We start from the raw sequence: 57,236 nt of genomic DNA on the forward strand, positions 1-57,236 counted from the left end.
GATAAATATCCGTTCTGGTTTTAGAAAATTTCGTCTTTGAGGAGCCTGACGGGTTCAGCGGGGATACGCTGGTCGCCGCTGCGGTGTTAGGGGCGCTGGTCCGGGTGGTATGCAGGGAAATCGTCATGGTTTTCTCTCCGTCAGTGTGTGATTTTCGTCTTCGTATCGCCTGACGGTTCGCTTTCCCGGCATCGTTCTGTCCTGCAAGGGCGCAGCATGCGTGCCATTTACCCTTGCGGGACGGGTTGTGTTGGGAAACGATTAACCGGAAGCAGAAATGAAGAACGAAAAGCGCACGGGAGAAAAAACTGCCCCTGCATAGCCGGGTGTAGCGCCCCTTACTTCGCAGCGGTGAAAAGTCGATTTGGTTGTGTTGAGTCGGGGACTTGCACTGACAGGAACTTCATGTTGGTGTTAGCATTCTTTCCTGCCGGTCGAGACGATCCTGCTAACCGGGGGCGATTTGTTCTTAAATTGTCTCGTTCCGGCATCAATCAGAACCAAGCCCCGATTTTCTACTTATTAAGCGCAGCGTACAATCTGTCCATCACCACCCGGATCCAAGGTGAGAGATTTCTTGAAACAGGCCACTATACGGTAACCGGGGCAGCCGAGTGTAGCCGTCCTTGCTAGCTCCGCAGCAGTGACTATGGTTTTGGTAGTAACCAGCATCGTCAGTTGTGCTTCTGCTTACATATAAGTGACAGTTTTACTCGCTAGTAACTCTATCCAATTCTCATTGAGTAATGAGTCAAAATTTTAGTAATTATCTGATTGCCAGATTGACTAAACCCATATCATGAGTAACATTTGTACACATTCATACCAGCGCAGTGCCTATGCAACTGAGGGCGGTAGCTTGGATCGAGATCTTCACTTGCTACAATGGAAACCGATTGGCTATCACATTAGAGCTTGTCCTTAGCGGCAAAATATTGGAACGCGCTATCCTACTAGTCCAGATTATGGCTCGACCAAATTCTGGGCGAGGTCCAATAAAGTATATCAACTAAGAAAAATTTTCTTATAGCATGAGGTTTTATTTATGCACGTTATTTACGGAGAAACTATTAACGATGTGATAATGAAACTCCTAGAAGAAGTGCTTAATAAAGGAGTTAGTATATCGACAAGAAATGGGGATGCTATAACTATTTATGATGTTAGTATGATCTTGCGGAATCCCAGATCAAGGCATTTAAGTTTAGCAGGTCGAAAAAATAACATATTCTCAACTTTTGCTGAAGCTATGTGGGTGCTTTCTGGTGATAATCGAATTAAACCATATCTGAATTTTTTTTTGCCAAGAGCTCCTAAATACTCAGATGACGGTGTCATTTGGCGAGCAGCCTATGGAGAAAGAATATACGCTCATGGGCAGCTTGAAAATGTTGTGCAACAATTCAAAAAAGAAGGAATATTTACAAGAAGAGCCGTCATTAGCTTATACATGCCCCACAGAGATACCAATGAAAGCCTCACAAAAGTATACAACTTAGAACATACCGTCGATATACCATGCAACAACTTAATTCATTTCTTCATCACTCCAGACAAAAAATTAAACATTAAAATAGTCCAAAGAAGTGGCGATCTGATATTTGGAGTTAGCAATATAAATATTTTCGAGTTTAGTTTACTTCAAGAGATAGTACTTTATATATTACAGAGAGAAGTTGATAGCCAGATTAAACTGGGATACTTACACCAATCAATAACGAATCTTCATATATATGAAAACAGAATAGGTCAAGCCAATGAAATATATAACAGAAAAAAAGAACAAATAACAGGCATGATAAATGATGATGAAATATTCTTCCCTCCATCACTACTGAATATAAAATCATTATTTCGTGACATAGTGTCATTTTTAGAAATAATAATAACAGAAAGCCCACACAAAATAGACACATTAGATAAAGAGACTGAGAAATTAAAAACAATATTTATTAAACACCTTGTAGAAACTGAAAGAAATTTACTTTGGGGGTATGCAGAAGCAACCTTAGCATATATTTTTCAGAAGAGATTTAATCAACCAATAGTGTTAAAAACCAAGTTAAGTAATGATTTCAATCTAAGCGTGACTTCTAATTATTTTAATAATTCCAATAAGGGCCGTCTATGAAAATCGCATTCATGGGTATATCTGGTAGTGGAAAAGACTTTCTCGCCAATTATCTAGTATCTAATCATGGATTTATTAGATTATCATTTAGTGATCAACTCAAAAAATTGGCTAATTATATTTACCCTTGGATGGAAGAGGATTATACATCTGAAAAGAAAATGTTACCACTCAATATAACCTTACCTACCGGAGACTTTATTAGTCATTCACCAAGAGATATATGGCTGAGTCTAAACAAGCTAAGAGAAATTGAAGAAAAAATATTTATTAGAATGCTATCAAAAGAGCTGGTAATTTTAGAGGAAAATGGAAAGGCGAATAAAAACATAATAATTACTGACATAAGATCAAATGAAGAATTCGCATGGTGTAAGAACAATCAGTTCACTATAATACATATAGAGCGTAAAAATAATAATTATATAAAATACGAAATCGATAAATATATTACTGATAATAAAATAAAATCAGATTATCATTTCAACAACAATACAAACGGAATTACTAGCTTTAAACATTTCTTCGAAAAGGTATTACTTAGTGAACAGTAAAAACGATCAGCTTTTTTGTAATGTCAGAGAAGTGAAAATTAAAACAGCTAAACCCATCTTAAATGAAACCGTTATCAGGGAGTGGTTCTATCATCAACGAGAGAGAACTTCAATATATTATAAGAAAGAGATACTTAACCTTCCGCCTTATTGGACAGACGACGAAATATTGAGAAACTATAAATTTGTTAATACTAAAAGAAAATGGGATAAAGAAAGCAAATGGTTATTGAATAATATTACAAACAATGAATGTTTGAGTTATGAAAACAAAATACTTAATTCATTTCTATTTAGAGTAATAAATAAAGGGCTTACATTAAGTGAAATTAATGCACCCTTTGATTTTGCAAAAATTACGATTAATGACATTAATCAGGTAATTAGAGAAAAAATCTATAATATTTCACAGAAGAAGCCAGACTATGTTTTTTTTAGTGCAGCCTATATTTTAGGGGGGCCAAAGGTTAACTTTGGAAAGTTTTTAGAGAAAACAGAAGGAAAAAACGAAAAAGACATGATTATTAGGATGATAAAATTCGTTTTCTATAACCAAGATAAAATAGTAAAAGGCGTAAAATCTTCGGCAAATCAGTTCGAAGTATTTGATCATCTTAAATCATTTTATGGTATTGGGGACTTTCTTGCTTATCAAATATTCATAGACTTAACTTATATAACAAACTTTCCTTTTACTGAGAGGAATTTTGTTATTTCAGGCCCAGGATGTGAAAGAGGAATAAACTGGATTTTTTCAAATCGGGACGGAATGAACAGTGAAGAGTGTTTATTCTGGTTCATTCTTAACCAAAATAATATAGCAGAGAAATATAATGAAAAATGGAACATGGATGAGATCTTTCATTTTCTACCTAAGAACGAAAGAGTTTATACCTTGATGGACATGGAAAATAGTGGTGCATGTGAGATTGATAAAAGATGTCGAACTAAGTTCAGTAACAAAAGACCAAAACAAAAGTATCATTACCAAAGTAAAAATTTTGAGCTACTACTGTAATTGATAACCAGAAGATACCAGAAAGGATTTAAAAATGGCTAAAGAAATTAAAAAAAACGTTTTTGTTAGTCACCATCACAAAGATGATGCTAGTGTTGATGGAATATCACGTTTAGCTGCGGAAAAAGGTTATCAGCTACGTAATAGTTCAGTTCGAATGAAACCGGAAAATCAGAGACGAGCTGATGAAAAAAAAATTAGTGATAGAGCAATAGCACGTTTGCTTAGAATGAAAATGAGATGGGCTAGTCAAGTCATAGTTGTTATCGGGAAAGAGACATATACAAGACCCTGGGTGAACTGGGAAATTAAAGCAGCTCACCAGCTTGGAAAACCAATAATAGGTGTATATGAAAATGGTTTAAAAGGAGATGTAGAACTTCCAGAAAACCTTGAGAAATATGCAACTACTATTGTTGCCTGGAGGAGCGATGCCATCATCGATGCACTTGAAGGTAAAATCAGCTTTCAAAAGCCTGATGGTTTGGAGCGGGATAAAGTACAAGGAGGAAATGTAGTATGCTAATTGAACCTAAATCTCATCTTTACGCTTATGCAATAACAAGAGATTTTGGTTTTGCCCCTAATCCATTTCATGGTAGCTGTACATTAGCAACCTGCAAACCTAGAATAAGAAAATCAGCTAAAATAGGTGATTGGATATTAGGAGTTGGTGGAGCCAATTTGAAATCAGTTCAAAAAAAGTGCATTCTATTAATGAAGGTTACAGAAAAAATTAGCTTTAATGATTACTGGAAAGATACTAGGTTTTATATTAAAAAGCCTGTAAGGAATGGTGCCCGTGTTCAACTTTTAGGAGATAATATCTATCATCAAAATGAAAATAATGAATGGATTCAAGAAGATTCTCATCATAGCAATGCCGATGGTTCATTTAACATGACTAATCTTGAACGTGATACACGCACTGACCAAGTGTTGATTTCAGGTCACTTTTATTATTTTGGTGATAAAGCAGTTGACATAGATTTAAAATCCATTGGATATCAAAAAATTAGAGATTATAAAAAAATTGCTTTGGATAACTCTATATCTGCAATTAATCTCATCAAGAAAATAGAACTTGAATTTCGAAGTAATAAAAATTTAGTCATATCTGACCCGTGTCAATTTTCAGATTTCTATAAGCGTGTAGATCAAAAAACTGGAATGTTATATTCTTAAGTATATATATTTCAAATTACATATTTTTCTTTTACGTCTTAAAGTTTTAAATTATCTAATGTTTTCAAAGAACTAGGTTATTCAGAGGCTCATTAGTGCGTTCACTTTTTCATTAGATCAGTTCGCGCTCTATTAATTTCCTTTCTTAATTCAACGTTCTGAATAGATTAAAATTAAAGACATCTATTTTGTATGTTCAGTTAAAAATTAAATTTAAGCATTTTGCTGAGGATTTATGGTTTTTAAGTCTTTTTTCCACTTTGCCAATACAACTAGACAAGTTCCCGAATTATCCATATATATATGCAAAACATAACCACGTATTTTTTATACTGAAAAGGTAGTGCTGGTCATATCTGTACCGAAAGCTGACTATCTCGGATGTGACATTTAAGACTAGGAGAAAGAATCCCACGGGATTTCATCATCTGAACTTAATCACATATAACAGTTGGAATAGCAGTATATGCGATTTAAGAAATTTGTTGCCGATCAGTGTTTGGACAACGGCTTGCTGGTACAAAAAACTAAGCTGGGATAACTGACTACTCGAAAGCATCCGGTATTTACATATTGATTACGGTACCAGCGAATGCATGTATGTTTTGCACCGAAAATCGGTAGCATTATGTTTCCGTACGTTATCTGAAATATTGTATTAAAAAATAAAACTTACATATTAATTAGAAAATCATTCATTGGTAACCTTTAATTTATTAAGTGACAATACTTTTATTAAATAAAGCAATCGAATTATCCTATAAGGAAGGATCATGGGAAGAAAAATATTCATTTCATACAAATACAGTGACTCTAATGTAGCAATATTAGATAACGATATATTCACAAAATCCAGGGATTATATAACAAAACTACAAGAATATATCGATGACAATGACCATATCAATAAGGGTGAGAATGATGACGAAGATTTAAGTGATTTTAAAGACTCCACCATAGAAACAAATCTTAAGAAGAAAATTTTTGACAGTACTCTCACAATCATTGCTATATCACCAAATATGAAAGAATCGTGGAAAAATGAAGATGACCAGTGGATCCCTTGGGAAATAGCTTACTCACTCAAGGAAATAACAAAAGATGGTAGAACTAGCGGTACAAATGCAATACTATCCATTGTTTTACCTGACAGCAACAATTCTTACTCATACTTTATAGAAGATGACTATTGTCCAACTTGTCAATGTAGACTTTTAAAAACAGATACTTTATTTGGGATCTTAAAAAGAAATATGTTCAATATTAAAAACCCTGAATACACAAGTTGTGATAGCCATATAACGGACAGTGTTGTATATAGTGGGTACTCATCATACATTTACGCTGTTAAATGGTGTGATTTTATTAAGGATGTAAATAAATATATTGACATTGCTTATGAAATAAATAAGAACAAGGAATGCTATAATATTTCAAAAACAGTAGCTCTTTGAATAAATAACCAAACAGGTGAAAAATGGCCATTATCACGCCTCTTGCAGGTATAAGAATACATTTATCCGGTTCTATTCATGATAGCAAAAAAGAAGATATTTACACTTTCGTAAAACTATTTTCTGCTCGTATATTTAGTGAGGGTGGTACTGTAATACATGGAAGCCATCCGACCTTTATAAAACCACTTGAAGAATCAGCGAGAGCATTTATACAGGCAGGCGGAACCTCTGAGGCACTAACGTTCGTTCGTGCAAAAAAATATGCGATTACAGATGAGCAGCTATTAGAAATAGAGGCCCAGCGTGAATTTTCAACTGTACAGATAGTTCCCGCTGATCCAGAAGATGATAATACCGGCCTGATATCTATTAGAGAGTGGATGGCCGATAGAGCTGATGTTATCGTCTGTGTGGGCGGAAAATGGTGGGATGTAAATAAATCTCAAGCAGGTGTTCCAACAGAATTAGAAACAATGCTCAAAAGAGGTAAGCCTGGCTTCATTGTTGCAGGTTATGGTGGTGCTACTGAGGGATATCTTAGGGATATCTTAGGGATATCTTAGGGATATCTTAGGGATAATGAAAATATTTTATCAAAACTTCATAATGGACTAACTATAGATGTAAATCGCCAGATATCTAACTCAACCGATGTTAATCATATAATTAACACAATAATAGAACAAATTAAAAGACTTCCGTTAATACAGCATAACATATCTAGATCCCGAAACTTTAGAATATTAGCTCTAGACGGGGGTGGATTAAGAGGCACCTTTACTGCTGCAGTTCTTGCAAAATGGGACGATATGCTAGGAAGTGGTGGGGGTAATAATCTTATATCTCATTTTGATTTAGTTGCAGGAACGTCTACAGGTGCAATATTAGCGATTGGACTTGCCTTAGGCATTAAACCTAGTAAAATATTAGAATTTTATGTCAAAAACGGGCCTCTCATATTTCCCAAGGATAGAAAGTTAAGACACTGGCTAAGATCAAAACATGAATCATCAACGTTAAGAGGGTTATTAGAAGAAATATATGGTGAAAAGAAATTATCCCAACATTCATGTTGCCGTTTAGTCATTCCAACAGTTAGGGCAAAGCATGGTCAGGCCGAAGCTATAGTAACTCCTCACAGTCCAGATCGAACCGCCTTTAGGGAAATATCAGCTGTAGATGCTGCCCTTGCTTCTTCCGCTGCACCGACTTACTTTGATGAATCAATATGGGATTCTCCTATAGCTCCAGAAAGTTATTTAGACGGAGGTGTTTGGGCTAATAACCCAATACTCCCAGCTCTTGCTGAAACGGTGAGACATCTAAACATTCCTTTAAACCGTATAGATGTTCTCAGCGTGGGAACATTAAGTTGTGAGAGCGATTTCAGCGAATCTCTAGGTAAAGGAAAAGCTGGTTGGGCTCCGCATAGCGCAGATCTCTTTTTCGCTGCTCAAGAACATGGAGCACTTACTTTAGCAGAAAGTTTCTTGGGCCCCACCAGGCATCTCAGAATTAACCAACAAACACCTATTGAAATAAAATTAGATGATATAGATGCAATATCTGAAATGAAAGAACGTGGTAATGAGATTGGCAAGGATTCATTCATAGAAGTTCGTTCAAGGTTCTTTGATGGCACCCTTGCTGAAAAATGGACTAAATTTTAAATGTTTCCATATAAAACCAGAATAATCATAGACATTTTTTAAAAAATAGATTCAAGTCAGGAAAGTAATGTATAAAACGCACATCATTTATCACCAAATTTTTATTATTAATAAAAATCAAAACCAAGCCATTGCTAATATTAATACATTAGGTTTCTAAAACACTAAACCCTTATAATTTTCATTCATTAAACAGGAGTATAAGAACTAATGTTTGCAGATATCAGTATTTATGATTTTAATGCTAACTCTTTATATTATTCAAGTGATGAAATATCACAATATCGTCTTCAAAAAAACCAAGACTTTGATCGTAAAGGTCTTACTGATTACCTCCTAGATGGAAATAACCTCCTTGATGGTAAAGCAATTATGAATGATTTTTTCCCTCATTTGGAGGCTGACATATTTCTTTCCCATGCACACTCGGACGAAGATGATGTTATAAAACTTGCTATTAAACTTGAAAGTTTAGGTTTGAAAGTTTTCGTTGATTCGTGTATATGGGGGTATGCTGACGGCCTACTGAAAAAGGTAGACAATAAATTTTGCCTTAATGAATCTAAAACAAGCTATAATTATGAAATGCGTAATCGTACAACATCTAATGTTTACATGATTTTAAATTCTGCACTTCATAAAATGATTTAAAAAACTGAGCTTTTACTTTTCCTCCAAACCAATAACTCACTTAAAATTAGCAATTACATTTCCGATAAATATTATTTATCATCGCCTTGGATATTTTCAGAATTAACTTTCGCAAGTCTATGTGAGCGAACTGAACGCAGAAAAATAAAAGTAAGTGGTATGTCAAGCCTTTCTCAAGAAGCAATGGATATGGCTATTAATGAAGAAGCAATATTTGCACATGAGTTTCCTAAAACACAATATCATATCTCAAATAATACTTTTGAATCTTGGCTAAAAAAACCATTGTCACACACTTCAAATACAACTTACGAAAGAGAATTATCTGCATTAAGAAAGTTAGATGAATTATATCATAATGCACAGATCCCTTCGGAATTTTTGCTCTCTTCTCGTTTGGCATAATCTCTTGGAAAACAATATTTACAATGATATTTATTTACAACCGCTCTCCTAAGGAAATTTATGTTTCTCTATCATATAGCTGTAATGGGTCTTCCATCTCCAGAACAGTTGAGTGGGCTCCAAGAATTCTTAAATGATACTCTTAGTTCGTTTCAAATGACCATAGGGAAAGAAGTTGACTGCCAGGTGTGTCCAAAAAATTTCATCCCTCCTTATCAACAGAATGTGGCAGTAATTTATTATTGTGACGGTTCTACGGTTCATCCTGACATCCCTAGTTTACTCGAACTTGGTATTCCAATTATTCCTATCGTTAGCTCTCTTGGTTTGATCGAGGTTGAAGTACCAACAGAACTACGACATTTGAACTGCATGTCAACCAGCGATCATGATGTTTATAGCATCGGTGCGGCATTGCTAGAATGCGTCGGACTTTTGCCTCATGAACGTAGAGTTTTTCTTAGTTACCGCCGTACTGAATCAAGGGAAGCAGCACTACAGTTGTATGATGAGTTAGGTGCAAGACAGTTTGATGTATTTCTAGACACTCATGGTATCCGACCTGGGCAACCATTTCAGAGCAAGTTATGGCATAATCTCTGTGATTCAGACGTGTTAATAATGCTTGATACAGAAACATATTTCGAAAGCATGTGGTCTAGTGCTGAATATGGACGGGCTCTGGCAAAAAATATCAGCATCTTACAAGTTGTCTGGCCTGGCAGAACGCCTGACAAAAAGACTAGCACAGCCTCTCAAGAGATTCTTCAACCAGGAGATATTCTTGAAACTGGACTTTTTGCAGATCCTGTTCTTAATCGCCTTTGTAAACGTTTAGAAGCAGTAAGGAGTAAAGGATATGCCGTACGAACATTAAATCTTATTGATAGAATTCGTACAGATATCATTCGAATACAAGGCTCATTCCACGGAGTTGGTCCTGGTCGTTCGGTGCATTTTTCTCTAATGAACGGTGAAGCATTTATAGCTTATCCAACGATGGGAGTTCCTTCGTCAATATCACTTTATAACGCTTATCTGAATACACCAGAACAATCGCTTGCTATAGTCTATGATTCAGTTGGTATGGACAAGAGATGGCTGAAACATCTTAAGTGGTTAGGTTCACATGTTAAAATAGCCACCTACATACCTATACATGAGTTTGCTTGGGAGCTTACAGGTGAAGGACATTAATGATATGCAAGAGATTTTCTTATCTGCTAGCGTACCCGTCCCTAACAGAGGCGATTACTACAAAAATTCAGACCCCTTTCTTATCCAAAGTGCAGTAAGGGAACTCATTGTCCAAGTAATAAGAAGCCATATAATTGTTTGGGGCGGACATCCTGCCATCACTCCTATGATTCTTACGATCTGCGAAGATTTAGATGTTGATTACAATAAATCAGTCGTTCTATACCAAAGTCGCTTCTTTTCAGAAAGCTTTCCTAAAGAAAATATGGAGTTTAGTAATGTTGTTCTTACAGATATTATAGAAAACGACCGAGTAAAAAGTCTGTCTCACATGAGAGAAAAAATGCTTTCCCGTAAATCTTTATCCGCTGCTGTTTTTATTGGTGGGATGGAAGGGATCCAAGAAGAGTATGAAATTTTTACCCGTCTTAATCCTCAAGCAGATGTTCTTCCTGTGCCTTCTCCAGGTGGAGCATCAAGGGAACTGGCAATAAAGCTTGGCGTTAAAACAGAAAATGAACTGAACGACATAGCTTTTTCTCGTCTATTTTATGAACGTTTCTGCGCCTCGTAAACCTTTTAGCGTTACCCATATCTTCGGGGGCATATACTTTTTGATATCAATCAATAAATTATATGCTTTTGATTTTTTAAATTACATGAACTGAATAAGTTAAATTTTTCATCTCCCTCCCAATTAGACAATAAAGATGTCTTGGATATTATAGAAATTAAGTCCAAAAGTGAATCACTTATCTCTTTACTATGAAACTTTCATACTAGGTGGTATCAGATATGTATAAAAAAAGTTTATCTGAAAAAAATATGACGCTGACTATTAGTAACCCCAATGATTTCACTTCTGACACCCTTAGCGAATATACATATATTCTCAGAAAGGGTGGATCCGTTAATGTCAATGAAGATCGATTAGCAAGTGCTGCATACTGGGCCATCATCAAAGATGAGGTTACTAATAAGTTGGCGGCGGCTGGATCACTGAAGAGTACTGCGAAAAACCTGCCTTATTACCATAATATTTTTGGCCGTTATAAGGCAGCATTGAGACAAGAGTTTAATACCAGCGATTATCCGTTTGATCTTGGTTATATTGTTACTGACTCTGATTTTCGTAAATGTGGCCATTGTAATATGATTATTGATTCATTGCTAGAATTGGTAAAAGACTGTGGTATTTTAGCAACTACACAAAATCAGAGTATTAAAAATAAGTTGGAAATCAGAGGATTCAAGTCTCAAGGAGCAAAGTGGCTAGCAACCGACAATGGGTTCATTAATCTTTATCTGCGCCAAAGGCCAGATCACGCGCATTAACAGTTGTTTAGTGGTCATTCTGGTGGTCTTTACAGAACGGCAATTCAGGTTTAGCTTACATATTAGCCAGTTACTGGCAAAGGCGATCCCAGTCAGAGGAGCCAAATTAAAGAATGTAGATGCCCACGGGTGTCTACATTTTTGCATTTAATCAATTACTTGTCTCCCCTCTCTTGTCTACTAACATCCACTGAAAAATACCTGAATCCAACAGTTTTGTTGGTAGATTTCTTGGTAGTGCTGGTTAGATTTTCCTTATACCAACAAAAAGGAAAGAGAATCTATGTCACTTACTGACACCAAAGTAAAAAAAGCTAAACCTCTTGAGAAAGAATACAAGCTTACTGATGGTCTTGGTATGCACCTGCTTGTCCACCCGAACGGATCTAAATACTGGCGGCTTTCCTACCGCTTTGCACAGAAGCAAAAACTGTTAGCGCTGGGGGTTTACCCTGCGATTTCTTTGACTGACGCAAGGGAGCGTCGTGATGAAGCGCGTAAGCTGATTGCTAATGGGATTGATCCAGGAGCCAGAAAAAAATCAGGCCGGGAGCGACAAGGAACACACGATGAGTCCCGCTCTTTTGCTGCAATAGCTCGTGCATGGGCGGAGACCAAAACCAAGTGGTCAGAAGACTACAAAGTTAAGGTCTGGAGACGCATTGAAAACTACCTCCTGCCAGACCTGGGAAATCGTGATGTATCAGAACTTGATACCAGCGATTTACTCATCCCCCTCAGAAAAGTTGAGAAATTAGGCTATCTCGACATCGCCATGCGCCTGAAGCAGTATACAACCTCTATCATGCGATACGTCGTCCAGCAGAAAATCATCAGTTACAACCCTGCTTATGATTTGCAAGGCACTATCGAAAAAGGTGAGACAGCGCACCGCCCTTCTATCGAAATCTATGAAATTCCCGATCTCTTACAAAAACTCGACAACTACCGTGGTCGGGGTCTTTTAACAGAATTAGCGATCAGGCTCACATTATTGGTTTTTGTCAGGTCAAGTGAGTTACGTTTTGCTCGATGGAGTGAAATCGACTTCAAAAAATCGCTCTGGGTTATCCCTGAACAACGCAAGGAAGTTAAAGGGGTAAAACACTCCGGTCGTGGTGCCAAAATGAAGAGAAAGCATTTTGTCCCACTGTGCAGGCAGGCGGTTGAGATCTTGAAAGAGGTTAAACAGATCACTTATGGTGAAAAAGCGGGTGACGGGTTTATTTTCACCGGGTTTTACGACAGTGATTCTGCGATGAGTTCAGGCACTATCAATAAAGCCCTTCAGCGTATGGGATACGACACCAAAACCGACCTGTGTGGACATGGCTTTCGCACGTTAGCCTGTAGTGCATTGACGGAATCGGGATTATGGTCGGAAGACACGGTTGAGCTTCAAATGAGCCATAAAGAAAAAAACACCGTTAGATCAGCCTATACCCATAAAGTCAGCCATCTTGATCAGCGTAAACTGATGCTGCAATGGTGGGCTGATTTTCTGGATGCGAACCGCAATGGAGTAGTTAGCCCGTTTGAGTTTGCCAACAGGAAGCAATAATCACTGCCCTTTTAGCCCCTTCATGGTCGTTGGGGCTTTTCGGACAACTCGCTTCAAATCAGATTGGCTATATTTTGTAGGAAAGTAGCCCATACCGTGCGAAAAATACCGCACTTACAGAACAGATTTTATTTTTTCATTCACCCACACGGTCATATCATGCAACAGTTCTATTTCTAATATATTACCCTTTGATAAATAATAGATAATTTTTTAATTATCGATTTTTAGTATACCTATGAGCTACATTTCCGTTTTCCTTTCCCACCAAAAACCATTTTCGTACAAATAATTAATGCAATAATTATCGCATTGGCAATCATTTAAAATCATACACATTGCCCGATAACCGCTATTGACTCGTTGACTAAAAAATGCAGAAATTACACTCCCATAAGGAAAAAGGATTTATGGGGCGATTATGGATAACATTAAGGAATAAATAATGGCAAATTTGATCTATCTGAAACTCACTGGCATCAAACAAGGTCTGATCTCTGCGGGTTGTTCAAGTGCAGACTCGATTGGCAACAAATATCAGATCGCTCATGAAGATGAAATTTTTGTTTATGAGTTAATGAATAGAATAACTCGACAGGATAATGTTGCTCTCAACCCTGTAGAAATAAGAAAGCCAATAGATAAAGCTACCCCACTTATTGCCCAGGCATTAGGCGATAACGAAAAACTAACCTGTGAATTCCTGTTTTACAGAACCTCTCAATCAGGTGGTAATGAACTCTATTTTAAAATGGTGCTGAGAGACGCTATTATCAACGACATTCAGTTTTTCTATCCTAACTCATTGACACATAATGAAACGCAGCCGCAGGAAAGTATTTCGTTCAAATTTGCATCAATCGAATGGGAGCATGTGGTAGCAAGAACCAGTTCTTTCCTTTTATGGACTGATTCGACTTACTAAATACAGAACTGATGGGCGATAGTGTTAAAATGTCTCTACGCCCTATCAAACGCTATAAGGGAAAATCGGAGAAAAGAAACAATGAATGATCAAGACATGGAAAAAGAACTACTAGAAAATGGGTTCACACAAAACGATATTACCAAAATGAGGGGGATTGTTTCACGTAGTGCAAATAGTGGAGAAACATTATTGATGTTAACACATTCTTTAAAAAAGACATTTTACAATGGGTGTTTTATATCAATAATACTTATTGCTTCATTTATCATTAACGCCGTTTTTAATATTTCCGATGATTGGGTTGAAATATTAATTCATTTTACTCTAACAATATTTTTTCTCTTACCTGTATATTACCTTGCACCAATGAACTTAGCATATAAATCATATTCCTATCTAAAGAGAAAAGATAAAACGGGCTGAGATTAGCCCATTAAATTAAAGAGAATCATCTTCATATATGTCAGACATTATCCGTATTTTGTTTCCAGCCCCGACCATCTTCAACATCAGTGATGCTCTACTCATTGTATTTATTTTTCTATAATAATCACTTGGAATATATCTAAAAAGCCGCCAGGCATCAGGTTTAAGTGTTAATTTAACAATACCATAGAATGAGGTAACAAGATCGACTGAATGATAAGCCAGCAAGCCTGCTTTTTTATCAAAACCTAAGAATTCAGCAGCATGCATATAACCAGATTTCATAAATCCAATTTCATCATCACGCCCAATAAGATGTAAAAAACTCTCCAGAGATGAGCTTGCACCATTAAGAACAATATGGGCACCGGCAAGTTTACCGATATAAGTTGTCGAACCAGCAATAACACCGAATCCAGAAAATACCTGAGCACCGTTCAAAATAACACCGATTGCATTTATTGTGTAACCGATCTCCTTCTCTCTTTTCTCCATATTGATGGTAATAAATACCTTGGCTTTCTCAAGAGAAAGCATTGTCCCTTGGTTTTCAATATTGGCACATTCCTCCCTGATATTATTAATAGCGGTCTGACATTCAGATGAACTACTGGCATTTCTAACAACTTCCAGATTTCCATTCGAAAACTTCCGAATCTCATCCTCAAATTTTGCTTTAAGAAAGAGATCGTGAATATGGCGGGATGATACAATTCTGGCAGTTTTCATTAGGTCAAACGCAGCGGTCTGAGCCATAGCCAAAAAATATTGATTATTAACACTATTTCTATTTAGATAATTGTCCATACTTCTCATCCTTGACGTTAGAGAACATTGTGGTCACCATCTTTGGTTGTTTGTTCAGTACTAGCTAAACCTTACCCCTTCGGCTCAATCCCCTGCTTTCTCAATTCCTGACGGGCAAGCTCTTTGAACCAGTTACCAAGACTAACACCTTTTTTTGCTACAACTTCATCTAGCTGTTCACGTAGCTCAGGCGAGATGCGTATCTGGAAAGTCGGTGATTTACCTGTTGACGAAGATTTCTTCGTATCACGTTTTATCGTTGACATGTACGTACCTTTTTAACTATGCTGGATTTTATAGGTACGTACACTATCACAAAAGCATATCGTCACCAATCGTCCCTGCCTGATACGGACATATCAGACAGAGACTAACCACACCGTTAAGGAAACTAACGACATGGCTATCAGCAAGTCTAGCAATTCCCTTATTGAAGATCAGCACTTTAAGCAATCGAGTAAGCGTTATTTTAATCTGTTCGGGCAAAAGGTTATGGAGGTGGGCTATGTTCGATAACACACCTTTAGAACAGGAAGAAATCATCGATCAGTGCAGAGCGTTGATCTACGCAGTTATCGAAACCAAACAGCCACAGGTGAAAGAAATTCTGACGTTCATTCTTTGGGAAAGGCTCGACTGGTTGTATCAGGACTTTCATACTGATTAATATCAGATCATATTGACCTATGTGCTAATCCCCAAAAAGTGGAACTTTTGTTCCACTCATTTCTAAAACCTCTTTGGTTACTTTTCAGGCTACAGGTATCAGCCTCACTCCATTGTCAGATTTCTGCCTCAATACTTCTCACGTTTCTTATCAAAAATACCTAAACCCTGATGGCAAAAAAATATTGTATTTGGTTGATTTTTGATCAATTGTTGCGGATATGAAAATTTCCTGAAATTGCGTAGAGCTAATATCATGGAATTAAATACTTTTGAAAAACAAAAAATTAAAGTCGCTCAGTATCTTCGGATGTCCACTGAGCACCAACAATATTCGTTGCATAATCAAGCTACGTTCATCAAAGACTACGCTGATAAACATGACATGCTCATCACTCATACCTATGATGATGCAGGCAAAAGTGGTGTGACAATCTTAGGGCGTGTAGCACTTCAGAAACTCTTAAACGATGTCATTTACCGCCACATAGAAATACAAGCCGTCCTCGTCTATGACGTAAGCCGATTTGGTCGTTTCCAAGACATTGATGAAGCTGGTTATTACAGCCATATTCTCAAAATGAATGGGGTTGATGTCATTTTCTGTGCTGAGCATATACCAACAAAAGAGCACCCTCTTGAAGCAATGCTGATGCTGAGTATTAAACGCGCAGGAGCTGCGGATCTCAGTAAAAATTTATCAGACAAAGTCTACGCAGGACAGGTCAACCTAATCAAACGTGGCTACCATCAAGGTGGCACTCCGGGATATGGGTTAAGACGACAACTTATTGATGAAGAACATACCCCAAAAGAAATTTTGTTATTTGGCAGAAGGAAGAGTATTCAAACTGATAGGGTAATTCTAATTCCTGGTCCGAAAAATGAAAGAAGGATCGTAAATGAAATATATGATATGTTTATTTTTAAAAACATGCCTGAATTTATAATAGCGAGTATATTAAATGAAAGAGGAGTAAAGGCAGAAAACGGAACTATCTGGTCAAGATCCAAAATACATCAAATATTAACCAATGAAAAATATATTGGTCATAATGTTTATAATAAAACATCTTACAAGCTTAAAAAGAAATTCATAAAAAACCCAGAGTCCGAATGGATAAGGTGCGAAAATTCTTTCACCCCAATAATTTCAAAAAGCAAATTCACTTTAGCTAAAGAAATAATAATTTCACGTTCTCATCATCTAACAAACGAACAACTCCTAGATTATTTAAAAAACAGACTTAAAGAAAAGGGAAAACTTTCTGGAATTATAATTGATGAGGATGATACTGGCCCTTCTAGTTCAGTTTTTAGAAACAGGTTTGGAGGGTTACTACAGGCTTATGAAATCATAGGATATAAACCTGAACACGATTATCAATACATCGAAATAAATAAAAACCTTAGAAATTACCATTATATTGAAGTTAATAACTTCCTAAATAAAGTGACTGCACTTAACAACATTGCTGATACTAAATCTCATTCACCATTAATATTAATCAACGACACCCTCAGTATTTCATTCATAATAGCGCGTTGTAAAAAATTGCCTTCTGGCAGATTACGCTGGAAAATAAGGTTTGAGAATTCATTAAAACCTGATGTAAGTATAGTTGTCAGAATGGATAGCATTAATAAAACCCCAGTGGATTATTATATATTCCCTTCTCTGGATATCTTGTTTGAGAGAGTAATACTCTCAGAAAATAATGCATTTCATTTTGATTTTTATCGTTTTGATAATCTGAACGAGCTTTATAACATGATAGAAAGAACAGCTATATCGGAGGCTGTATGAGAAGAGTATCATCTGACAATCATAAAATAGTTTTAGTCGAAATATCATTAATAAAGGTATCAAACCCAAGAACAAGAAATAAATTCATTCACAATGGGATAAAAGAAAACATCGAAAAGACAGGGCTAAGAAAGCCAGTTTCTTTAAGAAAGATAAAAGACAAAAACTTTGAGTATGCATTAATTTGCGGTCAGGGAAGAATTGAAGCACTGGTTAAATTAGGTGAAACACATGTTCCTGCGATTATCAAAGATGTTGGTGAGGAAGCAGGATATATTATGAGCCTTGCTGAAAACATTGCCAGGCGAAACCCTAGAACAGTAGAATTATTTGAAGTAGTCAGAGATATGAAATTGCGAGGCATGTCAGACTCAGAGATTGGAGAGCGTTTGGGCTATTCAAAAAATTGGGTTAATAACATAACTATGCTTCTTTCAAAAGGTGAACAAAAATTTTTAACTGCTGTAGAAAATAGAAAAATTCCATTATATTTAGCAGTCGAGTTTGCAAGGAGCAATACAGAAGAATCTCAGCAATTATTTCTTGATGCTTATGAAAAAGGGTTAATAAAGAGCCGAGATGTTATAAAAATAAGAAACATCCTTGATAGAAGAAGTGAAGGCAATAAAGGCAGTAAAAATATAGAATACATTCACAATAAGAATCAGAAAAAGATGTCTCCAGAGGAGTTGATGAACGTTTACCAGGAAAATATTGATAAACATAAATCATTACATGCGAGATCAGAATATGTATTAGAAAATCTGACACTAATTAAACAGATCATTCAGGAACTTATTTCGCATGATGCCTTCATCCAAATATTGAAGTCAGAAACCTTAAATGACATACCAACATTAATCATAGAATCAATTCAAAATAGAGGGTAAAGAAATGATAAAATTTTGCTTTGGAAAAGAGTTTGTTGATATAGATATACAAAAACTCACGCCGTCAAAGAATTTAATACCAAACGTCAAGAAAAGTATAAAGTATGCTCAAATTAAAACATCAATAAAAGAAATAGGACTGATAGAGCCAATCATTGTTTATCCAGAAAACAATGGAAAAACAATAAAAATACTCGATGGTCATTTAAGAGTAGAGGCAATGAAAGAAATTGGTTCAGATAGTATCGCATGTCTTATATCCACCTTGGATGATGCATATACACCAAATAAGCATGTAAATAGATTAACCATCATTCAAGAGCAGAAGATGTTAAAGATCGCCATGGAGAGGGTTTCAATAGAAAAATTAAGCTCTTCATTAGGTATATCTATTGATACACTAAAAGGAAGGTCTAAACTTCTTGATGGGATAGATCCAAAAGTTATTTCTTTGCTATCCGATAAGCATACCCCTAGAGCAATGTTTAATATAATAAAAAAGATGAAGCCAATACGTCAAATAGAAGCCGCTAATATGATGATAAGTTTCGATAACTATAGTAGAAATTTTGCCCTATCATTGTTGAATGGTACAAAACCAGATTTACTAATCAAAGGAAAAGAAAACTCCTTAACAACATCAGAGACAAGAAAAAACATACAGCGTCTAGAAAGAGAAATGGCAACAATACAAAATGAAACAAATCGAATAGAAGAAATTTATGGCGCTAACACATTAAAATTTGTCATCGCAAAATCTTATATAAAGAAATTGCTAGATAACAACAAGGTTTTACACTGGTTAATAGAGCATAATCCAGATTATCTTAAAGAATTAAAAAAAGTATCATCCATAAATTCGTTAGAAAGAACAAAAACTTAATATAATTCTAACTTGGCCGATACGTTTTTTTCTTATAAATAAGATCATCTATATCAATCTTACATAGCCTTACATTGTAGCCAAGATTAGAAAGCTGACGATAGAAGTTTTTAAGATTTATTTTTGAAAAAAGAGGCAACCCTTTAGGCAATTCGTTTTTTGTCGCTATCGCAAATACTATTTTATAATCTTTTGTTTCGGGTCTGAGGTTGAAATCACTCTGTAAATCATCAGGTAGATGAGCGTTTAATTTTTTACGAAACTCTTTGTCACCAACAAATAGTTCCCCACTTACATATCCTTGTGAAAATAGATGGCTCATACTCTGAGAACCACTATAATACTTAACATGTATAAGTACTTTTCCATCTTTTATCATATCACAAAACTCTACTTTACTATGCCCTGCACCATGATAAATAAATTTTTGATCCATCAAAAGAAAAGAACTATTCTCAGCACACACACCTTTAATATAATCTTCTTCATGCTCAAAAGAGTAAGTAGGTAACAATTGGTTATCTTCATAAATAGGGATTTTATTTATTTCATCGTCAATACTTGACAAGAAATTGGTGTCTGCGCAATACCAAACACCATTCCTTAATATATAGCTCTTGTCACCACTCTTTATCTCCGCATATAAACACCTATATATTGACCATGACCTTATAGACTCATACTGTTCATTAAGAGAGTGGATATTCTTATTTTTTAATACATCTATCGTTATATCTAATTTTCTAATCTTACAGTATTCTAAAAAACTTCCAAGTGCTAAAACTGGATATATAGGACTGTTATTCCTCCTTTCAAAACAATATCCTATCTGTTTTTCCCAATCTACAATTTCCGGTTCACCAATGATAACATCAGTAAAATCTCCAGAATTAATCAGGTCAACCAATTCAAAGTCAAGGATCTCCACTTCTTCATCATCAGCCTGTTTTATATTGTTTATCCATTCAAATTCGTTTGGTAGAGGTTTTTTGTAGATTTCAATTATCTTGTCTAGTAGTCCTGTTATCTCGCTAAACGATATGTCAGGGGTAATGACTAAAGCATCTCTTCCAGTTACTTTGTCACCAAGCAAGTCTTCTGTGCAAATTCCTGTAAGAGTTGTTAATATATCTAATTCAGAATCAATTTTTAGATTATATATATTAACCTCTCTGGTGCTCTGACTCCTTGTAAGCAAATTAGTCTCATTGTGATTACCTTTATCTAAACTCCTGATTTTATTTTGCGATATGGAATTTAATGTCACTTTAAGCCCAAATTCTCTGACGATGTAATTATCGTTAATTAAATGGTGCCCAGTTCCAAAAGGAAAAACAAACCGTTCCTCTTTGTAATCAATCAACAAAATAGCGCCTGTACTGCTATTTTTTCCAAAGATATCATACGGTAAATCGGGTTTTGCAGAGAAAAATAAATCTGCCCATTCAGGTATTTGAGGTTCATAATCCTGTTTAATAAATAAATGGGCTTTAGCATCTGCCAGTATTAACTCTATAGGTACCTTAACTCTTTCAAGATTAAGTAGCTGATCCAGTTCTTTTGCCGATTTCTTAGCTAGGTAAATTGAAAGACGCAGCTTCATAAAATACCCTCAGGAAAAATAATTACCTAGCAAGCACATTTAATGAATTCAGCAACTGGGTATCTAACGTTTCAGTGGCTGGTAAAGGGAGACCTTTATTAATCCGGTATGTTCTTATAGCTGATCGGGTTCCTGGCCCCATAACGCCATCAATGATGCCCTCATAATAGCCTTTATCAAACAAGGCAAATTGCACACGCATGATAAGCCTGCGTCTTTTTTCCTGATCGGAAGAGACACCATTCATGGAGGTATTGGTATTTTGGCTCGTTCCAGATCTTGAAGAGCTTACAGAATTTCCGGTTTCAGGACGAAGCGCTCTCGTTGAAGGTGAAGATGCCGCTGGCGAAGACGGTGATGACGTCACTCCTGAACTGCTACTCCCGGAAGATGAACCACTGCTGCGGGGGTAGTATCGCGTAGCACTACCACCATAATATCCACCACCGGATGAAGAACGGTGAGAGCTGTGCGAACTGTGGCTACGATGAGAGCTGTGGCTTCGATGACCGGCAATATAAAAAGGCACTTCGGTATTGAGCGGTGCAAGCACAAGGTCGTGATCATTTAATGGAGAGTAGCCAAACTCTTCAATATTCATCGCGGCATCACTGGCCCACGCCGAGTTATTGAGTGCTAAAAACCCAGGTAATAAAGAGGCTAACTTTAATCTTTTCATAGTATTGGTCTCGGCATTTGATGAAAACGGCCTTTTGATGAGGAGAAATAACCAGCACAGGATGATTTTTTACTGCATGGCTCACACGCTTCTGGGTAGTAATTTTTCCAGTCAGAAATGGATTGTGTTGAATAATCCCACAGAGATTCAGGTAAGTGACACAATGGGTAATTAAATATCACCAACGGGATGCCCGCTCTGTTGGCCGTGTCGGTAGCTAAGGACAGAGAGGTCGCATACGAATCGTGACTGACAAAAATCTCATCCCAGTTCTTTCTTGCCCAGCCAATAGATTCCAATCCCATAATGGAGATCTGACTGATGTTAGAAAAAACCCTGCCAATATATTCCACCACGTCAGCAAGATCGTGGTAATTCGCCTTTGTTGGGATGATCCTTAATTCAATGTTGATGCCTGAATTCCCCGCGTTAATTAAGCCCTTAACGGTATCCCTGAAAGCCCCATCACTCCCTACAAGATGATCATGAATTTGCTGTCGTGAAGAATAAAGTGGGATACCAAAGGTGATGTTCATTCTTTTGCTTCGTTCCCTCACCTTTTCAGCAAACCGAGCATCAGCAAACTGTCGACCATTGGTTAATACATGCAGAGAGGTATCAGGAGCATTATCAATAACGAAATCAAGAAACGAGAGAAATTCTTCGCCATATAGCAGCGGCTCACCACCACTGACCCCGACAAGCCCATTAAAGTTAAATGCCGCAATCGCAAGGGCAGACTGTGTAAGAAGCCAGTCATCATTGGGTGTTTTTGGCGGCTGAGAACAGAACAGGCATCGGTTATTACATCTTTCCGTCACAAGGACAGTATTATGATTCGCTCTGCGAGACAAAATCACTCTGAGCATATTGCCATTATTCACAACGCCAATATCGCCATCTTCTACGGACTCGTATAGCTGATTACTGACGATAGAGCCTGCATAATAAGGGGCAGCCGCACCATCATCAAAAGAAGGTTGGATCAGTAAATTTGGCAGAAAAAACTGTGGGTCAACGGGCTTCTTTTTGCACAGCCGATAGAAACCCATTTCAACCGTGTTTTTTACCGTAAAACGGAAAATATCGTTTCTTAGCACCTCAGACATAAGCCCACCTTTTCAGCATCGTTGCGGTAGGCCCATCCTGAGCAATCGCATTCATCAGGAACCGGAACATTCCCTTATGATATTGGCAGAAGATGGAGCGGCTTCTGTCGCCTACAGGCTCTCCCTGAACACTGATGTTCTGGCAAGGATCTGCTCCACAAAATGGCTGGTAAGCACAGGTATCACAACCCGGTAGAGCGAAATTGAACGATGAACTCAGGACTGACTGATAGTAAGGGCTTTGAGAAAAAGACAATCCTGAAACAGCCCCGGCACTAAAATCTGCATCTGCATTCACCTTCTGAAGCATTCTACTTTCGTCGCTGCCATAAACACGGCCATCATAGTTAAAGAGAATACAGTTCAATACGACGCCGCTGGGAGATTTCAGATCGGCATAGCCACTAAAACCAGGATTGAAAATCCGCTTTAAATGTATCGCGGCTGAGTGTTCAACCACAGCAGTGCCTTTCTGGTTATGCCACAGAATTTCGTCAATCAACGCGGTGTAAAAGTCGAAATATTCCTGCATCGAGAAAGTGAAACTTTCTTTATGGGCAAATCCGTAGGGGCTAACAGGTCTGACAAAGATATCCGTCAAGCCTAATCCCAGATGGGCATCAATGATTGAACCCGGATGTTGGATCAATGCCTTGGTAACGGTCGTGACTGTCGCCACGCGACCTGCGCCAAGCTGCTCTCGCACCGCCAGCATCCCCGCAACGGCTTTTGAATAGGATTTACCTTCGGCAAGGAGACGGTTTTTATTGTGGATATCCTCACCACCGTCCAGAGAAACGGAGAACGTGATATTGCGATCTTTAACCCAATCCATCATGGACGATTCAAGCAGTGAAAGCGTTGTGGCAATCACCATTTCAAAGCATTGCTGGCCCAGCGTTCTCTCACACTCAGCGTATATTTCCTGGATCAGATCAAACCGGAGTAAAGGCTCCCCGCCCTGCACTTCTATTTTATAGGGAGGAGAAGACAGTTTTTTAATGGTCTGAACGATATCAGGGATAAGAAGCGGATCAAGATCGTAACCTTCAGCACCGATTGCTGCCCGGCTGACCTGACAATACTTGCAGGTATGATCGCACCGCAATGTTGGCACAATCATGAAAATCGGTCTGACAGCCAGATCGCTCATCAGCCGTTTAGCAAATCCTGAACTGAGTGAAGCAGAAGCCAAGCCTTCGGAAGCCTCGTCGGCAATGAATAGCTTACTTTCCAGAATCTCACTAGACCGGAACTCCGGCGACCATTTATTGCAGGAAAGGCTTTCTAATTCATCGTTAGTGATGAAGTGATGAAAACCAGCCAGATTGCTGATGAATACCCTGCCATCATTCAACCTGTCAAAGTTAAATGGCATTGGCTTCATTCAGTCAGCCTCGCATCAATGCTTCTTAGCACAGTGGAGATGATTGAAGCCCTGATATGTCCGGTATGGCTTTGATGAGCTTCGCGGAGCTTGTAATCATTCAGGAGGCGTTCAAATTCAAACTTGATGGTGTCGTCAAAGGACTCAAAAGAGACGATCCAGTCGTTGTCATCTGCCCCCAGTTGCCACCTTGTGTAAGCAGACATCCAATACAAACTATTTCTCACCACCCACTCAGAATGGTTTGTTTTTTCTATAGTTTTTATAAACATTGCTGTCCTGTCTAATTAATAACAATTTAAAAAATTACAGATGTAAAATATTTTTATGCTAATGATTTTTTTAAATACTGAATATACGATATAGCCCTACTATTTAAAAAGATCCACCTGAGAGTTAAAAAATAATTAATCCAATAGCATTGAACAACAAAATGATAGCAAGATAATAATATCTAAATGGTATGTTTTTGCTTAGCTCGAATTAAATTGATGAGCATGTTACATACAGGTGGATAGATCAGTGCAGAGCGTTGCCCTACGCCGTGATCGAGACCAAACAGCCACAGGTCAAAGAAATTCTGACGTTCATCCTCTGGGAAAGACTCGACTGGCTGTATCAGGATTTTCATGCAGAAGAAGGGATTAGCACACAGTAATGATGTGAAACGCCGCAATCCTTTTTTCCCAGACGCCAATCCGCAGATCCTTCTTGATAATGGTCAATCTTCTATTGGCCATTATCATAAATTAAAAATAATTAGCATTAATATAATGACAATTATTATATATACAATGAAAATAATAAACGATTAACACAAAAGCACTATAAATAAAAACATATAAAAATCAATCAATAAGAAAAAAACAATAAAATAAATACTAAAACCCCTCATGATAAGTATAATTAATCATGACCATCTTCATTAGAAATAAATGACATTAAAAACCGCCATTAACCGATAGTTAATTATTGGAGTTATAAAATGCCAAGATACATGGTAATCACAATTCACATTAAAATCCCTGCAACAACAAGCGATACTGAAGAAAAAATCATTGAGACTTCTTTCATCTTAGACACTTATACAGGTGAAATCATCGGTGGTGGATTCGAAAGCAAAGAGGCAGCAGAAATTCAATGTGAAAATGAAAATCATAAAGAAGAAAATATCAACAACACCAAAAAACCAAAAAATACTTCACCCTACCCTAAAGATATTTATGTAGAAACCAATAATAAAGATAATGATTCATATTCAGAGTCTGATTTTATTTTTGAAGAAAACACAACAGAAGAAATAAGCGATAAATTAAAAAACAAAATAAAACAAAAAATTACAAAAGAACTTAATAAGGAAAAAAATCACACCCGAAAACGCAAACCTTAAATAAAACATAACTGCCATATACCACTACATGGCAGTTATAAATCACAATACACTGTCAAGATGAAGCATTTCATTAATAGGTGCATCATCGAGATATCTTCTTTCAAAATAGATATTCCCCCCTATTAAACTAGGGACTCTATCATCCATATGATAAAAATATTTTTCTATTTTTGAATTTTGCTCTACAGATAACAAATATCTGTGTAAATATTCGGAGTGATTTTCTCTTTGTAAAATAACAAATTTAAAACCCACCAACTTTCCACTCGTATGCCAAATATAAGTGTAATCTTCCCCTATATGAAATCTTTTCGCATTTTTCAACGCTTCTATATTCTCTAATATTACTGACATTTCAACACCTCTTAATTAAACCAACAAAGTTTAATTAAATGAATAACAAAAAACAAAAGGATGTCAAGACCAGTTTTTTAATAATTAAGCAAGGGCTAACTCTACGAAGCGCTACGCTGGCTTCTCCGAGTTCTCCCTTGTTTTTTCGCCCTTTGGTTGAAAAAAAATCAAAATCAAAATCAATGCCATGCATTGACATTGTTAGCTTCTGCCATATAAGTAAGTATTAAGCATAAGGAATATGCTTTGATTTAATTATATGAAAAGGAGTTCATATGAGCACTGGTAATACTTTTAATAATATCCTTCGCTGCCATTGCGTCAGTGTCAGATTAAATAATGAAGAGTTGTCGCTTCTAAATGAAAGGCGTGGCGGTCATCGCAAAGGTGAATGGCTACGTATGGCATTTCTGCATAACCTTCCCTCCGTTATTCCTTCTATTAATCTCGAAGCATGGAAAACCCTTGGTGAGATTTCGCAGAAGCTAAACAGGCTTGTCGCTCATCTGGATAACAAGAGCAATGATAGTTCTCTCTCACAAACTGAACTCTTTGCAGTGAAGCGTCAGATCTCAGAGCTTCGCACAAATCTGATCACCGATAATATGTGGAGTGCTTCCCATGAAGGGAATGCAAAAAATCCGCAGGGGTAAGGGTTTCGTCGGTGTTGTTCTCTACGCATTAAAGCCAGGTTCTCACCATAAAAAAGATCCGATTGTGATTGGTGGGAACATGCTGGGAAATGAAGCCGGAGATCTGATCGCCGAATTCAATACCACTAAAACGCTTCGCCCGGATATTGCTAAACCCGTCTGGCATAATTCACTTCGATTACCGAAAAGCGAAGCGCTGACAGATGCTCAGTGGTCAGAGATTGCTGATGATTACATGTCCCGAATGGGCTTCTCTGAAACGCATTTGAGATGCTATGTGTTACATGATGATGTTGAAGGCCAGCACATCCACATTATTGCCAGTCGTATCGATCTCACCAATGGAAGCCTTTACCTGGGCAAAAATGAAAACCTGATCAGCACCCGTATAATCCAGCAGCTTGAACGCGACTATTCACTGACCAGAACCAAAGGGCCAGAATTGGTAGCATCACCATCCCCAGCCTCGCTCTTCCCCCCTTCGCTATCCAGAAAATCCCCGAAACAGAAATCGATGGATGCAATACCGAAGCCTAAAAAGCTGTCACGTAACGAAGCGATGATGGAGAAGTATAAAGGAGAGCTATCGCCCAAATCGGTCATCCAGGAAGCCTTGGAAGAATTGCTTGCCGGTAAACCATCAACGACTGAGTTTGTGACACAGCTTGCCGCCCACAATATCAAAGCGCTTCCGAATATTGCCTCAACAGGGAAAATGAATGGGTTTTCATTCGAATACCAGGGGATTGCCTTCAAAGCTTCGCAGTTAGGTAAGTGTTATTCCTGGTCTACCCTACAAGACAAACTCGATTACCAGCCGAAACGCGACAATGCTTTCCTGTTTGCATTGAAAATACCCTCAGTCAGTGAAGCATCGGTTAGCGAAGCTCTTGATATGACCAATGCTATAGATACTCCTGAATTCATCAAAGAAGACATTAACAGCACCATCGAAACGCTTACCCTCAATAAAGACGCCGGTCAGGGCGAATACGCTATCAATTATCCCAAAGCGTTTCTCTCTGATGCTGATGCTGATGCTGATGCTGATGCTAATGCTAATGCTAATGCTAAAGAAGCGTATGCAACCGAAGCGGTAAAAAAAGCTGGTGCAGATGGTAAAGAAGCACATGCAATCGAAGCGGCAAAAGAAGCTCACCACAGAAAACCCCGCTCTATTATTCAGACCGGATTCAGATGGTTAGAAACCATTCCCTACCTCAACATCATCCTTGGCATGTTGAAAAAACTCAAAATCCCGACACTCAAACGCCCAGATAAACACAACACCATCACTGGTGTGAAGATGATAGAAATTACGGCAACACCAAAAACCACCATCCAAACTCCGCAAAAATCACACTCATCATCATTCCAAATGTAGGGCTGAGAAGCCGTCCAGCAAGCCTTTCCTCATACAAAAAACACAAGATTAACGATCGTTAATACCGATCTATATTTAATTTGTGATAGCTTTTAGCTATCACAAGTAAACCATCGATCGTTATAAGCGATTTGCTTTGTTTGATCACAACTGTTCAAAATGTAGCTTCCTGATTGCCCATAATAGACTGATTTAACTGGTCTATTTACTTATTCAACTAACGATATAGGCTCAGCAATGACAAACCTCGCCTCATCTTCAGTCTCTGTCTGCTTCATACGAATATGACTTTCACATTGATTCTCTATTAAGGAAATTTGTATGAGCATTTTTGCTATGAAACGCTTCTGGATTGCAGTATCGCTCCCCGCACTTATCGCATTACTGATGGGAAAAAGTGGATTCGTTCTCACAGGGATTATCTGGCTTCCTGTCAGTGTCGGTTTACTTATTTGGGCGTATTTCACGAACCGACGCGACAAAAAAACGTTAGCCGTGCTTCAGCCTCAAAGAAAGAAAACCTCTCAGCCTGAAAAAGTGAGTGGTTTCATGAAATTTATTAATTTTTTCAAAATGAAGCGTCTCTGGATCGCCCTTGCTCTGCCAATGTTTCTGTCACACTTTGGCACGACTGAAGATCTAATCTCTATCGGATTTTTTTGGATCCCAATCTGCGCTATTTTATTTTTCACTGCATTAGGCTCTTATATTATTAAATTAAGTAATCAAGCCACTGTCGATAATTTTAACGATGATAATGATGGTTGTTATAGTCATACGCTTCTTAATTCATCAATGAAGCTCGATAGCAACAAAAGGCTCATTTTCCTTAAAGATGGAAATAATGAAAAAACCTATTCCTTTGATGATCTTAAAGAATGGAAATATAACATCAGTCATTGGGTTGAAATTGAAGATGCAGGTTTAAGCATTACTGCTAAAAACATTAATAATATTCGTATGGCAAAAAACCGAAATGAGACAGGATTTTTTATTAGTGTGAGAGATATTCAAAATCCCGAATGGCACATCAGGTTCTTCCCTAAAGAAGGATCTTTTAAGTCTCAAATTGGGTTCAATGACCTGCGTAAACAAATGAACCAATGGATGGAAGTGTTCGATCAGGTTGTCAATGAAAATTAAGGTTAAAAACCCATGAAAAAAATTATCATCGTATTGGTATCACTCACTCTCTCTGGATGTTATTCCTTCGGTAATCAGACACTGAAAAATGTAACGCAGGAAGATGTAAAAACTAAAATTGTAAAAGGAAAAACCACCAAGTCAGAAGTATTAACCGCCTTTGGTGAGCCGGATAAACGAATCACTTCAGATAATGAGGAGAAATGGTCTTATTCAATGCATAACTACCGCAGTAAACCAACATCACATATTCCCCTCGTCGGGGTGTTGATTGGAGGAACGGATATTGAAGAAAAATCAATTCTCATTACATTTAAAGGTGAAAAAGTCAGTTCTGATGAATTCACTGCCGGTGCCAGTGAAATGAAACACGGTGCCTTTTAAATCCTTTTAAATTCAGCAATCCTCAAAACGAGAGCCATGATGAATAAAAAACTATCCTTAGGTTTATTACTGGTGCTGTCCTTTTTTCTCACCGGCTGTGACAGCGAACCATCAGATGCTGACGTATCTAAGGCAATGCAGTCTTTTACTGAAGAGATGAACAAAGGCGCACCGTCTGAATCAGCAAGAGTCGTTTTCAATTCAGCCAAGAAAATCGCATGCAAAGAGAAAGACAGTGACGGCGGTTACAGATGCACCGTCGAATACAATGCAAAGATCCCGTTTCTGGGTGAAAGAACATCAACCATGGAGCTTAAGTTCTTTAAATTTGAAGGAAAGTGGAAAGTCTCGCCGTCGAAATAACCTATAAGTCATAAGCAGCATCAGGGAAAGCATCAGCCCGTAGTTGCACCGCTACGGGCTTTTTTCATCACATCCGACAACCACTAAATTTTATTTATATAAGGATATATTGTTGTATTCTCTCAAAAAACGATAGTTTCATACTGTAATTAATAGAATGCAAATTACCAGTCAAGTAAAAATATTGAAATATCCCCAGTTATTCGGGTAAACTACCCACATAAAGGGAGAGGAGCAGCCTAATAAAAGGGATGTAATATGCAATTATCAGAATATTTAAAATACAAAATGGATTCTGACAGAGTTCTCGCCACTCATTTGGACAGTATGGCAGATAAAATCAAAGATAATACAATAAAAATTGGTGATGATTTATATAGTGGTATAGAAAGAGCAACATGGTATTCATCCTGTTTCATAGAGAAATATAATTCTGACTGCCAGCAACTAAAATCTGAAAATGAACGAATGTATCTGGCTATTAAACAGATCTACAAGAGAAAAGATGTAATAATAGATATGCTAATAGCGTATCTTAAAATACTTTTAAAAGATACCGAAGAAAGAGAGCAGGAATTAATAGCTAAAGCCATATTAGGCGTATCAGTTGCATCAGAGTTCGCAACAAGCCGGGCAATAAAAATGTCAGTCGCTTATCTGCTTGCAAAGCATATTGCAACCTCGTTGAATTTTTCACTATCCATTCGCAGAACGATTAATAAATACTCGCTGATAGGGTTGAGTGCTCTCACATTTCATGGGAAAATTCAGAAGGCGGCAATGTCTGCACGGCACCTGCATGACGTATGTCCGGAGCTATACTGGTCTCTCTATGCTATGCAGGTCGAGATGTTATACTTCGTATTTGAAGAGCGCCTGTCTCCCTACGTGCCCAAAAATCCCTATGACAAAATCGATATCACAGAAGCAATAAACGGAATTTTAAAAAAATGAGCTTAAAAAAAATAATTTCTTATGCCGTTAAGGAGTTTATTAACACCTATACCACGATGGCATTAATGATTGTTTTTGGGATTTTATTCTACGAATTCATCCCTGACCATTGGGGTAAGCTGACTATTCTTTCGATTGTTATTATCGTTTATGTAGACATAAAGTTTTTTTCAAAAAAATCAGGCCGAAAATAATTCGGCCTTTAATATAATCTTAGTAGGCTACATTCTGCCAAAGCATGTAAGCGCTTGTTCTTGCAATAACATGCTCCCATTCAATAGAAGCAAACTTGAATGATACGCTTTCCTGTGGCTGAACTTCATTATGTGTCAGTGAATTAGGGTAGAAAAAGCGTATATTGCTGATAAGAGCATCCCGAAGCTTCATCCTAAAATAAAGTTCATTTCCACCAGACTGCGCCGTTCGGTAGAACGAAAAAATGCATTCCAGCTTTTCCTTATCATTGATTGCCTGAGCGAACAATGGCGTGGCTTTATCAATTGGCTTTCTGATTTCTACAGGAAGCATTGAAATATTCTCTTCCCGACTAATGTTGTTCACCAACTCATAAACAAAAATCTCATTCTCATGTGCCGACTGATACTTGTTGCCAATAGAGTCCAGAGATGAACATCCTGCTGATATCAGTCCCTGTTTCTCCCCGGTAACGCTAAGATAAATAAGATTGGACATTATGCCTCCATACAAAGAAATTCCATTCTACGGTTCGGAGCCGTAGTCTCTGTTGCATGGGTATAATACTCTCTCAGATAATGTTTTAAAACACAAAAAACCATTATTTATGTATGACCATTTTATTTTTATAGATAGCGGTAATTATATAATAAAAGGTATCACCTAAGAGATACCTTTTACATTAAGCAATATCACATCCGACAACCACTTCTCTTAACGCCCGTTGAGGCTCTTATCAGCTTGTTGGCGTCATACTTCTTTTTCTCATGCACGTAGATTCGTTCGGTTCTTCCACCGTTGTTGATGATGAAGCTGATGATGGAAAGAAAGACTTTATTCAGACGGGCTTTATCAATCAAATCATCACTGATTTTCTCAATATGGCAGTAGTAAGAGAGAAGCAGAAAGCTTAGCACCACTTCTCGGTTTGAAAACGTCAGATTTTCTATGTCCTGCTGGTATTTAATGTAAAATCCTGCACAAAAAAGATAAGACTGCTCGGTGATTTCTGCTTCTGAAAAGCCCGATTCATCGAGCTTATCAACAAACCTGTCCAGCAAAAGCAAATATCTTTCCATTAAACTCATGTTTATTTTTTTCATAACTATGCATCCTTGCATTTAAATTATTATTAATTGTCATCCTGACAACGTATCAATATCACCATTAAATTAAAAATCAAGCAATTCGTAAAAATATATTTACGCTACCTGCTTTCGTTTATAGTCACTTTTTTTCAGGTAACGGTTCATTAAGCTGATGCGATTTCAGACCATATTTATTGGCGTTATACTGCCACAGGGAAAACTGCTCTTTATAACGGTTGTTTTGCTGCTCAAGCATTGCCATCTCGTTTTCAATATGTCGTATTCTCTGCGCCGCAATTTTCAGGCTGGCGGGTTTCTTTGGTTCCACGCGGCTTGTCTGTATCATTTTCTTTTTCATTAAATAGGCAGTCACGATATCTTTATGCATATTCAATGACTGACGACTGGGTTTCTTTCCGATAAATTTTTCAACTTCGATACAAAGCGCTTCCCATGTTAATTTTCCTTGCCAGCCCTGAAGCGTTTTTTTAATGACTGTGATATCTGATGATGTTAAATGTTTTGCCATACGGCCTCCTGATGATTAATTTTTATAAGATATTTTCATTTTTTTGCTCTGCATTTTCTCTAAAACAGATAATACGGCTTCGTGGTGAGCCACCCATTTATCCGCACCAAAATACTCGTCTTTCACTGCCTTTTTCGCCACCCGAAGGTGCTGACGGATTTTTTTGACAGGCTCATGCCCGTTCATTCCACCTGCCCAGCCGTAATACAACGTGCTGGCTAATTTCTTGCAGGGGAGCATCAGGTAGTCATGAACACAATAACCGTAGGGCGTGACGTGAACCGCACCGTGATCCGGCTCTTCTGTGATAACCGGAATACTGACAGGCAGAGCGTAGCCATGAGCACCCAGCTTCAGCTCTTTGATTTTCTCGTGCATCTCTTCCTGAGAGACATGATTATAGGCACGGTTCTGCATGACACTGACTCTGCCTGACCATTTAGCGATCTCCATTTCTGAAAGTTCCCCCTGATGCGCCAGCGTGTTGAGAAAGTGCCTCGGCTGATGGGAGCGCAGAAATAAGGGGTTCCCCTCATCATCGGTATAACCATGACGTGCAAAGATATTCTTCACCGTGCCGGAAGGTCTCATCTTTGCAATATCAGAGGCAAAGAAATGATACGCTGGCCTGCAAATCTGAACGTCCCGCGTCTTCCTTTTCTCACAGCCCTGATATTTGTTCAGCAGACACAGCGCATTGCTATATCGCACAGACTTTTCTTTATCAAACCAGGGGAAATCCGCAGGCAGACACGGCATCACCTTCTCTTTTACAGAGCGTGCAGCAGTCTTAGGTTTTGCTGAACATGTTTGATTTTCTGCCCGTTTCGCTATTGAACGGGCGTTTTCCGACAGAAGACGTAACCGGCTGACCGCTTTTCTGGCAACCGGCACCATAACATCAGGCACCCACTTGATAGTGGCCCCATAGCCCTTGACGGCATGAAAGCGAAGCCCGTAACGCTCCACGCCATTTTTATCTTTCCGGGTGATCTCACAGTCTGCCGGTAATGCCAGAATTTCTGAAATACGGTTTGGTGAGCACATCAGCAGGGCAAAGACCGAGGTGGTAAACAAATCCCGCTCACTGAGTTCATCATCCGGTCGTGAAAAAATTTCAGCGATGGCGAGTAAAGCCCGTTCGTCCGGTAATTTATGCTTTCTGTCCGGATCTTCTTTCTCAGGCAGGTAATGATTTTTGAAATCGGGTTTAGCCGGATTGCACCAGCGAAAAAAACCACAGCTAACGAAGCGGTGGGTCGTAAGAAACTGCGCCAGTTTTTCAAGCTGTGTGCCACACTGGTATAACACATTATCTTTATAATACTGTCTGGCGGTCTGCATCGCTTCATCCAGCACCAGAACCGACGTGTTATAGATATGGGCATTCCGGCAAACCTGCAACAGCGCTTTTTCCAGACACCTCAGTGCCATGAGTGCCGCACCGTGATGTTTGACCGGGCGTAACGCCTGCTGGTAACGGATATAGCTTTTGGCAAAAGAAATGAAATCGCTGTCCATGGCACATTCATTGCTGACTGCGCCTCTCCCCGTCCCCAGCTTGCAAAACGTTGCAATGCCTTTCCAGACAGGTGAATGCCAGTTTAAATCCGCACCAAATACGGTCAGCTTATCCCGGCAAAAAGCAATAAAATCACCGGTATTCTTTTCCGCACTCAACCCGGCCTGAGATTTGAATACGGTCACGTTACCCATGCGCCACCTCGTCATTATTCTGGTGAGTGAAAGGTCTGAAATAAAGGCACTGATGGCACGGAATGGCTGTCGCACAGGATGAACAGCTTTTTACTTTCGGCTTTTCTTTCCCAAGAAAAACATCAGCAATAAAGGATAATTTGTCAGAAACAGCCTGGTTAATCCTGACGACACTATCCGGTAAATTTTCAACATAAATCCCGGCACAGGCCGTGGAAGAGTGATCTAACAACTCTGCAATGTATTGCACATCATACCCGTCACGCGCCATCCTGGTGCCAAGGGTATAACGGAGTCGTCGGGGACTTATTTTCATGATTTCACCGGTTCTTTCAGAGATGACCTGCTCGGTATTAACCACGTTGATCAGTGCATCATTAACCCCGTTTCGGGAAGCATGAAGTCTGTCCGACGCCAGTAACGCCGTCATATTCTGACCTTCGCTCAGACGACATTGCGACTCACACAGAAAAACAGGCACATCCTCTTTTTCTGCCGGTTGAAGCGCCCTGCCGATAGCCTTCTCAATCCGGCTTACCGACGCCTCTGCCTGTTGCCTGACAATATCAAACAGATATTTATCAACGTTCAGGAGCCTGAAGGTCCTCCTGAATCCGCCCCCCTGTTTGATCCTGGGGAAGTTGATGAAATAGCCAGAATCACTATTATTCTCTTCTTTTATGTCCTGATATTTTAATGAGGTGATTTGCAAGGGTCGTCTTCCGGTCAGGCTGACCAGCAATGCCATTGCAGACTCAGACAGCGTGATCCTGCCGTTTTTCCTGGCATGGTGGATCGCTCTATTTAATCCCTTATGCTCCATATCCGTTAAGGGGCCCTTTTCAGGGCTTTCCTGTTTTACAACGTCTCCGGGCGCTTTAACCTTTATTCTCATGGCTCTCAACAGCGTAATGGCATTGTCATCGATACCCGCATAACCCAGGGAATGCCACTTAATCAGAAAACATCTCAGCACCATCAAACTTGCCAGCGGTGTTGCAGGTGAAGCTCTATAATTCAGGATCGCTGACTCATCAATATAATCAGGGGACATCTCACGGATAAACCGCCTCATGCTGTTATTGATCTTCACCACATAACCCGCACTCCGTTTACAGGCAAAAAAAGCCAGTGTATTGAGATACCCCTCATGCAATGACGGGGTTAATGTTTGCAATACAGAATAAACATTGACCGTATTATCCTTATCCAGATGCCACCGTGTATCGGAGAGAGAAAATGAATAACCTGAACGAGTTGCCATTAAACAGGGTTTGTTTTCTTTCACTTTATTCATAACATCTCCCTGATGATTTCTTGCTGAACAGCCAGTGAGGTTTCATTTGCCTTTTTAGTAAGATGTCTTTTGTTGTAGATCATCGCCATCTCAGAGCCCGGCACCCAGCCCATACAATACACTCTGCATTGCCCTTCTCTCACCTCAGAAAGACCATGGGCGTCTGACATGGAAGAAAAGTGATCATTCCATGTGTGTCTCAGTTGATGCCCGGTTACCCCGTACAACTCCGGTGAGCACTGGCTAATCGTATGGATGATTTTCCGGTAAGCCGACATCGACAGGGGATTTCCCTCTGTATCCCCTTTCTTGTAGGTAATAAAAAGAAAATCATTTTTCTTTCAGATTGATGACAAAGTCCTGGCCGTGAAGCCAGGATTTTGATCTAATAAGGTTAGTGCAAAAAACGGACTGACCGCCATGCTCAGAGAACCCTCCCCGCAGCAGTACCAGTTTGAAACCATCACCCTCGACGAACTTGTCCCAGAAGACCATCTGGTCCGTAAAATCGATGCTGCCATCAATTTTGAATTTATCCGCGATGCCGTTTCCCACCTCTATTGCCCCGATAACGGCAGGCCTGCTATCGACCCCGTTCGCCTGATTAAAATGATGCGGTTGGGCTACCTCTTCGGTGTCCCCTCTGAACGCCGTCTGGTCAAGGAAATCCAGGTCAATGTCGCTTACCGCTGGTTCCTGCGCATGGGCTTGACCGAGAAGGTCCCGGACGCCTCTACCCTTAGCCAGAACCGTATCCGTCGATTTAACGGCAGCGATGTCTTCCAGCAGATTTTTGACCATATCGTGTTACAGGCCCTGAGTCAGGGTATGGCAAACGGTCGTGTGCTCTACACCGACAGCACCCACCTGAAAGCCGATGCCAACCCGCGCAAAGCCGTGAATGAACTGCGCCCTGAAGGGGTCAGTGAATACTTCACGCAACTGAATGACGCGGTGGAGGCCGACAGGAAACAACGCGAAAAAAAGCCGCTGCCCGCCGCAAGAAAAGCAACCCAAAACGACGCCGTTAAAAACACCAAAGTGAGCACCACCGACCCGGAAAGCGGCTTTATGCACCGGGACAACAAGCCGAAAGGCTTCTTCTATCTGGACCACCGCACAGTAGACGGAAAGCATGGCATCATCATGGATACCCATGTGACACCAGGCAATGTGCACGACAGCCAGCCCTTTATCGGGCGACTCGAGCGGCAGGTAGAACGCTTCGGTCTGGAGCCGGTGGCGGTGGGCGTGGACGCGGGTTACTTCACGGCGGCGGTGTGCCAGCTCACTCAGGAGATGGGTATCGCGTTGGTTCCGGGCTATCGCCGGCCACACAAGGGTCAGAACGCGTTCCAGAAGAAGCACTTCAGGTACGATGAGGAGCGCGATGTGTATGTGTGCCCGGCAGAGGAGTTACTGAACTACAGCACGACAGACCGTAACGGCTATCAACATTACCGTTCAGACCCGACAGTGTGCCAACGGTGTGAGCAGAGACAGCAGTGTACGCAGAACAGCAAAGCGCAGAAAACGCTAACCCGGCACGTCTGGGAAGCATCGAAAGAGGAAGCCAACAGGTTACGGCTGACGAAATGGGGCAAAAAGATATACGCCCGGCGTAAAGAAACGGTGGAGAGAAGCTTCGCGGATGCGAAACAGCACCATGGTCATCGATATGCCCGGTTCCGTGGACTGTCGAAAGTACAGATGCAGTGCCTGCTTGCGGCCACAGCGCAAAATATGAAGAAGATGGCGCTGCTGGCGCTTCTTTATTGTCTTTATGTGTGGCTGAAAAGGTCTTGTGAAGGTCAATACGCCGCCTTGGGCAAGCAGAAAGCTCAAATGACGAGGTTGTGGAAAAATATCGCGATCGCGACCTGCGGTCGCTAAAAAAGAAGAACCCCACCTGAAAAAGTGGGGTTAGTCAGCAGTCTGAAAGAAAATCATTTTTCTTTGCATTTCTTATTTTTAGCCTGTCTTGCTGGATGTAATTATATAATTCAGACATGACCGCTTCCTCAGAGAGGAGCACCCTTCCCCGCGTTTTGACAAGCGGCTGCTTAACCCTTGGATCTGATTTGTCATTGGCGCGGCGCTGGATAGTAATAGAGGAACAGGCAAAATCAATATCACTGATCCGGAGATTTAAAAGCTCACCGGCTCTGACCCCGTAACTGAACAGTAATAAAATGATGAGCCTGTTCCGTGTCTGAACCGCAGGAGAAAACGGATTTAATGCAGACCCGACGCTGACTACATTAAACAGAATATCTTGCTGCGCCTTCGTTAAGGACTTTTCAGGGATATAGTCACGATATCCGTCAGAATCAGGTCTTTTATTTTTCAGTTCAGCCACCATCCTTGTGATCCTGGCGTCAAGATTTACGTCTACCGAATGCGGTAAGTGATGATGGTATAGCCAGTCAAGGTAATGGCAAATAAACGTCAGTCTGAAATACTTTGTCGGCGCTTTCACACTTCTGCTACCGGACGTTTTTTCCTATTTTTGAAGTTTTCCGAAGCGAAATCAGCCAGCGCATCAATTTCATAAGAACTTAAAAATTCCATTCGGGTGATCCGATCCACGATGTCTATTTTTCTCATATGAAAAAATCGATAAAGTAATACCAGACTTCCGGCAACCACCTCCATTGTATTAATCGACACCGATTTGCTCCTGACGTTTGTCATTATATAAAGATTAGGATCAAAAAGCGGCTCTCCTGTCAGACTGTTAATAACATGGCAATATCGCTCACCATTATCAAACATAAATGTATTCGTTCTAATATGATCCATAATCTCTCCTTAAAATATTTTACAAAAGCACTCTAGGTGCAATATATTATTAAATTACAAATAATAAATTTACAAAAAAATCTTAAGAAAATGACAAGAAATAATAATTAAACTTATTCTTAATCAATAGGATAATAACGATATTTTTTACATTTAATATCTATGGTGTACTTAATTGATTTTAAGTACACCTGAGACTTAATAACGCCCAGCGAAACCTTTAAACAAAAGCCCTCATTAAAATCTGTCAAATATTCTGTAAAATATATAGCCTTTATTGATTGAAATTCTTTACACTTTTAAAATACATTTATTTTTTCAATTGCGGTCAATATCCATTCATCAATTTCATTTTCAACAAATGCGACAGCACGGATACCAATTTTCACAGGTTGGGGAAACGCTCTTCACTAATAAGGCGATAGATCCAGGCTTTTCCAAAGCCGGTTTTTCTCATTACTTCGGGGAAACGAATAAGGCGATTCTGGGTATTCATAGTCTCTCCTCGCTTTTTAGAAGAGACTATATGAAAAGTTCAGGGAAACAAGCGAATTTCAGCGCATCCAGAATTCGCGTGTTTTTAGTCCTTGTCTGCGAGCGTTATAACATCAGAAACCCGCATTTCTTTCAAATGGTTGTTCTTGTTAAGAAAATGAAGAAACTGAAGGATGAATGGCTTGACAGATGTTAATAAACATATTAATTAATGGTTATTGTTTTTAATAAAAAAGTGGGTAATTATGATTTTAATGGGGATATTTTTTGTTACAATAACAATTTGCCTGGTTATAATAACAATTTGCTCAGTTATTATAACCAGAATAATATCTGGAGGCTCTAAAGATAAAGACATCAAGATAAGACGTTCATCCTATCTTGATAATCAATCATCAGGAATTCTTTAATTTCCCGACAACAATTGCGCCACGGGTAACAGAAAAACCTGTATCTCCGAGATATTTTTCAGCGCCATTACTAAGAACTGCATGATTTTGTTTTGATGCACCGAGATTCAGAGGCAGAATGTTTACGACCTCATACCCATCTTTATCGAGTTCGTTATAAATATCTTCAAGATTTTTGATAAATTGCTCATAATCTGCGAGTCTTGGGTTTGGTACTTCAACAACTGTTGTTTTTTTCCACGATAAATGTCCTTTTGTAACTAGCTCTTTATATTTACCAATACCAGCGTCAAAGTATCGAACAACAAATTTTTTTGTCATTTAAAATTCCTTTTTATCACATTAGACTGTCGACATAATTTTTATACTCTAAATAATTCAAGCTTCAGGAAGGAGGCAAGATTCAGGTGACTGAATGCCGCCACCATGAATGCTACTTGAAGTATGGCGAGTATAATAATTTTTTGATTTCTTTAATGTCTTTGTCCGACAAGTTTTTCATATTATCATCCACTATCAATTGTCCTTTCCTTAAAAAGGGATAGTTGATTTAAACTGGGTGACCACTTTTAACAAGATGAAAATTAAACAAAATTATTTTCAGGGTTACTTCAAGTTGTAGGATAGGATCTCATCCATAAGACACTACTACCGTAACATTGGATTTAGTTACCTACAACTTGAAGCATTTAGATATAGTTAGTTATTTTTACTGGCGACTGAACCACGTAATTACATAATACCATTTTTACCGTGAAACAGTCTTATTTCCAGTCAACGTATTATTCTATTTTAGCAGGAATAGGACGATATTCGGTGTAAAACTCATGAGCAATTACTTGGACATCATCTAATTGCCGTTTTGCATTTAAAGGTTTCTCATAAGCTATTACCTTCATATCTAATCCTCTACTACTGTGGAATTTTCCATTTGCCTGTGCGATCACTCCATCCCATTGAACAATATAACCTCTTGTATCAATAATATTATTTCTAATACAATCATTGAAAACACTTTGGATCGGGACAAACCATAAAAAGTGGTAATCTCCATCATTATTTAGAGCTACCTTTTTATTAAACCAAACAGCCACACATCCTGCCATTTTCACATTACCAACCCAAGAGGTAGCAATGTCAGTAAAAGATAAATTTATCTGCCCCCAACTATGAGTCTGGGGAGCGATAGGTACTTTTACTGATGCCCCATAATTAGAGGTTTTAGTAATAGTACTACCTTGCATAGAAGACAACGAAAGTTCAGTACTTAAAGTGGTCTCAGCGCCCATAAATGGAACACCTGCCTTAAGCTTAACTGAAACGCCTAATTTTACATTCTCCGTCACATTCCATGTGAAAGAGTCTTCTATACCCTGTTGTAAATTAACTTCGTGTTGAATTATTTGACTAGTGCCATTTTCAACATCATACTTACCCAAGAGAGCTGCTCCGCCATCACTTTGCACCGCATTTGAATACACCAAATCTTGGGGTGGTGTCACATTAGTTTGGTGTTGCATATAGTTTTTTGTATCTTTATTACGACCATATTGAGTGCTTTCTGTAAACCAACAAGTGGTACCATATTGTGCAGTTATCCACTTACCCCAAGTATTCGTTATATTATCAATGTCATTCATAACAATCATCCTAATTAATTAGTGTTTATTTTTACAAGGTATCATAGAAATACTCATTACTTACCCACCGCACATATTTAAATATAACTAAAAACCAGTATCATATATAGCACGGCAACATGTAACAATAAATATTATAGTCATACTTTAGAAATTTGAAGGCTAAAGTGAAAAAATATATGTTAACAGGATAATTATTTATAATTTAATTTATAATAATTACATGCATCTAATAATAATATTACTTAATTTTAATAAGAATAAAATAAATACGGTTAAAATAACTGCATTTAATATAATTAACCATTAGTCTTTAATCCACGAAAAAACTCAGGTGTAAAAATAGGTTATATGATATTTTTACTATGATGAAAATTTAATAATATCAATGGTAATTGATAGCACTAAAATAATAACAAGGATTTAAGGGAGAATTAGGGCAAGATCACGAATGTTTTTTGAGCCAATAATGATCGATTATTATTGTTAATATTCAAATAGAATCGTTACCTGAGCGATGTTGACTGTCAATCATGCTGCGCGAGCAAAAATGAGCACTCATGTTCCCACCCTGAAAGTAAATTCTGCTCATTTCTTATTGACATTGGTTTTTAAAAACAGATAGTGTTATTGGTAGATTTGTTGGTAGAGGTTTTCCGACAAATCGGTTTTAACATGAAAAAACAACCAGATAGGTGCATGTTAAAGTCCAGTCAGAGGAGCCAATTTAAAGAAAGCAGACGTTCACTGACGTCTGCTTTTTTGCTTTTAATCAATTGGTTACCCTCTTCTTCAGGTTCGCCCTCGTTCACTAAAAAACACTCGAAGCCATACCCTTTTGCTGGTAAAAATACTGGTAAAGGTGGTTCGATTTCGTTTTTACCAGCAATCGGAGGGAACCGTCATGTCACTTACTGATACTAAAGTCAAAAATGCCAAGTCGTCAGAAAAGGCGGTGAAGCTCACTGACGGGTTCGGTCTCTACTTGCTGGTACATCTCAACGGTTCAAAATACTGGCAGTTAGGTTATCGCTTCGAAGGAAAACAGAAGGTGTTTTCCATTGGCGTCTATCCTGCTGTTTCGCTGGCGGATGCAAGACAACGGCGAGATGAAGCAAAAAAGCGGTTAGCTTCTGGAATTGACCCCAGCGCCAAAAAACAGGCTGACAACAAAACAATTCAAGAGAAGCGTAACAATACCCGCACTCTCAAAACCGTTGCCAAAAGCTGGTTTGCCACTAAAACCACATGGTCAGAAGATTATCAGCGTTCTGTCTGGACACGACTTGAAACTTACCTGTTTCCTGACATCGGTAACAAGGACATTGCTGAACTGGATACAGGCGACCTGCTGGTTCCCATCAAAAAGATAGAGAAGCTGGGTTATCTTGAAATTGCCATGAGGGTGAAACAGTACGCCACTGCCATCATGCGTTATGCCGTCCAGCAAAGGATGATCCGTTTCAATCCTGCCTATGGCGTGGTAATCCCCCCATCAACATAAAATTTTGCAGAAAAGAAGCAAAAGGTAATGGTGGTATCCTGAATCCTAATTTCCATAAGAGATGTAGCAAAGGTGAAGCATAGTTACTACGCCACATCTTCTTTTAAAAATATATTTATCTTATGAACTGGTGCTCATGTGCTTACGCACGGCTCCGCCCTGATGCTGATATTAATATTTTCATGATGAATTTGAGGGCTGATATTTCATAGATGAAGTAATATAACAGAAACGAAACGTAAATCAGATTTTCTTTTTAACAACAACCAGCAATAATAAATGGTGGCTTCAGAAAATCTGACTTATAGATTTAAAAAAATCGATCTTCACTTGGGAAGAACTTATTAATTATAATTTTCACATCCTCCAACCATTCTTTCCTTTCTTCTTTCGTACTCTCCGCAACTACTCTATACATTTTTCTTTCATAGTTAACTACACCACAGAAATCAAATATACAATCTTTCCAGATCCGTTCTAATGGATCACCGAACACTGTATCCTCCCGCTCTTTAGGTGTGTTTTATGTATTAAATACAACCCCTGCTTTAGCTTTGAGAAGACCGATTGGCAAACCACCGCCATTATCCCCCTCATGAAAAGCATAAGCAATATCCTGCCTTAAAACACGATCAACCCAGCCTTTCAAAATTGCCGGAGGTTGTCCCCACCAGTTAGGATGAATAATTATAATACCATCAGTTTCCTTTATTTCCTCCTGATGCAGATTGACAAGTTTGTCGCCGGATGCATCACTTATCAACTCCACGCTCGGTAATACAGGAGCGAAATGTTCTTCATATAAATCATGAGATAAAACAGTATGATGATTATTCTTTAATGCCTGTATTACTGAATCAGAAATTGCATGGTTAAAACTACCCTTGTAAGGGTGAGCTAAAATAACTGATACTTTCATTATGTTTCTCCATGAGAACTCACAGTACCGACTCTATGTTTACTAATTATTTCAATTTGGAATTATGTTATTTTTCCCATTTTCTTAAACGCCCACAGGCGTTCGTATAGGGAGATGATGTATTGAATGAAATAATTCGCTCATTGTCCATTTACCATACCACGGCTTTCCATAGAGCGTAGAGAATTCTTACGCGGGAGGATCGGAGAGGGCAGCAGTTACGACTGCCACTGAATGTTCCAGAGCATCAGTGCCATCAATTAAATCCGCTTGTTTGAGCATCTTATTCAGAAAGTACCGCCCATTTTTCCGTCACTTTACTGCTGACACTATCATTATCTGTTATCAGGATCAGGCGGTTTGAATGATCGCTTTACTGGCACAGGATGTTAATACCTTCCTCAGCCAGCGTTGCCACAATCTCTCCCAGCTCACCGGGCCGTTCCTGCTTAAGCTTTCGGATCAACGGTCTGCATATCTCTTCTACCTGAAAACCTTCATTTTCAAGCACGATTCTGGCCCTGTCGCCATCTTCAACAAGGAAATGGGCATGTGCTTTGTCAGCAATGGCGAACATCCCACCATCTTCAAGACCTATGCCATTTCGCCCTAATGTCGTCCCCAGCGCCGCCAGTTCTCCGGGAATATTTTTCAAAACAACTTGGATGTCATACAGTTGCGTCATCCCTGGTTTCTGACGTGTAATCTCTGATCGTATGAACGATACGGATACGGTAAAAAGAGAAAATTGACTTCCGTCCTTCAACCTGATCTGACTCATTCAGGATATTTTGTTTCCATCGCAACACCGCCTCGGTCAGTGTCAAGGTTGTTGTCACAATCTCTGCAGTCTGCCCACTCTCTCGCTCAGAGGACGTTGCCCGGCTCTGTTGCTTGCTACGCCAGTTGTAGATTTGGGACTCGTACAGACTGAGTTGGCGGGCAGCGGCGGCCACGCCGATGCGTTCGGCAAACGTCAGGACTTCCTCACGAAATTCAGGCGTGTGTGGCTTACGGGGCTTCTTGCTGGTTGGTATGGACTTTGTCATGTGAGTCACCTCTGATTGAGAGTTTACTCACTTAGTCGCGCGTCCACTATTGCTGGGTAAGATCAATATACTGTTGCTTTAAAAAGACCATCGGACAGGCCATTGATTGCAATGGCGAGATCATTAATTAAACACCGCTGATACTCAGCAAAACACCAGAACCAAATACTTCCAGCATTTCCCTGGTGATTAGTTTTTCATTTCTTTTAAAATTAAAGATCCATATTTACGATTAATGAAAACATCAAAGAGGGATTAATATTCAAATGAAGAGTAAATAAGTACCTATATGCAACATCCGATATAAGTTACGTCTTCTCTTTAAGAACTATCCAGATAAAACCACCTGGAACGCATTAAAAACAAACAATTATCAGCCTTAGCTTTTTATGCTGCTTTAGCGTTTCGGATTATTCCGCTGCCAAAACACCACCCGTCCCTGTAGCCAGCGCATAATCTGTGTGCCGATAAACCCGCTCAGTGCCAGTAAAAACACCCCGGCAAACATGGTGGACAGACTCATATTGACGGAGCTTGAAGCAATCAGATAGCCAAGCCCCTGCTGCGCGGAGAGAAACTCCGCCACTACCGCGCCAATTAACGCCAGTGCGACACCTATTTGCAGACCGGCGAAAATATCCCCTGCCGCAGAAGGCAGTTTGACGTGAAAAAGCAGATACGTGCGTGATGCGGAAAAGGCTCGGCAGGCATCCAGCAACTCCGCGTCAGTACGGCGAATACCGTTGACCGTGTTGACAAACAGCGGGAAGAAGCAGACCAGCGCCACCAGCACGATTTTCGACGCCATACCAAAACCAAACCACACCAGAATAATCGGCCCAAGTGCAACTTTGGGTGTCGACTGCAATGCCACTAACAGCGGATAGATAAAACGTTCAAACGTCCGGGATTCCGCAAGGATCCCCCCCAATACAATCGCCAGCAGGCTGCCAATAGCATAGCCCATCAGGGTTTCGCCCAGCGTGGTGGTGATGTGCGGCCATAAGCTCTGATCACGAAAACCACTGGCCAGCGCCTGATAAACCGCCTCAGGAGAAGGCAGCAGGTAGTCAGGAATGTCGAACATCCAAACTGAGACATCCCAGATAATCAGCAATACCAGCAGGCTGATTAAGGGATAGATAACCGATAATAACTTATTCATTATTCTGCCCTGAGAGCCTGCCAGCAGGCTCTGATTAATGCTTTTTAGTGGGAAAGACGACGGGTTCAGATAGCTGTTGACTGAATGCCGCCTGCGCTATGGCTGGTCACAAAATGCCGACGTAAGTGCTGACACAACGAGGTAAATTCGTCGTCAGACAGTATTTCCAGACTGCGGGGACGAGGCAGCAGGATCGCCAGCTCCTCAATAATTTTCCCCGGCCGCGGTGACATCACCAGAACCCGGTCGGCGAGAAATACCGCTTCCTGAATACTGTGAGTAATAAACAGCACCGACTTGCGTTGCTGTCCCCAGATACGTTGCAGTTCCAGCATCAGCACTTCCCGCGACAGAGCATCCAGCGCCGCAAAAGGCTCATCCATCAGCAACAGTTCCGGATCATGCAGCAACATACGGGCAATCCCTACCCGCTGCTGCATCCCACCAGATAGCTCAAAAGGATAGTCATCGGCAAAATCCGCCAGCCCGACCAGTTCAAGCAACTGCAATGCCCGCTCCCGCGCCGCGCCGGCGGGAAGTCCCAGGGTACGCGCAGGCAACAAGACATTGTTGAGCACGCTTTTCCACGGCAACAAATTGGGTTTCTGGAACACCACACCAGTGTGACGTCCCGGCCCGGAAACCGGCTGTCCCCCCACCTGAACCGCCCCACGGCTCGCGTCCATCAGCCCGGCGGCCAGTTTCAGGATGGTGGATTTCCCGCAACCAGATGGTCCGAGTAAGGCCACAAACTCACCATCGCCAATCCGTAGGTCGACATCGGTCAGCGCTTCAATCTCGCCACGTCTTGTCGCATAGGTCAGGCCGACGTTATGCAACTCCAGCGCCGCACTCATGCCACCTCCTGCTGAGCCGCCGCCAGAAACGCCAGCACCCGCTCCCAGCTATGCACATTGGCCTGCGCATTCGCCAGCGGCGTGCCGCCGCCGTCAATCATCACGCCTGCGACCGGATGTACTTTGGCAATCTCCGTGGTCGGTACATACGGGAAAGTGATGGCATGCCCTGCGCCTTCATTATGCACATGCTCCACAGGCCAGCGATGACCACTGGCTTCCAGTTCGGCTTTGATGCGGGCGCAATAATCTGTCGATGGCCAGAAGCCATCATCGGTGCCGGAGATAAGCAACAACGGCCCGTTAATACGTTCGACCGGAATACGCGCCGCCACCCGGCTGTCTTCATCGCGCTCCACATTCACAAACGCCGGAGCCTGACGGATTGGCGCACCCGGTTGCGGCGGATGGTCAAACGCGTGCCAGTCGGCATGGGGATTATCCTGCCAGATATTGCGCAGCGGCTGGTCGCCCCAGGTCCAGGCGGTGGCATCACGCGGTTCGTCCGGGCGACCGGCGCGCAGCGTACCGTGTACTACCGCGCTGGGCACATAGCCAATCACCGCAGAAACCTTGTCGGTGAACAGCGAACCCAGCAACAGCGCCAGTTCCCCACCACGAGAATGCCCGGCCAGCGCAATAAAATCATCACGGGGCTGCAATGTCTTTTTCGCCCAGTTAATCGCTTTGGAGAAATACTCCAGCGGGGTACCAGAAATATGTTCCGGGCGACCCGGCGCTTTAAAATAAGCCAGTGCAAAGCCAACATAGCCGTGCGCGGCAAACAGTGCGGCACGCAACTCCGGCGTTCCGCCACCCGAACCATTGAGCACAATTACCAGCGGATGCGGCCCATCCCCTGCGGGGGTGAATACCGTGCCAGAAAGGCCGTTTTCACGCACTTCCCTACGGGTAACGCCCGGCGCGACAAAACGTTGTATCAGCTCTGCCTGTGCGCTTTCCCCATCCGCATCGTCAATACGTAGCTGAATGTGGTATGGCTCTATGCTGTCGATATGCGAGTCTTCAACTGGTGGTGTGATCTGCCGCAGGCTCCAGACTGGCGCCATCGAATCCGCAATCTGCCAGTCGCCTTCCAGCGGCACAGCGGTGGACAGATCCAACAAACCATCTTGCGCAATTTCAAAGGTGGCGAAACTCTCCCATTGGCTACCATCGGGATGGGTAAAGGACGCGGAGAAACGGGCAACACCAGCCGCCAGCCCACTGGCAGTAATGCGACGGACTTTATCCACCAGGTCGTCGGCGATACCAATATTCAGAGTGCTCATTTCGCGGCCTCCGCACGGGCGCGTAACGCGTCTTTGTCGAAGTCGCTGAATGCAGGGACAAATTCGTTGGAGAAGATACGATCCACCGGCACATTATCGCTCGGGAACTCCCCGGCCTGCGCCATGGCAGTAATCGCCTTGCGGATCACCGGCAGGTCGTACTCCCCCGGGTTCCGGCGGCTGCCATCCGGCCGGTACAACGTGCGTTCCAGACGGCGACTGAGCAGTGTGCTCGCCTCTTTCAGCCCTTTGCCGTCGGCATCCGCAGGTTTACTTTCTGGATGCTGGCGCCAGAAAGCGCGCACGCAGAACTCAGGATTGATTTCGCAGACATACTGCGCTTCGGTGTAAGCCCGCCCAAAACGACGGATCAGATCCGGCTGCTGGGTAAAAGTATCCTGATGGGCGATAAAGCCGTTGCCGGGGGTTTCCTGAAAGACATCCGGATAAGCAATACGGCGGATTTTCGTACCAGTAAGCTCAAAGATATCGCCCCAACTGCTGTTGTAGTTAAGCGCATCCACCTTTTTACTGCGCAGCGCCTGGAAGCCGGAACCCAGCACGCCGACCGCCACAAATTCAACATTCTTCCCCGGTTCCAGCCCGGCAACGCGCAATGCTGCGCGGCTGCCCGGAATGGTGCCCCAGGTCAGCGTGCCAACGCCAACCTTCTTATCTTTCAGGTCAGCAAGAGTTTTCACCGGCGAGTCGGCCAGCACCGTGTATTCCATGGTCTGAGCCGGAGTGCCGTTGTAGAAGTAACGTAGCGGTAACGGGTTTTTGCCATTGAAATAGCTGGAGATCACCGGTTCGGACACTGGGTAGCCAAAAGTCACGCGTTTGCTGGCGACCTGCGGCAGTAACGCTCCGGCGCCCTGAAAAATAAGCACTTTCACCGCCAGGTTCTGCTCTTTAAACAACCCCAGTTCTTCAGCCGCCGCATAAGGCGCGCCATCATGTACAGCCGGAGGGATCGCCAACGCAACGGTGACCTCATCAAGCGCCTGCGCCTGCGAGGCCGCAAATATCAGGGTGGGCAACAGGTATTTCAAACGCATGAGAACTCCTTGACCGAGAAAGAAAAGCAAAAGAAAAGTGTCGGTCAAGCTAGAACACAGCGGGTTGAATCAAAACGAACTATTTGCGCTAACAATATATCGATACTGGCAACGCTGGGCAGCCCAGTCGCTATTACCAGAGCAGCACAGTAAAAATGTAAAACATATCAACTAATAATCTCATTGAATGAAACTGAGCATCCCAGTAAAGATAAATTTGCGCATAGCATTGCCGTTTTTATTATTTAAATCTCCCCGTCTCCCTGCCACAGAATGGCCTCTCTGAGATATCCAATAAATCGCTGTGAGCAGCCCACAGCAAACTAACACCATGAGAGGCCCAGAGTGACTGATTCTTTATCCTTAAGTGACCAGGCTTATCACACCATTCGCCGCGATATCCTCACCTGCCGGATGCTGCCCGGCTCGCTGGTCACCGAATCCGAACTGATGGAGCGTTATCAGCTTGGGAAAAGCACCTGCCGTCTGGCGCTGACTCGCCTGAGCCATGAAAACTTGGTGATATCGCGCCCGCGTAAGGGTTACCGCATCGCGCCAGTGACGGTGCAGGATGTGGAGGAGATTTTCACCGTACGTGCCGCGCTGGAGCCGCTGGCGGCGCGTCTCGCCGTCGGCAAAGTGGATATCGAATTACTTAAAGAGCTGGAAGCCCAGTGCCGAGTGGAAGTGACCGCCCCGCTGTCGACGCGTATTGATGTGTTTATGAATGCCAATAAACGCTTCCATCTGACGATTGCGGAAGCCACCGGCAACACACACCTGATCAATACGCTTTCCGGGTTAATGGATGAGATGTCCCGCCTGGTGGCGCTGGGTTTTAACGTTCAGCGCATCAAACCGGAAATCAAACACGACCACAACGCGATGATTGACGCCTTTATTGAGGGCGACACAAAGCGTGTGGAGTTTATTGCCCGCCGCCATATCGAAACCTTCCAGGCGATGACGCTGGAAAAGATCTACGCCACCCTGAGTAAAGAAGGCACGTTATTACCGGTTCTGCCACGGGAGATATTTGAATGAGTGTTTCTGCACGCCAGTCCGTGGAGCAAAGCATTGCCTTAACAGGCATAAGTAAATCTTTTGCCGCGCAAAAGGTGCTGGACAATATTTCGCTGACCATTAACCGCGGCGAGATTGTCGCGCTGCTCGGCGCATCCGGCGGTGGCAAAAGTACCCTGCTTAATCTGATGTCCGGGCTGCTGCCAGCCGACGGCGGTGATATCGCCATTCAGGGCATTCCGGCAAAACAGTTTCAGCACTGGCAGCGTATCGCTTACCTGTTTCAGGAAGACCGCCTGCTGCCCTGGCGCACCGTGGAGCAAAACGTCCATTTTGGCCTGGAGAACACCACACTTTTCCAGGCTGAACGCCGCAAACGGGTGAGCGATGCGCTGGCGCTGGTCGGGCTGGCGGAATTTACCCGCCACTGGCCGCATCAGTTATCCGGCGGTATGCGCAGCCGCGTGGCGCTGGCCCGTAGCCTAGTGGTGCAACCACAAATTCTGCTGATGGATGAACCCTTCTCACGTCTGGATCCACAAACCCGCAGCGCCATGCATGAAGAGCTGTTGCGCATCCAGGGGATGACTGGGATGACGGTGGTACTGGTGACGCACGATGTGGAAGAAGCCGTGGTACTGGCAGATCGCGTGATGATCCTTAAACCGCACCCAGGGCGTATCCACAGTGAAACCGTGCTGACACTGCCGCGTCCGCGTATTCCCACGCAACCTGAGGTGAATGAATTGATTCGCCTGCTGCGTCTGGAGGTGTGAGATGAACCTGGCTTCCCGAACCTTCAGCCTGATGCTACAGCGACTGGTGATGCTGGCGCTGTTTCTCGTCGCCTGGTGGCTGGCATCGCTTCATCTTCCGGCCTTTGTACTGCCCGGCCCTACCGCCACCGGGCAGGCGCTGGTCGCATTATGGCAGAGTGATTCGCTGCTTCACGATGTTCGAGTGACCTTTGGCCGCGTATTCTCAGGCTTTATCCTCGCGGCGTTGATCGGCACGGTGGCAGGCCTGGCACTGGGCGCAAGTCAACGGGTGGCGCGCTTTTTCGAGCCGCTGCTGGCGGTGTTTAACACCGTGTCGTCCGCTATCTGGGCCATCTTCGCCATTATCTGGTTCGGCATATCCGATGCCACCACCATCTTCGTGGTGTTTATGACCGCCATGCCGCTCATTCTGACCAACGTCTGGCAGGGCGCGCAAAACGTCGAGGCGCAGTATGTCGAGCTGGCACGCAGTTTCCGCATGAGCCGCTGGCAGACGCTACGCAAAATTTATCTGCCAACCATTCTGCCCTACTTCTTCTCCGGCGCCCGTCTGGCCTTCGGCTTCGGCTGGCGAGTCTCGTTGGTGGCGGAGACGCTCGGCTCGTCGGACGGTATCGGCTACCGCCTGCGTCAGGCAGGGGATCTGGTGCAGACCAATCAGGTTTTCGCCTGGACCCTGCTGCTGGTGTCGTTGATGTTGCTACTGGAAGGCGGGCTGCTGAAACCGCTGGAACGGCACCTTTTTCGCTGGAAAAAACGCTCTTAATACTTTGATTCAGGGGTAATGACATGAAATCGCTACTGGTTGTTTTCACTTTGCTGGCAGGTCTGCTGCCACAGATAAGCGCTGCCGCAGATAAGGTGCGTATTGGTTACTGGACGTCCGGCGTCAGCCTTGGTTATGGCTCGGTACTGGAAAGCCAGGACTTTCTGAAAAAACACGGCGTGGAAGCCGAGTTCGTTCACTTCCCGGATGTCAATGCGCCGTTGAAAGCGCTGGCGTCCGGCTCTATCGACCTGGCATTTGGCGCCCCGGTGGCCGGGGTGTTCAGCGTTGCCTCTGAAGGCGTGCCGGTGAGAATTTTTGCCGCCACCCAGCCTGCGGATGTGGCCTTCGTGGTGCCGCAAGGCTCGCCGATCACCTCTCTTAACCAGTTAAAAGGTAAAAAAGTTGGCATGTCCCCGGCTGGCTCCTCGGTAGCAGTGATTGGTGCCACGCTGTTACAGGAAAACGCCGGTATTGCCGCCAGTGAATTTTCGCTGGTTGGCGGTAACGAATCCCGTTTGGCGCAGTTCCTTGCCCAGAAGCATGTGGATGCCGCCGCCCTGCGCACGCTGACAGTCAACCAGCTACCCGAACTGAAACTGACCGTCATCGGCACCTTTGCCGACGAATGGAAAAAACTCACTAACAGTGATGCGCTGCCTTATATCGGCGTTGGCACAGTGCGCAGTGAGTTTATCGATAAACAACCGCAGACCGTGGCGAAAGTGGTCGCCGCCCTGCGCGATACCCTCGAATGGGGCAAAAACCATCCGGACGAGGTGGTGAAGATCCTGAAAGCGAAAGCCAGCCTGCCGGAAGACCAGGCTCGCGCTTACGTCAACCTGTGGGACCGCATGAACCAGATGTCCTTTGAGCAGGCCGATATCGACACCCTGAAACGCGAACATGCAGTGCTGGTAGCCAGCGGCTCCATTAAAGGCAAACTGGATGACGGCCTGTTCGACCCGCGCCCGTATATCGCGGCAAAAGATCTGAAATAACAGAGGAGAGACTATGAAAGCGCTGGTATTACAGCAACACGGCGATCTTGATCAACTACAGATTGATAATCAGAAAGCGCAACCCCAGTCACAGGCGGGGCATGTGGTGGTCCGCGTGGGCGCCGCGTCATTTAACTATCACGATGTCTTCACCGTGCAGGGTATGCCAGGCATCAAAGTGCCGCTGCCGGTAGTGCCGGGGCTGGATCTGGCGGGCACCATCGACAGCATCGGCGAAGGCGTCAGTGGCTGGAGTGTCGGCGACCGCGTGCTGGTCAACCCACTGAAACCCGGCGTCGGGCTGATGGGAGAAATGACCGACGGTGGCATGGCGGAATATGCGCTGGTGGACGCGCGTCAGCTTATCGCCCTGCCGGATGGCGTCACCTTTGAACAGGCCGCCGCGCTACCAGTGGCTTACGGCACCGCACACCGCATGCTGATTACCCATAACACCATCAAATCCGGTGACCGAGTGCTGATCCTCGGCGCCAGCGGCGGCGTAGGCACGGCCTGCGTGGTGCTGGCGAAACATCTGGGCGCGGAAGTGATTGCCTGCGCGGGCAGCGATGAGAAAGGCGTGGCCCTGAAAGCGCTGGGCGCCGACCATGTGGTGAATTACCGCGAGCAGGACTTTTCCCGCTGGGCGATTGAAAAATACGGCAAACCTCAGCGTCGCACCCATGAAGGCGGCGTGGATGTGGTGATCAACTTTACTGGCGGCGACACCTGGCGTCCGTCACTCAAATGCCTGAAACGCGGCGGCACGCTGCTGGTGTGCGGCGCGACCGCAGGCTACGACCCGCAGGAAGATCTGCGTTATGTCTGGAGTTTTGAGCTGAACATCAAAGGCTCCAACAGCTTCTATGAAGAAAACCTGACAGCGCTGCTGGATCTGGTTAATCAGAAACAGATCGTACCGTTAATCGACCGGGTTCTACCGCTGGAAGAAGCCGCAGAAGGGTTACGACTGATTCGTGACCGTGAAGTACTGGGCAAAGTGGTCGTGAAACCCTGAGCAGGAGACTGGAATGCGCGCACAAGAGATCGAACAGAAATTACTGAAAGGCCCCTACCACCAGTGGCTGGGATTAAAAGTGCTCCGCGCCGGCGAAGGCGAGATTGAACTCTCTGCCGCCTTTCGCGATGAGTGGATCGTTAACCCGGCTGGCGGCTATATCCATGGCGGCATTCTCGCCACGCTGGTGGATCTGGCCGCCGACTGGGCGCTGGTGGCCTTTACTGGTAAAGGGGTGCCAACGCTTAACCTGCATGTGGATTACCACCGCCCGGCCAAAGGCGACCTGACGGTGAAAGCCAAAGTGATTAAACGCGGCAAACTTGCCTCCAGCGCGGAAGCCTGGGTATATGACGCCGAAGGGCGCCTGGTGGCCAGCGGACGCGGATTATATGCCACCCCGGCTGAACAGGGGGCGGCATGACGCTGAAACTCGATCATCTGGTCATCAACAACCACTTTGCACTGGATGACTGTGCGCTGTGGTTCCGGGCGCTGGGGTTTACCCTTACGCCCAGGGGCTACCACAGCCTCGGTTCGATTAACCATTTGATCATGTTCTCAGACCATTACCTGGAGCTGATTGGCCTGCCTGTCGGCGGCGAAAAACTGCGCCGGGAACTACTGGATAACCCGCCCGGTATCGACGGGCTGGTGTTCGCCAGTACAGACGCTCAGGCGACGGAACACGCCCTGCAACGCGCAGGGTTTGACGCCCACCCGGTGCAGCATTTTTCCCGCGAGGTGGTCAGCGGTGATGCGCGGGGCGACGCACGCTTCAGCACAGTGCGCCTGGTTCCCGGCAGTTTCAGCGCCGGTCGCGTCTACTTTTGCCAGCATCACACGCCGGAATGGGTGTGGCGCGAAGAGTGGTTACAGCCCGGCGGTATCAGCGGTTTAACCGTAGTGGCGCATGATGTGCCCGCTACCGGTAAGCGCTATGCGCAACTGGGCGAAACCGACTTACTTAAGATCATCAGTTATGACGACTGGCAGGCGCAATATGGCGCCCTGCTGCCGTTAAACGCAGAACTCGACAGCCAGTTTGCCGCCATTCAGCTGTATGGTCAGCCGCTGCCCGCCCTGTCAGCGGCGGCAACCCGGCTTGGCTTGCCGCAGGCGACGCACAATGGACAACTGCGCGTGGCAATCCCCACGCTCAATCTGCTGCTGGAGTTTGACAATGTCCGATAATCTGGGCGCGTTTGCGCCCGAACTGCAAAACAGTGACCGTCTCGCTTTTATCACCCCACTGGATGATACACAGCAGCAGGAAATCACTTTTCGCCAGTTACATGCCCGGGCGGATGCCATCGGTCTGGGATTATTGCAGTATGGCTGGCCACAAGGCTCGCGGGTGGCAATCCTGGCGCGCAACTCTATCGATTACGTCATCAGCCTGCTTGGCATTATGCGTGCCGGTCTGGTGGCCGTACCCATTAACTTTCGCTTCCCGGTCGATACCCTTGAGAAAATCATCACAGACAGCAATAGCCGCCTGCTGCTGGGGGATGCAGATCAGCTGGCGCGAGTGAATCACCAGATCGCGAAAGTCAGTTTCGGCCCGGCACTGGCGCAGTTGCAGCACGCTGGCGTACTGCCTGCGTTTGCTCCCGGCGCGGAAGACCTGGCGCTGTTGCTGTACACCTCCGGTTCAACCGGCATGCCAAAAGGCGTGCGTCTCACCCATACCAGCCATCGCTGGGTGGTGGATACCCGCCTGGCGCAGCGGGAGTTAACCGGCGAACAAGTGCTGATTGCCGCGCCGTTCTACCATATGAACGCGCTGGCGCTGGCGCTGCTGACGCTGGCAAGCCATGTCACCACCGTACTGCTGCCGCAATTTGACGCCCGGCGTTACTTGCAAGCCGTAGACCGTTATCGGTGTACCTGGCTGACAGCGGTGCCGCCGATGCTCGCGATGATGTTGCGGGAAAAGGATCTGCTGGACAGTTGCGACCTCTCCTGCGTACGGGTGATCCGCATGGGTTCCGCGCCAGTGAGCGACAGCCTATATCAGGCGTTACGCCACTGGTTGCCGCAGGCGCGCATCATTAACGCTTACGGCACCACCGAAGGCGGCCCGGTAGTGTTTGGTCCACATCCGCAGGGGATTGCCATTCCCAGCGGCGCATCCGGTTACGCCCATCCTGACGTCAGCTTACGGCTGCGTAACAAGGCGGGAGAGTATGCCGACGAAGGCGTGTTGGAGATGAAAAGCCCGGCGCTGATGCTCGGCTACCACCAGCGCCCGGATGTGCCGGAACCGTTCAGCGGCGATGGCTATTACATTACCGGCGACGTGTTCCGGCGAGATGAACAGGGCTTTTACTGGTTCGTCGGCCGCTATGACGACATGTTTGTTTGCGGCGGCGAGAACATCTGGCCGGGAGAAGTGGAAAAACTGCTGGAGCGTCATCCACAGGTACAGCAGGCCTGTGTGGTGCCGGTGGTGGATGACATCAAAGGCCAGAAACCGGTGGCCTGGGTTATCCCCCGCGCCGGTGAGCAACTGATCCCTGATGAGCTTAAACACTGGGCGCTGGAACATGGCCCGGCCTATCTGCACCCGCGCCATATCTGGCTGACGGACCACTTTCCGCTGGCGGGCACCAATAAAGTGGATCGTCGCGTATTGCAGGTGGAAGCGGAACAGCGCGTACAACAGGAGACTCGCGGATGACATTTAACTGGCATAACCCCTATCACACGCCGCGTACGCCGGTTTTTGCCCGCAATGTGGTGTCCACCTCTCACCCGCTGGCAGCGCAGGCTGGGCAGCAAATCTTACTGGCTGGCGGCAACGCGGTGGATGCTGCCATCGCCACTGCCGCCGCATTGACGATAGTGGAACCCGTCTCGAACGGACTGGGCAGCGATGCCTTTGCGCTGGTGTGGGCCGACGGGCAACTGCACGGTCTGAATGCTTCCGGCCCCGCGCCCAACGCCTGGGATGTGAACTATTTCCGCCGTCGCTATGGCGATGACGGCAACGGACTGGCAAACCGCCCGCAGCGCGGCTGGGATACGGTGACCGTACCGGGCGCGGTGGCGGGCTGGGAAGCGCTGCATCGCCGTTTTGGCAAATTGCCGTTTGCGCAGTTGTTGCAAAACGCCATCGCCCTTGCTCAACGCGGCGTGACGCTGGCCCCGATGGTGGCTCGCAAATGGCAGGCGGCAGTGCCTGCGCTGGAAAACCAACCCGGTTTCTCCAGTGTCTTTATGCCGGGGCTACGCGCGCCACAAACCGGTGAGCTGTTCCGCTTCCCGGCGGCGGCGAAAGCGCTGCGCCTGCTGGCAGACCAGGGCGCACGGGCGTTTTATGAAGGTGAAATCGCCGATGCCACCGTGCGCTGGGCGCAACAACATGGCGGCAGCCTGACACACCAGGATCTGGCGAACTATCAGCCGGAATGGGTGACGCCATTAAGCCAGCGTTATCGCGGTTACGATGTGCATGAGATCCCGCCTAACGGCCAGGGAATCGCCGCGCTGATTGCATTGGGTATTCTTGAGCACTTCGACCTCGCCTCTCTGGCGCTGGATGGCGTGGATGCGCAACATCTGCAAATCGAGGCGATGAAACTGGCGTTTGCCGATGTCTACCGCTATGTTGCCGATCCGAAATCGATGGAGCTGACACCGCAGCAGATGCT

Annotated in this window: 62 protein-coding genes and 5 pseudogenes (2 of these 67 only partly in view); 39 read left to right on the forward strand and 28 right to left on the reverse strand. The window is 42.9% G+C overall.

Translation table 11 applies throughout. The features are described 5' to 3' along the window. Positions 1-127, reverse strand: the start of a protein-coding gene (locus AACH44_RS12505) for an ArdC family protein (RefSeq protein ID WP_261848498.1). 821 nt of this gene lie to the left of the window's left edge; the window shows 127 of its 948 coding nt (coding positions 1-127); it begins with the start codon at positions 125-127; its stop codon lies beyond the left edge, outside the window. A gap of 918 nt (positions 128-1,045) precedes the next feature. On the opposite strand from AACH44_RS12505, the gene AACH44_RS12510 reads away from it, so the two are divergent. From AACH44_RS12510 to AACH44_RS12590, 17 genes are all read left to right on the forward strand, one after another. Beyond that, a complete protein-coding gene (locus tag AACH44_RS12510; protein ID WP_338659258.1) occupies positions 1,046-2,131 on the forward strand; it encodes a thymidylate synthase in 1,086 nt (361 codons plus the stop codon). After that, positions 2,128-2,685, forward strand: coding sequence for an adenylate kinase (locus AACH44_RS12515; protein WP_338659259.1), 558 nt, complete (start codon positions 2,128-2,130; stop codon positions 2,683-2,685). Before AACH44_RS12510 ends, AACH44_RS12515 begins: the two co-directional genes overlap by 4 nt. Then, complete coding sequence (locus tag AACH44_RS12520; protein WP_024359952.1) at positions 2,675-3,703, forward strand: nucleotide kinase domain-containing protein; 1,029 nt, start codon at positions 2,675-2,677, stop codon at positions 3,701-3,703. The genes AACH44_RS12515 and AACH44_RS12520 overlap by 11 nt, the downstream gene beginning before the upstream one ends. Before the next feature lie 34 nt (positions 3,704-3,737). Next, positions 3,738-4,229: a TIR domain-containing protein gene (locus AACH44_RS12525; protein WP_024359953.1), complete on the forward strand. Its 492-nt coding sequence runs from the start codon at positions 3,738-3,740 to the stop codon at positions 4,227-4,229. After that, entirely contained in the window at positions 4,223-4,888 is a 666-nt protein-coding gene (locus AACH44_RS12530) for a hypothetical protein (RefSeq protein WP_261848495.1), read from the forward strand. Before AACH44_RS12525 ends, AACH44_RS12530 begins: the two co-directional genes overlap by 7 nt. Before the next feature lie 773 nt (positions 4,889-5,661). Further along, a complete protein-coding gene (locus AACH44_RS12535; RefSeq protein WP_261848494.1) occupies positions 5,662-6,342 on the forward strand; it encodes a TIR domain-containing protein in 681 nt (226 codons plus the stop codon). Positions 6,343-6,365: 23 nt separating this feature from the next. Next, complete coding sequence (locus tag AACH44_RS12540; RefSeq protein WP_261848493.1) at positions 6,366-6,908, forward strand: hypothetical protein; 543 nt, start codon at positions 6,366-6,368, stop codon at positions 6,906-6,908. A gap of 177 nt (positions 6,909-7,085) precedes the next feature. Then, entirely contained in the window at positions 7,086-8,015 is a 930-nt protein-coding gene (locus AACH44_RS12545; protein ID WP_261848601.1) for a CBASS cGAMP-activated phospholipase, read from the forward strand. Positions 8,016-8,225: 210 nt separating this feature from the next. Then, a complete protein-coding gene (locus tag AACH44_RS12550; protein WP_261848492.1) occupies positions 8,226-8,666 on the forward strand; it encodes a toll/interleukin-1 receptor domain-containing protein in 441 nt (146 codons plus the stop codon). A gap of 159 nt (positions 8,667-8,825) precedes the next feature. Further along, positions 8,826-9,071 (forward strand): hypothetical protein, encoded by a 246-nt coding sequence (locus tag AACH44_RS12555; protein ID WP_261848491.1) that lies wholly within the window; start codon positions 8,826-8,828, stop codon positions 9,069-9,071. Between the two features lie 60 nt (positions 9,072-9,131). Then, positions 9,132-10,268: a toll/interleukin-1 receptor domain-containing protein gene (locus AACH44_RS12560; protein WP_071991936.1), complete on the forward strand. Its 1,137-nt coding sequence runs from the start codon at positions 9,132-9,134 to the stop codon at positions 10,266-10,268. Continuing rightward, on the forward strand, positions 10,255-10,842 hold the full coding sequence (locus AACH44_RS12565; RefSeq protein ID WP_261848490.1) for a hypothetical protein: 588 nt from the start codon (positions 10,255-10,257) through the stop codon (positions 10,840-10,842). Before AACH44_RS12560 ends, AACH44_RS12565 begins: the two co-directional genes overlap by 14 nt. A 221-nt stretch (positions 10,843-11,063) precedes the next feature. Beyond that, on the forward strand, positions 11,064-11,603 hold the full coding sequence (locus AACH44_RS12570; RefSeq protein WP_261848489.1) for a hypothetical protein: 540 nt from the start codon (positions 11,064-11,066) through the stop codon (positions 11,601-11,603). After that, on the forward strand, positions 11,566-11,754 hold the full coding sequence (locus AACH44_RS12575; RefSeq protein WP_261848600.1) for a hypothetical protein: 189 nt from the start codon (positions 11,566-11,568) through the stop codon (positions 11,752-11,754). The genes AACH44_RS12570 and AACH44_RS12575 overlap by 38 nt, the downstream gene beginning before the upstream one ends. A gap of 132 nt (positions 11,755-11,886) precedes the next feature. Then, positions 11,887-13,164, forward strand: a complete 1,278-nt coding sequence (locus AACH44_RS12580) for a tyrosine-type recombinase/integrase (RefSeq protein ID WP_261848488.1) — start codon at positions 11,887-11,889, stop codon at positions 13,162-13,164. 445 nt (positions 13,165-13,609) lie between these two features. Continuing rightward, positions 13,610-14,089 (forward strand): Hcp family type VI secretion system effector, encoded by a 480-nt coding sequence (locus AACH44_RS12585; protein WP_039353631.1) that lies wholly within the window; start codon positions 13,610-13,612, stop codon positions 14,087-14,089. Positions 14,090-14,185: 96 nt separating this feature from the next. Then, positions 14,186-14,515 carry a hypothetical protein gene (locus tag AACH44_RS12590; RefSeq protein ID WP_338659260.1) on the forward strand — a complete coding sequence of 110 codons (330 nt, stop codon included), beginning with the start codon at positions 14,186-14,188 and terminating at the stop codon, positions 14,513-14,515. A gap of 15 nt (positions 14,516-14,530) precedes the next feature. Here AACH44_RS12590 and AACH44_RS12595 read toward each other — a convergent pair whose 3' ends face one another. Continuing rightward, a complete protein-coding gene (locus tag AACH44_RS12595; protein ID WP_261848486.1) occupies positions 14,531-15,325 on the reverse strand; it encodes a DUF4225 domain-containing protein in 795 nt (264 codons plus the stop codon). A 71-nt stretch (positions 15,326-15,396) separates the two neighbouring features. After that, entirely contained in the window at positions 15,397-15,591 is a 195-nt protein-coding gene (locus AACH44_RS12600) for a toxin-antitoxin system HicB family antitoxin (protein ID WP_261848485.1), read from the reverse strand. 239 nt (positions 15,592-15,830) lie between these two features. Between AACH44_RS12600 and AACH44_RS12605 the strand changes: the two genes are divergently transcribed. The 4 genes from AACH44_RS12605 (at position 15,831) to AACH44_RS12620 (ending at position 19,571) form a co-directional block, all read left to right on the forward strand. Continuing rightward, positions 15,831-15,992, forward strand: coding sequence for a hypothetical protein (locus AACH44_RS12605; RefSeq protein ID WP_201962476.1), 162 nt, complete (start codon positions 15,831-15,833; stop codon positions 15,990-15,992). Between the two features lie 255 nt (positions 15,993-16,247). After that, positions 16,248-17,798, forward strand: a complete 1,551-nt coding sequence (locus AACH44_RS12610; protein ID WP_338659261.1) for a recombinase family protein — start codon at positions 16,248-16,250, stop codon at positions 17,796-17,798. After that, on the forward strand, positions 17,795-18,688 hold the full coding sequence (locus AACH44_RS12615) for a ParB/RepB/Spo0J family partition protein (protein ID WP_338659262.1): 894 nt from the start codon (positions 17,795-17,797) through the stop codon (positions 18,686-18,688). Before AACH44_RS12610 ends, AACH44_RS12615 begins: the two co-directional genes overlap by 4 nt. A 4-nt stretch (positions 18,689-18,692) precedes the next feature. Continuing rightward, positions 18,693-19,571 (forward strand): ParB/RepB/Spo0J family partition protein, encoded by an 879-nt coding sequence (locus tag AACH44_RS12620; RefSeq protein ID WP_201962470.1) that lies wholly within the window; start codon positions 18,693-18,695, stop codon positions 19,569-19,571. Positions 19,572-19,578: 7 nt separating this feature from the next. Here AACH44_RS12620 and AACH44_RS12625 read toward each other — a convergent pair whose 3' ends face one another. Genes AACH44_RS12625 through hxsD form a run of 5 tightly spaced genes read right to left on the reverse strand, consistent with a single transcriptional unit; the run spans position 19,579 to position 24,621 of the window. Beyond that, positions 19,579-21,174 carry a TIGR04141 family sporadically distributed protein gene (locus AACH44_RS12625; protein WP_261848482.1) on the reverse strand — a complete coding sequence of 532 codons (1,596 nt, stop codon included), beginning with the start codon at positions 21,172-21,174 and terminating at the stop codon, positions 19,579-19,581. Positions 21,175-21,196: 22 nt separating this feature from the next. After that, positions 21,197-21,853, reverse strand: a complete 657-nt coding sequence (gene hxsA / locus AACH44_RS12630) for a His-Xaa-Ser repeat protein HxsA (protein ID WP_261848481.1) — start codon at positions 21,851-21,853, stop codon at positions 21,197-21,199. Further along, complete coding sequence (gene hxsC, locus AACH44_RS12635) at positions 21,850-22,962, reverse strand: His-Xaa-Ser system radical SAM maturase HxsC (protein WP_261848480.1); 1,113 nt, start codon at positions 22,960-22,962, stop codon at positions 21,850-21,852. Before hxsC ends, hxsA begins: the two co-directional genes overlap by 4 nt. Beyond that, complete coding sequence (gene hxsB, locus AACH44_RS12640) at positions 22,955-24,349, reverse strand: His-Xaa-Ser system radical SAM maturase HxsB (RefSeq protein WP_261848479.1); 1,395 nt, start codon at positions 24,347-24,349, stop codon at positions 22,955-22,957. The genes hxsC and hxsB overlap by 8 nt, the downstream gene beginning before the upstream one ends. Continuing rightward, positions 24,346-24,621, reverse strand: coding sequence for a His-Xaa-Ser system protein HxsD (hxsD, locus tag AACH44_RS12645; RefSeq protein WP_015730161.1), 276 nt, complete (start codon positions 24,619-24,621; stop codon positions 24,346-24,348). Before hxsD ends, hxsB begins: the two co-directional genes overlap by 4 nt. A 713-nt stretch (positions 24,622-25,334) precedes the next feature. On the opposite strand from hxsD, the gene AACH44_RS12650 reads away from it, so the two are divergent. Then, positions 25,335-25,739, forward strand: a complete 405-nt coding sequence (locus AACH44_RS12650; protein ID WP_261848478.1) for a hypothetical protein — start codon at positions 25,335-25,337, stop codon at positions 25,737-25,739. Between the two features lie 42 nt (positions 25,740-25,781). On the opposite strand, the gene AACH44_RS12655 is transcribed toward AACH44_RS12650, so the two are convergent. Beyond that, positions 25,782-26,096 (reverse strand): hypothetical protein, encoded by a 315-nt coding sequence (locus AACH44_RS12655; RefSeq protein ID WP_261848477.1) that lies wholly within the window; start codon positions 26,094-26,096, stop codon positions 25,782-25,784. A gap of 275 nt (positions 26,097-26,371) precedes the next feature. Here AACH44_RS12655 and AACH44_RS12660 point away from each other — a divergent pair, with 275 nt between their 5' ends. From AACH44_RS12660 to AACH44_RS12685, 6 genes are all read left to right on the forward strand, one after another. Next, complete coding sequence (locus tag AACH44_RS12660; RefSeq protein ID WP_261848476.1) at positions 26,372-26,749, forward strand: hypothetical protein; 378 nt, start codon at positions 26,372-26,374, stop codon at positions 26,747-26,749. Beyond that, positions 26,718-28,133: a relaxase/mobilization nuclease domain-containing protein gene (locus tag AACH44_RS12665; protein ID WP_338659263.1), complete on the forward strand. Its 1,416-nt coding sequence runs from the start codon at positions 26,718-26,720 to the stop codon at positions 28,131-28,133. Before AACH44_RS12660 ends, AACH44_RS12665 begins: the two co-directional genes overlap by 32 nt. 321 nt (positions 28,134-28,454) lie before the next feature. Further along, positions 28,455-29,276 (forward strand): DUF4755 domain-containing protein, encoded by an 822-nt coding sequence (locus AACH44_RS12670; protein WP_261848474.1) that lies wholly within the window; start codon positions 28,455-28,457, stop codon positions 29,274-29,276. A 12-nt stretch (positions 29,277-29,288) separates the two neighbouring features. Further along, positions 29,289-29,660, forward strand: a complete 372-nt coding sequence (locus tag AACH44_RS12675) for a hypothetical protein (RefSeq protein WP_261848473.1) — start codon at positions 29,289-29,291, stop codon at positions 29,658-29,660. Between the two features lie 36 nt (positions 29,661-29,696). Further along, a complete protein-coding gene (locus AACH44_RS12680) occupies positions 29,697-30,023 on the forward strand; it encodes a hypothetical protein (RefSeq protein ID WP_243412161.1) in 327 nt (108 codons plus the stop codon). 258 nt (positions 30,024-30,281) lie between these two features. After that, entirely contained in the window at positions 30,282-30,977 is a 696-nt protein-coding gene (locus AACH44_RS12685) for a hypothetical protein (protein ID WP_233959225.1), read from the forward strand. Between the two features lie 213 nt (positions 30,978-31,190). Here the strand turns inward: AACH44_RS12685 and AACH44_RS12690 are convergent, their stop codons facing one another. From AACH44_RS12690 to AACH44_RS12710, 5 genes are all read right to left on the reverse strand, one after another. Further along, entirely contained in the window at positions 31,191-31,670 is a 480-nt protein-coding gene (locus AACH44_RS12690) for an Hcp family type VI secretion system effector (RefSeq protein ID WP_103160537.1), read from the reverse strand. A 194-nt stretch (positions 31,671-31,864) separates the two neighbouring features. Next, entirely contained in the window at positions 31,865-32,275 is a 411-nt protein-coding gene (locus tag AACH44_RS12695) for a hypothetical protein (protein ID WP_261848472.1), read from the reverse strand. 124 nt (positions 32,276-32,399) lie between these two features. Continuing rightward, on the reverse strand, positions 32,400-32,789 hold the full coding sequence (locus AACH44_RS12700; protein ID WP_129704273.1) for a hypothetical protein: 390 nt from the start codon (positions 32,787-32,789) through the stop codon (positions 32,400-32,402). 15 nt (positions 32,790-32,804) lie between these two features. Beyond that, positions 32,805-34,505, reverse strand: a complete 1,701-nt coding sequence (locus tag AACH44_RS12705) for a DNA-binding protein (RefSeq protein ID WP_261848471.1) — start codon at positions 34,503-34,505, stop codon at positions 32,805-32,807. Beyond that, a complete protein-coding gene (locus AACH44_RS12710) occupies positions 34,498-35,802 on the reverse strand; it encodes a site-specific integrase (RefSeq protein WP_261848470.1) in 1,305 nt (434 codons plus the stop codon). Before AACH44_RS12710 ends, AACH44_RS12705 begins: the two co-directional genes overlap by 8 nt. Before the next feature lie 420 nt (positions 35,803-36,222). On the opposite strand from AACH44_RS12710, the gene AACH44_RS12715 reads away from it, so the two are divergent. Next, entirely contained in the window at positions 36,223-37,695 is a 1,473-nt protein-coding gene (locus AACH44_RS12715) for an IS1182 family transposase (RefSeq protein ID WP_338659264.1), read from the forward strand. 34 nt (positions 37,696-37,729) lie between these two features. On the opposite strand, the gene AACH44_RS12720 is transcribed toward AACH44_RS12715, so the two are convergent. The 5 genes from AACH44_RS12720 to AACH44_RS12740 all read right to left on the reverse strand — a co-directional run bounded on the left by AACH44_RS12720 (position 37,730) and on the right by AACH44_RS12740 (position 41,149). Beyond that, entirely contained in the window at positions 37,730-38,164 is a 435-nt protein-coding gene (locus AACH44_RS12720) for a site-specific integrase (protein ID WP_261848081.1), read from the reverse strand. Positions 38,165-38,277: 113 nt separating this feature from the next. Then, positions 38,278-38,604 (reverse strand): hypothetical protein, encoded by a 327-nt coding sequence (locus tag AACH44_RS12725; RefSeq protein WP_261848080.1) that lies wholly within the window; start codon positions 38,602-38,604, stop codon positions 38,278-38,280. Between the two features lie 385 nt (positions 38,605-38,989). Continuing rightward, positions 38,990-39,100 carry a helix-turn-helix transcriptional regulator gene (locus AACH44_RS21235; RefSeq protein WP_425606574.1) on the reverse strand — a complete coding sequence of 37 codons (111 nt, stop codon included), beginning with the start codon at positions 39,098-39,100 and terminating at the stop codon, positions 38,990-38,992. A 394-nt stretch (positions 39,101-39,494) separates the two neighbouring features. Next, positions 39,495-39,830, reverse strand: coding sequence for a hypothetical protein (locus AACH44_RS12735; RefSeq protein ID WP_261848079.1), 336 nt, complete (start codon positions 39,828-39,830; stop codon positions 39,495-39,497). Positions 39,831-40,291: 461 nt separating this feature from the next. Further along, positions 40,292-41,149, reverse strand: a complete 858-nt coding sequence (locus tag AACH44_RS12740; RefSeq protein WP_261848078.1) for a hypothetical protein — start codon at positions 41,147-41,149, stop codon at positions 40,292-40,294. Between the two features lie 904 nt (positions 41,150-42,053). Here AACH44_RS12740 and AACH44_RS12745 point away from each other — a divergent pair. Further along, positions 42,054-42,650: pseudogene (locus AACH44_RS12745) on the forward strand (tyrosine-type recombinase/integrase); the annotation flags it as partial. On the opposite strand, the pseudogene AACH44_RS12750 reads toward AACH44_RS12745, so the two are convergent. The 9 genes and pseudogenes from AACH44_RS12750 to AACH44_RS12790 form a co-directional block, all read right to left on the reverse strand. Next, a pseudogene (locus AACH44_RS12750) lies at positions 42,634-42,750 on the reverse strand (DUF6404 family protein); the annotation flags it as partial. The pseudogenes AACH44_RS12745 and AACH44_RS12750 overlap by 17 nt on opposite strands. Positions 42,751-43,176: 426 nt before the next feature. After that, complete coding sequence (locus AACH44_RS12755; protein ID WP_261848077.1) at positions 43,177-43,572, reverse strand: NAD(P)H-dependent oxidoreductase; 396 nt, start codon at positions 43,570-43,572, stop codon at positions 43,177-43,179. Between the two features lie 67 nt (positions 43,573-43,639). Next, positions 43,640-43,749: pseudogene (locus AACH44_RS12760) on the reverse strand (ClbS/DfsB family four-helix bundle protein); the annotation flags it as partial. A 106-nt stretch (positions 43,750-43,855) separates the two neighbouring features. Continuing rightward, a pseudogene (locus AACH44_RS12765) lies at positions 43,856-44,248 on the reverse strand (amino acid-binding protein). Between the two features lie 180 nt (positions 44,249-44,428). Then, a pseudogene (locus AACH44_RS12770) lies at positions 44,429-44,621 on the reverse strand (IS3 family transposase); the annotation flags it as partial. 397 nt (positions 44,622-45,018) lie between these two features. After that, positions 45,019-45,786 carry an ABC transporter permease gene (locus AACH44_RS12775; RefSeq protein WP_261848076.1) on the reverse strand — a complete coding sequence of 256 codons (768 nt, stop codon included), beginning with the start codon at positions 45,784-45,786 and terminating at the stop codon, positions 45,019-45,021. A 65-nt stretch (positions 45,787-45,851) separates the two neighbouring features. Beyond that, positions 45,852-46,643 (reverse strand): ABC transporter ATP-binding protein, encoded by a 792-nt coding sequence (locus AACH44_RS12780; protein WP_261848075.1) that lies wholly within the window; start codon positions 46,641-46,643, stop codon positions 45,852-45,854. Beyond that, positions 46,640-47,935: an acyl-CoA thioester hydrolase/BAAT C-terminal domain-containing protein gene (locus tag AACH44_RS12785; RefSeq protein ID WP_261848074.1), complete on the reverse strand. Its 1,296-nt coding sequence runs from the start codon at positions 47,933-47,935 to the stop codon at positions 46,640-46,642. Before AACH44_RS12785 ends, AACH44_RS12780 begins: the two co-directional genes overlap by 4 nt. Then, on the reverse strand, positions 47,932-48,993 hold the full coding sequence (locus AACH44_RS12790) for an ABC transporter substrate-binding protein (protein WP_261848073.1): 1,062 nt from the start codon (positions 48,991-48,993) through the stop codon (positions 47,932-47,934). Before AACH44_RS12790 ends, AACH44_RS12785 begins: the two co-directional genes overlap by 4 nt. Before the next feature lie 345 nt (positions 48,994-49,338). Here AACH44_RS12790 and AACH44_RS12795 point away from each other — a divergent pair, with 345 nt between their 5' ends. The 9 genes in view from AACH44_RS12795 to ggt are tightly spaced (at most 23 nt apart) and all read left to right on the forward strand, a layout consistent with a single transcriptional unit that may run on beyond the window. Continuing rightward, positions 49,339-50,037 carry a GntR family transcriptional regulator gene (locus AACH44_RS12795; RefSeq protein WP_261848072.1) on the forward strand — a complete coding sequence of 233 codons (699 nt, stop codon included), beginning with the start codon at positions 49,339-49,341 and terminating at the stop codon, positions 50,035-50,037. Beyond that, positions 50,034-50,792, forward strand: coding sequence for an ABC transporter ATP-binding protein (locus AACH44_RS12800; protein ID WP_261848071.1), 759 nt, complete (start codon positions 50,034-50,036; stop codon positions 50,790-50,792). The genes AACH44_RS12795 and AACH44_RS12800 overlap by 4 nt, the downstream gene beginning before the upstream one ends. Before the next feature lies 1 nt (position 50,793). Further along, a complete protein-coding gene (locus AACH44_RS12805; protein WP_261848070.1) occupies positions 50,794-51,561 on the forward strand; it encodes an ABC transporter permease in 768 nt (255 codons plus the stop codon). A gap of 23 nt (positions 51,562-51,584) precedes the next feature. Further along, positions 51,585-52,562 carry an ABC transporter substrate-binding protein gene (locus AACH44_RS12810; protein ID WP_261848069.1) on the forward strand — a complete coding sequence of 326 codons (978 nt, stop codon included), beginning with the start codon at positions 51,585-51,587 and terminating at the stop codon, positions 52,560-52,562. Between the two features lie 13 nt (positions 52,563-52,575). Further along, on the forward strand, positions 52,576-53,580 hold the full coding sequence (locus AACH44_RS12815) for a zinc-binding dehydrogenase (protein WP_261848068.1): 1,005 nt from the start codon (positions 52,576-52,578) through the stop codon (positions 53,578-53,580). Between the two features lie 13 nt (positions 53,581-53,593). Beyond that, complete coding sequence (locus AACH44_RS12820; protein ID WP_261848067.1) at positions 53,594-54,004, forward strand: PaaI family thioesterase; 411 nt, start codon at positions 53,594-53,596, stop codon at positions 54,002-54,004. Beyond that, the gene (locus tag AACH44_RS12825; protein ID WP_261848066.1) at positions 54,001-54,774 is read left to right on the forward strand and encodes a VOC family protein; all 774 of its coding nucleotides are present in this window, start codon (positions 54,001-54,003) and stop codon (positions 54,772-54,774) included. Before AACH44_RS12820 ends, AACH44_RS12825 begins: the two co-directional genes overlap by 4 nt. After that, a complete protein-coding gene (locus AACH44_RS12830) occupies positions 54,764-56,263 on the forward strand; it encodes a class I adenylate-forming enzyme family protein (protein WP_261848065.1) in 1,500 nt (499 codons plus the stop codon). The genes AACH44_RS12825 and AACH44_RS12830 overlap by 11 nt, the downstream gene beginning before the upstream one ends. Further along, positions 56,260-57,236 carry the 5' portion of a gamma-glutamyltransferase gene (gene ggt, locus AACH44_RS12835; protein WP_261848064.1) on the forward strand. The gene runs 646 nt beyond the window's last position, so only the first 977 of its 1,623 coding nucleotides appear in the window; the start codon lies at positions 56,260-56,262; its stop codon lies off the right edge, out of view. The genes AACH44_RS12830 and ggt overlap by 4 nt, the downstream gene beginning before the upstream one ends.

The sequence above is a fragment of the Pectobacterium araliae genome, assembly GCF_037076465.1.
GTDB classification, from domain to species: Bacteria; Pseudomonadota; Gammaproteobacteria; order Enterobacterales; family Enterobacteriaceae; genus Pectobacterium; species Pectobacterium araliae.

Coding starts and splice junctions, on each gene's coding strand:
- hxsC (WP_261848480.1), bottom strand. CDS start 22,962: ATGTCTGAGGTGCTAAGAAACGATATTTTCCGTTTTACGGTAAAAAAC.
- AACH44_RS12695 (WP_261848472.1), bottom strand. CDS start 32,275: ATGAAAAAAATAAACATGAGTTTAATGGAAAGATATTTGCTTTTGCTG.
- AACH44_RS12660 (WP_261848476.1), top strand. CDS start 26,372: ATGAGCACTGGTAATACTTTTAATAATATCCTTCGCTGCCATTGCGTC.
- AACH44_RS12725 (WP_261848080.1), bottom strand. CDS start 38,604: ATGGATCATATTAGAACGAATACATTTATGTTTGATAATGGTGAGCGA.
- AACH44_RS12615 (WP_338659262.1), top strand. CDS start 17,795: ATGAGAAGAGTATCATCTGACAATCATAAAATAGTTTTAGTCGAAATA.
- AACH44_RS12720 (WP_261848081.1), bottom strand. CDS start 38,164: ATGGTGGCTGAACTGAAAAATAAAAGACCTGATTCTGACGGATATCGT.
- AACH44_RS12605 (WP_201962476.1), top strand. CDS start 15,831: ATGTTCGATAACACACCTTTAGAACAGGAAGAAATCATCGATCAGTGC.
- AACH44_RS12780 (WP_261848075.1), bottom strand. CDS start 46,643: ATGAGTGCGGCGCTGGAGTTGCATAACGTCGGCCTGACCTATGCGACA.
- AACH44_RS12790 (WP_261848073.1), bottom strand. CDS start 48,993: ATGCGTTTGAAATACCTGTTGCCCACCCTGATATTTGCGGCCTCGCAG.
- AACH44_RS12675 (WP_261848473.1), top strand. CDS start 29,289: ATGAAAAAAATTATCATCGTATTGGTATCACTCACTCTCTCTGGATGT.
- AACH44_RS12740 (WP_261848078.1), bottom strand. CDS start 41,149: ATGAATGACATTGATAATATAACGAATACTTGGGGTAAGTGGATAACT.
- AACH44_RS12610 (WP_338659261.1), top strand. CDS start 16,248: ATGGAATTAAATACTTTTGAAAAACAAAAAATTAAAGTCGCTCAGTAT.
- AACH44_RS12705 (WP_261848471.1), bottom strand. CDS start 34,505: ATGGGTAACGTGACCGTATTCAAATCTCAGGCCGGGTTGAGTGCGGAA.
- AACH44_RS12620 (WP_201962470.1), top strand. CDS start 18,693: ATGATAAAATTTTGCTTTGGAAAAGAGTTTGTTGATATAGATATACAA.
- AACH44_RS12810 (WP_261848069.1), top strand. CDS start 51,585: ATGAAATCGCTACTGGTTGTTTTCACTTTGCTGGCAGGTCTGCTGCCA.
- AACH44_RS12540 (WP_261848493.1), top strand. CDS start 6,366: ATGGCCATTATCACGCCTCTTGCAGGTATAAGAATACATTTATCCGGT.
- AACH44_RS12550 (WP_261848492.1), top strand. CDS start 8,226: ATGTTTGCAGATATCAGTATTTATGATTTTAATGCTAACTCTTTATAT.
- AACH44_RS12525 (WP_024359953.1), top strand. CDS start 3,738: ATGGCTAAAGAAATTAAAAAAAACGTTTTTGTTAGTCACCATCACAAA.
- AACH44_RS12815 (WP_261848068.1), top strand. CDS start 52,576: ATGAAAGCGCTGGTATTACAGCAACACGGCGATCTTGATCAACTACAG.
- hxsB (WP_261848479.1), bottom strand. CDS start 24,349: ATGAAGCCAATGCCATTTAACTTTGACAGGTTGAATGATGGCAGGGTA.
- AACH44_RS12785 (WP_261848074.1), bottom strand. CDS start 47,935: ATGAGCACTCTGAATATTGGTATCGCCGACGACCTGGTGGATAAAGTC.
- AACH44_RS12690 (WP_103160537.1), bottom strand. CDS start 31,670: ATGTCCAATCTTATTTATCTTAGCGTTACCGGGGAGAAACAGGGACTG.
- AACH44_RS12830 (WP_261848065.1), top strand. CDS start 54,764: ATGTCCGATAATCTGGGCGCGTTTGCGCCCGAACTGCAAAACAGTGAC.
- AACH44_RS12530 (WP_261848495.1), top strand. CDS start 4,223: ATGCTAATTGAACCTAAATCTCATCTTTACGCTTATGCAATAACAAGA.
- AACH44_RS12655 (WP_261848477.1), bottom strand. CDS start 26,096: ATGTCAGTAATATTAGAGAATATAGAAGCGTTGAAAAATGCGAAAAGA.
- AACH44_RS12710 (WP_261848470.1), bottom strand. CDS start 35,802: ATGAATAAAGTGAAAGAAAACAAACCCTGTTTAATGGCAACTCGTTCA.
- AACH44_RS12560 (WP_071991936.1), top strand. CDS start 9,132: ATGTTTCTCTATCATATAGCTGTAATGGGTCTTCCATCTCCAGAACAG.
- AACH44_RS12685 (WP_233959225.1), top strand. CDS start 30,282: ATGCAATTATCAGAATATTTAAAATACAAAATGGATTCTGACAGAGTT.
- AACH44_RS12680 (WP_243412161.1), top strand. CDS start 29,697: ATGATGAATAAAAAACTATCCTTAGGTTTATTACTGGTGCTGTCCTTT.
- AACH44_RS12775 (WP_261848076.1), bottom strand. CDS start 45,786: ATGAATAAGTTATTATCGGTTATCTATCCCTTAATCAGCCTGCTGGTA.
- AACH44_RS12595 (WP_261848486.1), bottom strand. CDS start 15,325: ATGGACAATTATCTAAATAGAAATAGTGTTAATAATCAATATTTTTTG.
- hxsA (WP_261848481.1), bottom strand. CDS start 21,853: ATGAAAAGATTAAAGTTAGCCTCTTTATTACCTGGGTTTTTAGCACTC.
- AACH44_RS12625 (WP_261848482.1), bottom strand. CDS start 21,174: ATGAAGCTGCGTCTTTCAATTTACCTAGCTAAGAAATCGGCAAAAGAA.
- AACH44_RS12580 (WP_261848488.1), top strand. CDS start 11,887: ATGTCACTTACTGACACCAAAGTAAAAAAAGCTAAACCTCTTGAGAAA.
- AACH44_RS12670 (WP_261848474.1), top strand. CDS start 28,455: ATGAGCATTTTTGCTATGAAACGCTTCTGGATTGCAGTATCGCTCCCC.
- hxsD (WP_015730161.1), bottom strand. CDS start 24,621: ATGTTTATAAAAACTATAGAAAAAACAAACCATTCTGAGTGGGTGGTG.
- AACH44_RS12700 (WP_129704273.1), bottom strand. CDS start 32,789: ATGGCAAAACATTTAACATCATCAGATATCACAGTCATTAAAAAAACG.
- AACH44_RS12735 (WP_261848079.1), bottom strand. CDS start 39,830: ATGACAAAAAAATTTGTTGTTCGATACTTTGACGCTGGTATTGGTAAA.
- AACH44_RS12800 (WP_261848071.1), top strand. CDS start 50,034: ATGAGTGTTTCTGCACGCCAGTCCGTGGAGCAAAGCATTGCCTTAACA.
- AACH44_RS12755 (WP_261848077.1), bottom strand. CDS start 43,572: ATGAAAGTATCAGTTATTTTAGCTCACCCTTACAAGGGTAGTTTTAAC.
- AACH44_RS12510 (WP_338659258.1), top strand. CDS start 1,046: ATGCACGTTATTTACGGAGAAACTATTAACGATGTGATAATGAAACTC.
- AACH44_RS12715 (WP_338659264.1), top strand. CDS start 36,223: ATGCTCAGAGAACCCTCCCCGCAGCAGTACCAGTTTGAAACCATCACC.
- AACH44_RS12650 (WP_261848478.1), top strand. CDS start 25,335: ATGCCAAGATACATGGTAATCACAATTCACATTAAAATCCCTGCAACA.
- AACH44_RS21235 (WP_425606574.1), bottom strand. CDS start 39,100: ATGAATACCCAGAATCGCCTTATTCGTTTCCCCGAAGTAATGAGAAAA.
- AACH44_RS12515 (WP_338659259.1), top strand. CDS start 2,128: ATGAAAATCGCATTCATGGGTATATCTGGTAGTGGAAAAGACTTTCTC.
- AACH44_RS12535 (WP_261848494.1), top strand. CDS start 5,662: ATGGGAAGAAAAATATTCATTTCATACAAATACAGTGACTCTAATGTA.
- AACH44_RS12805 (WP_261848070.1), top strand. CDS start 50,794: ATGAACCTGGCTTCCCGAACCTTCAGCCTGATGCTACAGCGACTGGTG.
- AACH44_RS12590 (WP_338659260.1), top strand. CDS start 14,186: ATGGAAAAAGAACTACTAGAAAATGGGTTCACACAAAACGATATTACC.
- AACH44_RS12665 (WP_338659263.1), top strand. CDS start 26,718: ATGAAGGGAATGCAAAAAATCCGCAGGGGTAAGGGTTTCGTCGGTGTT.
- AACH44_RS12585 (WP_039353631.1), top strand. CDS start 13,610: ATGGCAAATTTGATCTATCTGAAACTCACTGGCATCAAACAAGGTCTG.
- AACH44_RS12600 (WP_261848485.1), bottom strand. CDS start 15,591: ATGTCAACGATAAAACGTGATACGAAGAAATCTTCGTCAACAGGTAAA.
- AACH44_RS12555 (WP_261848491.1), top strand. CDS start 8,826: ATGTCAAGCCTTTCTCAAGAAGCAATGGATATGGCTATTAATGAAGAA.
- AACH44_RS12570 (WP_261848489.1), top strand. CDS start 11,064: ATGTATAAAAAAAGTTTATCTGAAAAAAATATGACGCTGACTATTAGT.
- AACH44_RS12820 (WP_261848067.1), top strand. CDS start 53,594: ATGCGCGCACAAGAGATCGAACAGAAATTACTGAAAGGCCCCTACCAC.
- AACH44_RS12825 (WP_261848066.1), top strand. CDS start 54,001: ATGACGCTGAAACTCGATCATCTGGTCATCAACAACCACTTTGCACTG.